A 42363-nucleotide genomic window follows, 5' to 3' on the forward strand; every position below is an offset into this window, starting at 1 on the left:
AAAATTGGGCGTGACGGATGCCCTTTAGTGGCTCAGTTTTGCTCGTGATTCAACATCCCATCGTTCACTGCCGCATAGGCAGCTCAGAAAATCGTCCACGTCACGATCTTGCCGGGCTTCGTGTTCACTGCCGCATAGGCAGCTCAGAAAAACCCAGCGCGTCGATACCCGCCGAGCATGATGTTCACTGCCGCATAGGCAGCTCAGAAACATCCGCGCTAAATCATCTGAACAACTTGGTCGTTCACTGCCGCATAGGCAGCTCAGAAACTGCCCCACTTGCGTGCCTGCACGTGGTACACGTTCACTGCCGCATAGGCAGCTCAGAAAAGATCGGTTTCCTCGATGCCTGTCTCAGCGTCGTTCACTGCCGCATAGGCAGCTCAGAAAGAGCCATCGCGCATTGCACGGCGTCACCCTCACGTTCACTGCCGCATAGGCAGCTCAGAAAACCCAGAAGGCTGGCGGCAAGGACGAGTCGGCGTTCACTGCCGCATAGGCAGCTCAGAAATTGGTTGTACTTGGTGATGCCAAGACGAGTCTGTTCACTGCCGCATAGGCAGCTCAGAAAGACCCGGAAGCGCAGCAACGCGGCGTTCAACCGTTCACTGCCGCATAGGCAGCTCAGAAACTCGTCGTGCATGGCCTGTGCTGCGTCGATCTGTTCACTGCCGCATAGGCAGCTCAGAAAGGGCATGGCGTGATGGCGCATCCGCGCTGTCGGTTCACTGCCGCATAGGCAGCTCAGAAATTGCCGCCCGCCTTTTGCGTGGCGTTCTGGGTGTTCACTGCCGCATAGGCAGCTCAGAAAAACACCAGCAAGGGCGCTGGCGGCGTCGACCCGTTCACTGCCGCATAGGCAGCTCAGAAAGTCAGAAAGCGGCACTGAACCCACGTGCCAGGGTTCACTGCCGCATAGGCAGCTCAGAAATTCACGGCGTGAAGGGTGACGCTGCTTTTCATGTTCACTGCCGCATAGGCAGCTCAGAAATTGTCGATACCGGCGGTGCTGGCAACAGTAGCGTTCACTGCCGCATAGGCAGCTCAGAAACTCGGGGAACCAAGGGTTGTCGAAGTAGTTGATGTTCACTGCCGCATAGGCAGCTCAGAAATGAAGCAGATCGCCGAAAGCAATGGGTGCAGCGTTCACTGCCGCATAGGCAGCTCAGAAATTCTTGGCAACCGAGGTCTTCTGCGCCTTCAGGTTCACTGCCGCATAGGCAGCTCAGAAATTTGACAGCAGCGCATCCTTGAGCCAGGTGTAGTTCACTGCCGCATAGGCAGCTCAGAAATCTGAGCTCGGATCGGCTGGTTCCAAGTACATGTTCACTGCCGTATAGGCAGCTCAGAAATCGCAACCCAGCGTCAGCGCCAGGCTGACGAAGTTCACTGCCGCATAGGCAGCTCAGAAAACGCGCCCATGTGCCTGTCGTCGGCACCGATGGTTCACTGCCGCATAGGCAGCTCAGAAACGGACCCGGACAGATCCAGGCGCGCCCTGCCCGTTCACTGCCGCATAGGCAGCTCAGAAAACCGACGAACACGCCGCCGATGCCTGCACCAAGTTCACTGCAGCATAGGCAGCTCAGAAATGACAGCGATGTATTTGTCTCCAGCGTCGATGGTTCACTGCCGCATAGGCAGCTCAGAAAGATTGCCGATGCGCGTGAAGTAGTAGCCGCGTGTTCACTGCCGCATAGGCAGCTCAGAAAACATGACGTCCTCGCCGTTCGACGGGCGGAAGGTTCACTGCCGCATAGGCAGCTCAGAAATCTACGCCCCTCACGGCCGGTTTCAGGAGTTCGTTCACTGCCGCATAGGCTCAGAAATTGCTCGACCTTGTTGTTTGCGCCAGCGCGGAGTTCACTGCCGCATAGGCAGCTCAGAAAGTGTGGCGGCGGTGGCCGAAGATGATCTCGTAGTTCACTGCCGCATAGGCAGCTCAGAAATGCTCATGGGCTGGAGTCCATCCTCGATTGGAGTTCACTGCCGCATAGGCAGCTCAGAAAATGCCCGGTCGATCATGTGAGCCGGGACTGTCGTTCACTGCCGCATAGGCAGCTCAGAAATGTTCGGCGCCTACAAGTTCGGCCCCACGTGGGTTCACTGCCGCATAGGCAGCTCAGAAATACAACACGCAAGCCAACGTCACGGGCGGCAAGTTCACTGCCGCATAGGCAGCTCAGAAATCGATGCTCGCAGGCGGGCAGCAGAACCCTTAGTTCACTGCCGCATAGGCAGCTCAGAAAATGCCCCAAATCACCAACAGCTTCGGCACCGTGTTCACTGCCGCATAGGCAGCTCAGAAATTGAACTTGCTGTATTCCTCAGCGCACTTGTCGTTCACTGCCGCATAGGCAGCTCAGAAATACTCTCAACTGGTCACGAACCTTGCCAACACGTTCACTGCCGCATAGGCAGCTCAGAAACTGATGCGTAGAAAGCCAAGGGCGACGGGTCTGTTCACTGCCGCATAGGCAGCTCAGAAAGCCGCCGCCCGCGTGCTGGTCAAGGACTCGGCGTTCACTGCCGCATAGGCAGCTCAGAAATGCTGACGCGGTCGAACTGCGGCGTGTCGTAGGTTCACTGCCGCATAGGCAGCTCAGAAAGTCTTGCGTTGCCATCGGCCCGGCCGGCTTCGGTTCACTGCCGCATAGGCAGCTCAGAAATGCAGCAGGCCCAAAAACTGGCCGATGGACGAGTTCACTGCCGCATAGGCAGCTCAGAAAGTCGAACGGGGCGAGATTGAGCGGCTCATGGTGTTCACTGCCGCATAGGCAGCTCAGAAAGTAGCCCGCACCGGGCAGGCTGGCCCAGATGCGTTCACTGCCGCATAGGCAGCTCAGAAAACCATGCGCGCCCGGCGTGCCGGACTCCCTACGTTCACTGCCGCATAGGCAGCTCAGAAAAAATACCCATTTCGTGCCCCCAAACAAAAACGGTTCACTGCCGCATAGGCAGCTCAGAAAGCACCCGCATCCTGGTGCTGTTCCAGCGCTGGGTTCACTGCCGCATAGGCAGCTCAGAAAGCACCAGCGTCCGGGGAAAATACGGGGGAAGAGTTCACTGCCGCATAGGCAGCTCAGAAAGTGGTGGCCACCCATGGCTGATGCCGGCCTGAGTTCACTGCCGCATAGGCAGCTCAGAAAAGGCTGCGGTGTCGGTCGTGGTCGTGGAGGGCGTTCACTGCCGCATAGGCAGCTCAGAAAACGACGGCCAGGCACTGAGCCCAGCCGAACGCGTTCACTGCCGCATAGGCAGCTCAGAAAACACCCACCCCGACGCGTGGCGCTCGCGCTACGTTCACTGCCGCATAGGCAGCTCAGAAAACGGTGCGCAGCTGATGAACCTCGCCGCATTCGTTCACTGCCGCATAGGCAGCTCAGAAACTGGCCCGCACGCTCGATGTTGACGAGCGCACGTTCACTGCCGCATAGGCAGCTCAGAAATGGAACTCGTTGCGTGATGGGCCAGTGTCCAGGTTCACTGCCGCATAGGCAGCTCAGAAAAGCTGGGCCGACGTCGACGAGATGGGTACCAAGTTCACTGCCGCATAGGCAGCTCAGAAAAGCGTGTAGAACTTCGACTGCGGCGTGAGGTTGTTCACTGCCGCATAGGCAGCTCAGAAAACGCGCCCATGTGCCTGTCGTCGGCACCGATGGTTCACTGCCGCATAGGCAGCTCAGAAAGCCAACGACCTGGCCGCAGAGTGCGAGGTAACGTTCACTGCCGCATAGGCAGCTCAGAAATTGAGTGCGGCGACTCGCTCCCGCACGGTGCTGTTCACTGCCGCATAGGCAGCCCAGAAATTCGCCTTGCGAAACAAGGCGTCAAGGCTGGCGTTCACTGCCGCATAGGCAGCTCAGAAACTGGCACCAACACGCTGACGCTCAACGTCACCGTTCACTGCCGCATAGGCAGCTCAGAAAAGCGCGATCTGGACCGCCGCGCCGAAGAAGGCGTTCACTGCCGCATAGGCAGCTCAGAAATCATCGCGCACAGCCTGGAAATCGCGGTTCTTGTTCACTGCCGCATAGGCAGCTCAGAAAATCATGGTTCAGCAGCTCGGCGAGCAGATGGGGTTCACTGCCGCATAGGCAGCTCAGAAATCCAAGGCGCTCATACTCGCTGCGCTTTGAGTGTTCACTGCCGCATAGGCAGCTCAGAAAAAGATGGCGATTGAGACTGGTGCCGGTGCGATGTTCACTGCCGCATAGGCAGCTCAGAAAGGCATTGTGCTTGTCCTGGTCGTGCCGCTAACGTTCACTGCCGCATAGGCAGCTCAGAAATGGACGCGGAGTGCGTGCGCGATCAGCTCGTTGTTCACTGCCGCATAGGCAGCTCAGAAAGTCCACGTCGTCGGCGGTCAGCGGGGTCTCGTGTTCACTGCCGCATAGGCAGCTCAGAAAATGCTGGACACCCGCGACGCCCGCGCGCTGGAGTTCACTGCCGCATAGGCAGCTCAGAAATGGGCCGCCGGGATGGCGACCTGTACCGTTTCGTTCACTGCCGCATAGGCAGCTCAGAAACGACACAGAGCCCCCAGCCGAACGCGGATCACGTTCACTGCCGCATAGGCAGCTCAGAAAATCCGAGTACCCACCACCACCACCGGCCACGCGTTCACTGCCGCATAGGCAGCTCAGAAAATCGCGCGGGCGAAGGCATCGAGATGCAGTGCGTTCACTGCCGCATAGGCAGCTCAGAAAAGCGTGGCCACCGCTTCGCCGCCGGTCATTTTGTTCACTGCCGCATAGGCAGCTCAGAAAGAACAGGGCACCGCGGAAGTTCCTGAAAGGCAGTTCACTGCCGCATAGGCAGCTCAGAAATGACACGGGTGATGGAGTGCACCCGGGAGCAAGTTCACTGCCGCATAGGCAGCACAGAAAAGCACACGCGCCGGCGCGGCGCCCACCACGGCGTTCACTGCCGCATAGGCAGCTCAGAAATGGCGCGGGCCGTGGGAAGCCTGGTTGACATGGTTCACTGCCGCATAGGCAGTTCAGAAATTGATGATCGCGCTGCGCACTCGGCGCCACGCGTTCACTGCGGAACTGGCTGATGGCGCACTCGATCCCGTTCAGCGGGATTCTCCGCCATTTGTCATGCCGAGTTCCCCACCTCGGGCAATTTGCCCGCCCCCACTCGGGCTCCCTGCCCTGGCCGCTGACCTGAAGGCTTCCTACATTGAGGTCAGTCCGCTCGACGCGGCCTCATGCTTCAGGAGTGCCCCATGCCCCCGGTTCCATCCCCCTCGTTCAGTCCACCCCGCGCCCGCCGGATCTCCTCTGGTGTGGCGCTGATGCTGGCGCTGTCTGCTGTCACAGCCGGCGCACAGACCGGCGCACAAACTGGCTCCTGCGGCCAGCCCGAGCCCACGGGCGCCGGGCCCTCCAGCATGGCGGCCAACAACGTCAGTGACCTGTCGCTGGCCTACCAGGCCGAACAGCCCGCCAGCATCACGATGTGCGCCTACGGCTACCTCGCCGCCAAGTGCGGCGACTACGCCACCGCCCACAAGATCTTCGACAAGTGCATTGCCAAGGGCTTCATCGGGCCGATGATCTGGAAGGGCCATCTGCTGCAGGAAGGCGAGGGCGTGCCGCAGGACTCTGTGGCTGCCACCGCGATGTTCAAGCGCGCGGCCGAGTCCGGCCACGATGGCTATGCCGTGATGGGCAAGCTGCATTACGCCAGCGCCTTGTGGGAAGGGCGCGGTGTGGCCCGCAACGAGGCCGAGGCGCGCAAGTGGTTCGAGCAGGCTGCCGCCGAAGGCAGCGAAGATGCGCAGACCTTTCTGAAAACGGGCTACCACACCGGCTCGCGTGACCGCACCGGCAAGGGCGTGGGCGTGCCGACCGAGGACGTTCAGGGCCAGGCGCTGCAGAAGCAGCCCACCGCCACCACAACGGCATTTTCAGGCTGGTACACCGTGGGGATGGGCGCCCTGCTGGCGCTGCTGGTGGCCATCGGGGCGTGGCGACAGGGGCGCACCCGGCTCGCCGGCATCCGCCTGCAGGCTGGAGGGCAACCCGCATGAGTGCCATCGCCTCCATCGACCACGCCATGTACGGCGTGAGCCAGCTTTTTCTGGTACCCGTGCTGCTGGCCATCAGCGCCGCGTTTGCCTACGCCTTCGTGGCGCTCGGTGGCTTTGTGCGGCAGGCCTGGCAGCGCCACCGGGGCCTGCCGGCCGGCTTCGAAATGCGTTTGTGGCGCGAGCGTGAGCCCGCCTTGTCCCTCAGCCACCTCGAGGCGCTGGCCCTGCGCCGGCTGGAGTTGGTGCGACTGGTGACCCGCGTGGCGCCCATGCTGGGCCTGGTGGCCACGATGATCCCGATGGGGCCGGCACTCAAGGCGCTGGCCGATGGGCAGATGGCCGAGGTCTCGCGCAGCCTGATGGTGGCCTTCTCGGCCGTCATCCTGGCGCTGATTGCGGCGGCCATCACGTATGCGGTGGCCCAGGTGCGCCGCCGCTGGTATGCCGCCGACATGCTCGGCCTGGCCAGTGAAGAGGAGCTCATGTCATGAGCGACCTCCAACCTGTCCCGCCGCGTGCACGCCAGCGCCGTGCTTCAGGCCTGCTCGAAGACCTGGAAGACGACGACCCCATTCTGTCGGTCGTCAACCTGATCGACGTGTTCCTGGTGCTGGTGGCGGCCCTGCTGCTGGTGGTCAGCCAGAACCCGCTGAACCCCTTCACCGACGACAAGCTGACCGTGATCCGCCGTGCGGGCCAGCCCGACATGGAGATCGTCATCAAAGACGGCCAGAAGATCGACCGCTACAAGGCCACCGATGGCCAGGGCGCCGGGGCCGGCGTGAAGGCCGGCATGCTGTACAAGATGCAGGACGGCGGCATGGTGTATGTGCCGGAGTGACACAGCCTGGCACAGGGCCGACACCGCTGTGCAAAGCCGCCGCTGCGCGTATCCTCGCTGGCCATGTCCTTGTCTGCCCATCTGCTGATCCGCATGACCCTGGTCGGCCTGCTGTGCTGGTTCGGGGTGTCGGGCTTCGTGGTGTGGCGGCTGCAGCAGGAAGGGCGCGGCACGATCGAGGCCCAGGCAGACATCCTGCAGCGGCTGACCGAGCAGCAGTTGCGCCGGCAACTGGTGGCGCAGGATGCGGGCGGGCGCCTGCCCGATCTGGCGCGGGTGGTGGCCTTGTATGGCCGGCCGGTGTGCCTGCGCTACCAGGCCATCGACCAGCCGCTGGTGCAGTGGGGGTGCGAGCCGCCGGTGCCCACCGAAGCGGTGCCGGCCTGGCTGGCCACGTGGCTGGGCGAGCGCCTGCCCGTCAGTGTCACCCGGGGGATCCGGCTGTGGTCGCGCGAAGACGGGGTGCTGCGCATCGAGCCCCAGCAGGCCGCCGTGATCGAACAACTCTGGAGCCGGTTGCAGGACCTGACCAGCCTGACGGCCGCCACCATCGCCGCACTCGATTTGCTGGTGTGGCTGGTGTTGCGCCGCCTGTTGCAGCCCACGGCCGGGTTTGTGGCGGCCCTCGACCGGCTGGGCGAAGGCGAGCACACCCTGTCCCTGCCCCGGCAGGGCGCGCGCGAGTTTCGCCGGCTCGGCGAGGGCATCCAGCGGCTGGCCGCCACCCTGGCACAGCTGACGGCCATCCGCGCAGCACTCACGACACGGCTCATCGACACCCAGGAGGCCGAGCGCCGCGACATCGCCCACGACCTGCACGACGAGATGGGGCAGTGCATTGCCGCGCTGCAGGCGGTGTCGTCCGGCATCCGCCAGAGTGCCGCGGTGGGCGAGCCGGCTACCATCGAAGACACCGAGATCCTGGATGCGACCGTGAACGAACTGGCCGCCGGCGTGCGTGGTCTGTTGGTTCGTTTGCGCCCGCCCCTGCTGGATGAGCAGGGCCTGCAGTGGGCCTTGCAGGACCTCGTGAGCGCCTGGAACCTGCGCCAGCGTGCGGCGCGCCAGCCACCGCTTCGGGCCGAGCTGACCTTGCCTGCACGTTGGCCTGCCGAGTTGGACGAGGCCACCAGCCTGGGCCTGTACCGCGCCTGCCAGGAGGCCCTGACCAATGCCGCGCGCTATGCCGATGCACGTGAGCCGGTTCGCCTGTCGGTGACCCTGGCGCACGGCCGCCTGTGCCTGTCGGTTCGCAATGCCTGTTCATCGAGCCCGCCGAACCGTGCGGCCTCCGGGACCGGGCTGGGCCTGGGCATGATGGCCGAGCGGGTGCGTGCCCGTGGTGGCGATCTGCACGCGGCGCGCGAGCCGGCCCCGGCCGGAGACGCCTTTGTCCTGACCCTGCAATGGCCGCTGCGCCCGGTGTCTGCCCATGCCTGAATCTGCCGCCACCCCCGTCATCCGCCTGCTGCTGGTCGACGACCATGCCATCGTGCGGGCCGGCTACCGCCACCTGCTGCGCCGGCAGGCTCACCTCGACCTGATCGACGACGCGGGCAGTGCCGAAGAGGCCTACCAGCTCTACCGCCAGAACCGGCCCGATGTCGTCGTCACCGACATGGCCTTGCCGGGGCAGAGTGGGCTCGAGCTGACCCGCCGGCTGCTCGCGCTCGATCCGCAGGCCCGCGTGCTGATCTTCACCATGCACGGCTCGCCCGACTTTGCGCAGGTGGCCTTGCGGGCCGGGGCGCGGGGCTATGTGAGCAAGTCGAGCCCGGCCGAGACGCTGTTGAACGCCATTGCCGAAGTGGCCGCAGGCCGGCGTGCCCTCAGCCCGGATGTGGCGCAGGCCCTCGCGCTGGCCCGTGTGGAGGGCGACACCGGCCTCGATGCGCTGACGCCGCGCGAGTTCGAGGTGCTGCGCATGCTGCTTCGGCCCTTGCCGGTGGCAGAGATTGCCGCGACGCTGCACCTCAGCGAGAAGACCATCTGCAATCTGCACTATCAGATCAAGCGCAAGCTGGGGGTCACGAGCGACATCGAGCTGACCCGGCGCATGCTGCCCCTGCTGGAGCAGGCAGACGCGAGCCTGAATGCCATGGCGGAAGGCGGCGCCGGGGCCGCCTGAGCATCAGCTTCTGCGCCAGCCGGCCCACAGGCGCCACGTGCGGGGGCGCCACGCCAGGCCCAGCGTCACGACCACGGCGGCCACGGTGAGCCACATCACCCACACCAGCACCGCCATCGAAGGGTGATCGCGCTGCAGGCAGGCCACCAGGGCGCCCCCCAGCGCCGCTGCCCCCAGCACCCGCAGGCGGCGCTGCGTGCCTGGCTCAGGTTCTGAGCGGGTGTCTTGTACCTGCTGCCAGTGCACCGGCATGGCCAGGGCCAGCCACACCATGCCAGCGTGGGCCAGCAAGGGCGCCATCAAAGTGTTGAGCCAGTCAGACATGGGCGACCTCCTGTGCGCGCGGCGTGCCCGGCGCGTTCTGCACCACGGGCTGAACGCGGCCCAGCTTGCGTCGCACCGCCAGGGCCAGCAGGGCCGTGGCCAGCAGGCTCAGGTCCACTCCGGCCACCGGCCAGTTGGCAGCGGGCATGGTCACGCCCAGGTGGGCGCCCGTGCTCCAGCCGTTCGCCACCACGGCCGCCACGGCCACCAGCGCCACGGCCAGGCACTGCTCGCGCCAGGCCGGTGAGCGCAGGCCGCGCGACACCGGCGCGTTGCGCCAGCCCGCATGCACCAGGCTCAGCAGCCAGATCCCCCAGAACGCGCGCATCTGCCAATCGGCTGCACCGCTGAGGTCTGCGGGCAGCAGGCGGTTCACCAGCAGCATGCCGGTGGTGGCCAGCAGCATGCCCGTCACGGTGGTCACGGCCAGCGCGTCGACCACGCGCGCACCGGCCGATCCCTGGCGCGCGTGCTGCTGCTTGCGCTTTTCCACGAAGAACACGAAGCCGGTGCCGATGCACAGGCAGCCCAGCAGGCCGCCCACCACATACAGCCAGCGCAGCAGCCAGTGTTCGAAGTGCTGCAGGTGCAGGCCCGAGAGGAACTGGTGCACGGCTGACGCGGGCGCCCGGGGTGGGTCTTCGTACAGCACGCGGCCGGTGCTGGCCTGGAAGTGGATGCCTTCGCCCACCAGGGCCACACGGTCGCTGCCCGCGCGGTAGACGCTGACGTAGCCGTTGGCATCGCCGATGTGGTGCAGCTTCAGAAAGCCCACTTGGCCGGGCATGTCGCGCTCGGCCCAGCGGCGGCGCGCTTCGGCCACCATGGCATCGACCGAGGCGAGCGGTGCGGCCACCCCGGCGCGTTCGTGCGGCAGGCCCGTGCGCGTTGCTTCCAGCACGGCGTGCTGATCGTGCAGCGGCTTGAGCACGGTGTGGCCCAGCGGCAGGTAGATCGAGGCCGCGAAGATCACCAGCCCCGTGAAGGCGAAGAAGAAGTGGAAGGGCAGGGCCAGCACGCCGGTCAGGTTGTGCAGGTCGAGCGTGCTGCGCTGCAGGTGCTTGCGCGGCCGGAAGGTGAAGAACTCGCGGAACAGCCGCCGGTGGATCACCACCCCGCTGACCAGCGCCGCCAGCATGATGAAGGCGGCGAGGCCCACCACGAAGTAGCCGATGTTCTTCCACTTGAGGTGCAGGCTGTAGTGCAGCGGGTAGAAGAAGGCGCTGCCCACTTTCAGCTGGTCGTCTTTCAGGATCTGGCCGGTGCGGGGGTCCACCGTCACGCGGTTGTGGATGTGGTTGTGCGCCGCCGGGTCCTTGGGCAGGGGCACGGCGAAATCGGCGCCGACCAGCAGGACCGGGTCACGGTGGGTGGTGTAGGCCCAGAACTCGTCGATGGGCAGCGCTTCGCGTGGCGTCATCGGGCCCTTCGCAGCATCGTGCAGCACCGGCATCTTGGCCGCGTACTCGACGGGCGACGGCTCCAGCCTGTCCATCAGCGGCCGCAGCATGTGGTCGAACGACGGCATGGGCTGCGGCGCAAAACGCGTCTGCGGAATGGCCCAGCGGTCGATCTCGCGGTCGAACACCGAGAGCGAGCCAAAGAAGAACACCACCATGAGCACGAAGCCGAGCACGAGCCCGAACCACGTGTGCATCCAGGCCATGGCCTGACGGAAAGTCCAGTTCATTGCAGGGCTCCTTTCAGCTCATCAGCACGCGCTGCCACAGCAGGGAGGCCGCCATCGAGGCCGCCCCCCCACCACCGAGCACCCACCACACGCGGCTCAGGCGCGGCGCGGCGAAGGCCCACAGAAAGGCAACGAGGTAGACCAGGAAGGCGGCGATCAGCACGCCGTGCTCGGCTTCGTGAAAGCCGATGCCAGCGGCGACCAGCGCCACCACGGCCAACGCCGAAACGCCCCACGTGAAGGCGTACGCCCCGAGCACGCTCAGAACGATGCGGTGGAACCAGCGCCATCGGGGCGCTTGCGAGGGGGCGTGGGTCAGGGTGGACATGGTTGTGGCGAGTGGGCGACGGAGGGCGGTGCACATCGTTACCGGGCCGGTCGACATGCTTCGAGATGAGATTATAGAATGCGAATCAATCTCATTAGCGTTACATAGATATACCTTTGCCATGCGTTGTCACCCTCCTTCTCCGCTCTTTCTGGCCGCCCTGCTGGCCTGTTCTGCAACCGCCTTCGCGGCCGACGCCGAGGTCTCTGCACCCGCGGCCGGTGGAGCCCTGCCCGAGGTGCGCGTCAAGGCCAGCAAGGCGGCCAAGGCCGACCCGCTGGTGACCCAGACGCGCGCCGCCACCGTGGGCAAGAGCCCGGTCAGCGTGTACGAGACACCGTTCTCGATGGAAGTCATCGACGTCGCCCAGATCCGCGAGACGGGCGCGCGCAGCGTGGAAGACGCGCTGCTCTACAGCGCCGGGGTGCAGGCCGGCCGCTATGGCTTCGATACCCGGGGCGACTGGGCGGCCATCCGCGGCCTGTCGCCAGCGGCCTACGTCGACGGGCTGCGCGGCATCTACGGCTACTACAACAACGTGCGCCCCGACATCTACACGCTGGAGCGTGTGGAAGTCCTCAAGGGCCCGTCTTCGGTGCTGTACGGCCAGGCCGAACTGGGTGGCATCGTGAACGTGGTCAGCAAGCGGCCGCAAGCCACACCGCGCCGTGAGATCGAGGTGCAGGTCGGCAGCCACAACCGCAAGCAGGTGGCCACCGACCTGACGGGGCCCCTGTCGGCCGATGGCCAGTGGCTGTATCGCCTGGTGGCCTTGAAGCGCGACAGCGACACGCAGGTGGACCACGTGGCCGACGACGCGGTGGTGCTGATGCCCTCTGTGACGTGGCAGCCGCGCGCCGGCACGAGCATCACGGCGCTGTACACCCACCAGCAATACAAGGGGCAGGTGTCATCTCAGTTCCTGCCCTCGAAGGGCACGATCGACCCGGCGCCGCTGGGCCGTCTGTCGAGCAGCACCTTCGTGGGCGAGCCCGGCTGGGATCGCTACGACACGCGCAAGAACGAGTTCACGCTGCTGCTCGACCAGCAACTGAACGACGACTGGCGCACCTCGGCCACGCTGCGCAAGACGCACTCGGCCAGCGTGACCCGCGAGCACTGGGCCACCGTGGGGGCTGTGCCCACCGATGCGGGCGACATCACCCGCACCATCTACACCACCGACCGCAAGACGGAGGTCTTTGCGGGCGACGTGCGCCTGGAGGGCAAGCTGACGCTGGGCCCGACGCGCCACCATGTGGCGGTGGGCCTCGACCACCAGCACGCGCGCTGGGATGAATACAACTACAGCTACGGTGCGGGCACCAACATCAACCTTTACAACCCGGTCTATGGCAGCGTGAGAACGTCGGCGCTGACCTGGAGCGACCGCCCGGACAGCAAGCTGATCCAGACCGGCCTCTATGCCACCGACCACATCAGCTGGGGCCCGTGGGTGGCCTCGGCCGCCTTGCGGCGTGACCACGCGCGCAACGTCACGGTGGCCGTCAGCGGTGCGGAAACCACCGTGCACAACCAGGCCACCACGGGCCGGCTGGGCCTGATGTACAAGCTGCCGATGGGCGTGTCGCCCTATGTCAGTTACTCGGAAGCCTTCGTGCCCAACCTCGGCACCGATGGCACGTCGAGCGCGAGCTTCCTCAAGCCGACCGAAGGCGAGCAGAAGGAAGCGGGCCTGAAGTACCTGTCCGACTCCGGCCAGACCTCGGTCAACCTCGCGTGGTTCGACATCAAGGAAACGAACCGCGTGGTTCAGGGCAGCACGCCCGGCGGCGTCGAGCAGACGGGCGCCGCGACCAAGGGCTGGGAAGTGGAGGTACGCCACCGCATGAACGCGCTTGAGTTGTCGGCCAACTACACCGACATGAAGGCCGTGAACGACCAGACCGGTCTGCGGCTGGCCTCGGTGGCCGAGCGCAGCGCCTCCACCTGGGCGCAGTACCGCCTGCCGGGCGGCTGGCGTGTGGGCGCGGGCGTGCGCCATACCGGTTCCGTCACCGGCGCCAATGGCCAGCCGCTGCTGGACACGGTCAACCTGGTGGACGCGATGGTGGGCTACGTCACCGGCCCCTGGGACTTCCGCTTCGACGTGAAGAACCTGGCCGACAAGACCTATCTGTCGTGGTGCCGCGGCCTCGGCCAGGACTGCGGCTACGGCGCACGCCTCAATGCAGCGTTGACGGCCCGTTACACGTTCTGAGGTCGGTGACGGGCTATCCTCGGGCCCATGCCTGACACGCCCGTCTCCATTGCCTCACGCCTGCCGCAGGTCGGCACCACCATCTTCACGGTGATGTCGGCGCTGGCCCAGCAGCACGGTGCCCTCAACCTGTCACAGGGCTTCCCCGATTTCGACGCGCCGGCCGACCTGCTGGCGTTGCTTGACGAGGCCACCCGCGCAGGCCACAACCAGTACGCCCCGATGGCCGGCATGCCGGTGCTGCGCGAGGCCATCGCCGAGAAGGTGCAGGCGCTGTACGGCGCCACTTACGACGTCGACACCGAGATCACGGTGACGGCAGGCGCGACACAGGGCCTCTTCACGGCGATTGCCGCGCTGGTGCATCCGGGCGACGAGGTCATCGTCTTCACGCCGGTCTACGACAGCTATGCCCCGAGCGTCGAGCTGCAGGGCGGCAAGGTGGTGTACGCCACACTGAACCAGCCCGACTGGCGCCCCGATTGGGATGAAGTGGCCCGCCTCATCACGCCGCGCACGCGGATGGTGATCGTCAACACCCCGCACAACCCGACCGGCAGCGTCTGGACGGCCGACGACATGACCCGGCTGGAGGCGCTGCTCAAGGGCACCGACATCGTCGTGCTCAGCGACGAGGTCTACGAGCACATGGTGTTCGACCAGGCGCGCCACGAAAGCGTGCTGCGCTACCCCGGCCTCGCCGAGCGCAGCGTGGTGGTCTCGAGCTTTGGCAAGACCTACCACATCACCGGTTGGAAGGTGGCTTACTGCGTGGCGCCCCGCGCGTTGATGGCCGAGTTCCGCAAGGCGCACCAGTTCATCGTTTTCACCGTGCACGCGCCCAGCCAGGTGGCGCTGGCCACGTTCATGAAGCGGCCAGGGTGGTACGAGCAGCTCAAGGCGCTGTACCAGGGCAAGCGCGACATCTTCCGGCAGGCGCTGTCCGGCTCACGTTTTGAGCTTCTGCCATGCCAGGGCACCTACTTCCAGTGTGTGCGCTACAGCGCCATCAGCGATGAAGGTGACCGCGCCTTTGTCGAGCGCCTGGTCACCGAACACGGCGTGGCCGCCATCCCGGTGTCGGCCTTCTACCCCGATGGCCGAGACGAGGGCGTGATCCGCTTCTGCTTTGCCAAATCGGCCGCCACGCTGGAGAAGGCGCTCGAGCGCCTGATCCGCCTGTGACCCTTCAGCCGCGTTTGATGCGCGGCAGCACCTGCCGGAACGCGGGGTGATCGGCGCATGCCAGCCATTCGAACAGCACCATCTCGGTGTTCACGATGGCTGCGCCAGCGGCCTGCATGCGTTGAAGCGCAAGCACCTTGTCTGGCTCATGTCGTGAACCAGCTGCATCGGCCACCACGAAAACGCGATGGCCGGCCTCCAGCAAGCCGAGCACGGTCTGCAGCACGCACACATGCGCTTCGGCACCGACCACCACGACCTGGTGGCGCCCCATGGCGCGCGCAGCATCCAGAAATCCCGGCTCGCGCGCACAGCTGAAATGCCGCTTGAACACGAAGCTCGCGCCGGCGGCTTCGGCCGCATCCCGCACGGAGGGCACCGAGCCGCCCAGCTTGTCGACGCAGTGCTCTGACACCATCACCGGCACGCCCAGGTCGGCCGCGCTGGCGATGAGGTCAAGCGCCCGCCCCACGATGGCATCGGCGCCGTGCACGGCAGGCATCAGGCGGGCCTGCAGGTCGACCACCAGCAACAGGGCATCGTCGGCACGGATCAGCATGAGGGCTCCGGAAGTGGCTCAGCCCCCAGCGTAACGCGTTCCGCGCCGCAACGTTCGGAAGGTGATGGACCAGCGCCAGTCGGGCACGGGCGGCAGGCTGTGCTGCCAGCCCCAACGTGCCTCCCCTTGCATCAGATAGACCGAGCCGGGCGCGAGCGTGAGGCGCAGCGTGTCGGCCCGACCGCCGGAGCCGGGTGGCCACGGCCGCCATCGCATCTCGGCCGCCGCACCCAGCGAAAGGCCGATGACGTCTTCGAAATCGGGCACATCGCGGTGCCAGCCGAGCGGGGCCCCGGGCGGGTAGGCGGCAAGCAGCGCATGGGCCAGATCCCGTGGCGGAATGCCGGCCCAGGCCGCGGCGCGGTCGCGCACCGGCTGCAAGGCGGGGATCAGGCCGGGCGCGGGCTGCAGCCGCAGCGTGTCGAAGTCAAAGCCGTGCCCGTAGCTCAGCACCCTGCGTCGTGCGACGTGGCCCTTGTAGCGCGCCGGGGCCAGTGGCAGGTGCTGCAGCAGCGTCACCAGTCGGCTGGCCTCGGCTGCGTCAAGCAGCCCTGGCTCGTAGCGCAGTCCGGGAGGCAGGCGGGCGGGCGCCGCGGGCAGGTCGGCGAAGAGGGCGAGCTGGTCCATGGGGCGCCAGGCGTGAGCCGGTCAGGCCGAGTCACGGGGGATCGGCACCTGCGGCAGGGCGCCGAGCGCGCGGCCACTGAGCCGTTCGAACTCCACTGGATCGTGCGAGCAGCACAGCGCCAGGCCGGTCGTATGCGCACCGTGCAGCGCCCGCAGCCGAGCCTGGTTGGCCAGCCGCAGGCCGCGGTCCTTCTCCATCAGCGTCTGGTACGCGCGCAGCCCGGGCGGGCACCAGGGGGCGAAGGTGTCCATCTCGCGGCGGTGAAAGTAGGCATCGCCCGCCAGCAGCAGCCACTGCCCGTCCGTCTGCACGGCCACACCGGCGTGGCCGTGCGTGTGGCCCGGCAGCGGCACCAGGGCGAGATCCGGCAAGGCATCGCCCAGGGGGTGCACGCGCTCGAACCCTTCCCACCGCTCCCCGCCCGAGGCCTCATGCAACACCCATCGCGCGCGGCTCGCACCCCACTGCGCGGGCCGGAAGCGCTGGCGGTCCAGCCAGGTGCGCTGCGCTTCGGCGTGCACGCACTCGCTGCGCATCATGTGCACCGTGGCGTTTGGAAAGTCGTCCAGCCCGCCGGCATGATCGAAATCCAGATGGGTGAGCACGATGTGCCGCACGTCCGACACGGCAAAGCCCAGACGCGCCACCTGCCGCACGGCCGTCATCTCCTCGGCCAGGGCCGGTTTCAGCAAGGTCAGAAAGAAGCGGCTGAGCCGGGTGCGAGGCGCCTTCACATCACCCAGGCCGAAACCGGTGTCCACCAGCACCAGGCCGTCTTTCGTTTCGACCAGCAGGCAGTGGCAGCTGAGCTCGGCGCGCCCGATCACGGTGGGCAGGCGCTCGTCCATCAGCCGTCCGCCCAGCGGGCACGACGAGATGCAGTTGAGGTGGTGTACGCGGCAGCCCATGCTGTGCCTCCCGGGGGTCCGTGTGCGACGTTTTGCCGCACCGGCAGTGCCGGCAAGGGCCGTTCCCGGCGCCGGGGCAGCGGTCTATCGTGGCAAGGGCCGCCACATCGCGCACAATCGAGGTTTCGCCCTCTGGCGCTGCCACCTGCTTCATGTCTTCGACTCCCCTGCCTCCTTCGGACCTTCCTTCCGCTCAGCCCGCCGAGCCCGACACCCCGGCGACGCCCGACGTGCCGCAGGCGGACGCATCGGCTGCACCGGCCGGCATGAGTCCCGCAGAGTGCGCGGCCGAGCTCCAGCGTCGCTTCCCCGCGCTGTTCGGCGGCGAGCCCAAGCCGCTGAAGCTGCGCATCCAGGTCGACATCCAGGAGCGCGCGCCCGGCGTGTTCTCGAAGTCGGCGCTGTCGGGCTTCTTCCGCCGCTACACGCACGCCACGGCCTACCTGATCGCCGTCAGCAAAGGCACCTCGCGTTTCGACCTTGATGGCCAGCCTGCGGGCGAGTTGTCGGAAGAGCACCGTCAGATTGCCGAGACCGAGCTGGCCCGCCGCCGCGCGCTGGTCAAGGAGCGCCGTGAGGCCGAAGCCCAGGCACGCCGCGACCGCGCGGCCGTGCTGGCCGATGTCGACGCCGGCAAGCTGACCGCCGAGGCCTACTGCGCCGACAAGGGCGTGGCGCCCGAAGCGTTCGAGGCCCTGCTGGCCCAGGCCCGCAAGGAAGCCGCCGAACCCCGCCCCGAGCCTCGCAACCGCGGCCCGCGCAACGGTCAGGGCCCGCGCCGTGACCGTGGCGGCGATCGCGGTGAACAACGTGCGCGCGGCCCGCGTGCCGAGCGCGCGCCGGGCGAAGCCGCCCCGGCCGCCGGCGGTGAACCCGGCGCCCGACCGGCCCCGGCCGAACGCGGCGAGCGTGCAGAGCGGGGCGCCCGTCCGCACGGCGACCGTCCGCAAGGCGATCGCCCCCGCGGCGACCGCGCCCCTCGCCGTCCGGATGGCGAGCAGCGTGCCGGCCAAGGCCCGCGCCCCGACCGCGGCGATCGCAACGACCGTGGTCCCCGCCGCAACGATCGCTCCGATCGCCCGCGTCAGGACGCCACCCCGCGCCGCGAGCGCCCGGCTGATGGCAACGCGCCGAAGTCGGCGCTGGCCCTGGCCCTCGAAGCCGCCAAGGCCAAGTCCGGCAAGGCCTGACCTGCGTCCCATGTGCCGGCCTTGAACGCCGGCGCGCCACGAAAAAAGCCGTGACCGGTCAGACCGTCACGGCTTTTCTTCTGGGCTGAACGCCGATCAGAAACGGTGCTGCAGCCCGAAGCCGATGCCCGTCTGGTGGTTGGTCAGCGGCGTCTGGTCGCGGAACACGCCGGTGAGGGTCCGGCTGCCGTCTTCGGTCTTCGCGCGGGCGATGGCCGCAGTGGCGTACAGGCGGGTGCGCTTCGACAGGTCGTAGTGCACCTTGCCAGCCAGCATCACCGGGTTCGACGGCGTGCCATGTTTGTTCTCGACATACACGCCGCCGAAGGCCGTCACCTTGTCGACAACCGGCGCGCTGGCGCCCAGCCAGTACACGGTGGTGTGGAAGGCGGCATTGCTGCTGCTGACCGTGCCCACTGGCTCGCGCTTGGTGTCGCGCACGCCTGCATAGACCTTGCCCGTGCCCAGGGCGTAGGTGCCCGAGGCGATCCAGCTGCGGTTGCTGGTCGAGGTGGTGGCGGTTTCCGTGGCGGCGGTGCGGCCATCATCCAGGCTCAGTTGCACCGACACAGGGCCGTCTTCGTAGCCGACGGACACGCCGCGGCTGGTGTTCGCGTTGAGCGAGCCCGCCACTTCACCGAGGCCGGCGTTCAGGCCCAGCTTGATCTTGCCGAAGGTGCCCAGGTAGCGCACGCCGTTGCTGATGCGGCTGGTGAACGAGGCCTTCGGCACCGTGGCCGTGCTCGTGACCCACGAGTATTGCGGCGCGTAGCCCATGAAGTCGTGTGCGCTGATGAAGTCGTAAGCCACGGTCGACATGCGGCCCAGCGCCACGCTGCCCAGCGCATTGCTGTCCAGGCTGACCCAGGCCTGGCGTCCGAACAGCGTGCTGTCGGCGGCGCCGGTGTCGGCACTCAGTTCGCCTTCCAGATTGAACTGGGCGCTCAGGCCGTTGCCGAGGTCTTCCTTGCCCTTGAAGCCGAAGCGCGAGGTGTTGATGCCCCCCGAGTTCAGGCGCCACTGGCTGTCACCGGCGGCGTTGTTCTGGGTGCGGTATTCCATGCCCAGGTCGATCAGGCCGTACATCGTCAGGTTGGTCGACTGCGCCTGCGCCCCGAACGCGGCGAAGAAGGCGGCCAGTGCGGTGGCACTCAGGACAGGCAGGCGGGAAAGGCGGCGGGTGTGAGTCATGTCGTCTCCGTCTGACCCCGTTGAAATAGGAAAATGGGTCAGTGGCCGCGGATGATCGACAGCCTTCCTGTCAGAAATCTGGCGATGGCCGTCCGGGCCGCCGCTTCACGGGAAAACACCGAGACCCGGCGCCCACACCGACGGTGCGCGGGCTGCGCGGTGCCGGGCGTTCCGTGATGAAATCGGGTGGGCCTTCAGGCCCCTGCACACCACAACGAGGTTGAATCCCCATGCGCCTGCTGCTTGTCGAGGACCAGGAAGCGCTGGCCGACTGCCTGGCGAAAGCGCTGCGCCAGGGCGGCCACGCCGTGGACGTGATGGGCCGGGGCGATCACGCGGACCACGCCCTGGCCACGCAGCCCTACGACCTCGCCATCCTCGACCTCAATCTGCCGGGCATCGACGGCCTGGAGGTGCTGCGCCGCCTGCGCGCCCGGGGCAGCGGGCTGCCGGTGCTGATCCTCACCGCGCGCGACAGCCTGGCCGAGCGCGTGAGCGGCCTCGACATGGGCGCCGACGACTACCTTGCCAAGCCCTTCGAACTCAGCGAACTGGAAGCCCGCGTGCGGGCGTTGTCACGCCGGGGGATGGGGCGTGCGCCCGTGGTGCGGGTGGGGCGCCTGGCGTTCGACACCGCGAGCCGGCTGGTCACCTGCGAGGGCCGCCCGCTGTCTCTGACGCCGCGTGAGCTGGCCGTGCTCGAGGCCTTGCTGTCCCGGCTGGACCGCCCCGTGGCGCGCGAACTGCTGTTCGAGAAGGTGTACGACATGGACGCCTCGGCCCGCCCCGAAGCCATCGAAAGCTATGTGTCGCGCCTGCGCAAGAAGCTGGAGGGCACGGGCGCCAGCATCACCACGCTGCGCGGCCTGGGTTACCTGCTGACCGACGCCGACTGAAACAGCCGCGCGGCATGCAGGCCGAGGCCGGTGGCCACCGAAGCGAGCCGGTCGCCCCGCACGGCCTGTGCCGTCGGGAAGGCTGCTTCCAGCTGCTCGGTCAGCAGCTTCAGCCCCGTCGAGCCGCCGGTGAAGTACAGCGCACTGATCGCCTCGGCCGGCACCCCGGCCTGGGTCACCGTTTCGCGGGCGCACGCCACGATGCGCGCCAGGTCGTCGCGCAGCGCCTGTTCGGCCTGCGCCCCCGTCAGCGGGCTGTGCAGACCGACCTCCACCAGCGACAGGTCGATGTCCGTCGAGCCGCCTTCGGCCACCGCGATCTTGGCGGCTTCAGCGCGGCCCACCAGCGCATGCCCCAGCCGCTGGTTCACCACCTTCATCAGGCGCTGGTGCTGCACCGGGTCGCCATAGAAGTCGGCCATGCTGCGCAGCTCGGCTACGCGCTGTGGCTGGTACACCGTGTTGATCAGGTGCCAGGTGGTCAGGTCGAAGTACACGCGGCTGGGCACGGGGCGCGGCGCCTGGCCCTTGAGGCTCGGGCCGAAGCCGCCATAGCCCAGCGGCGGCATCACGCTGGCCAGCGACACACGCCGGTCGAAGTCGGTGCCGGCGATGTGCACGCCATGGTTGGCGAGGATGTCGCTGCGGCGGTCGAGTGCCTGGGCGCGTTCCGGCCCCACGCGCACCACCGAGAAGTCCGACGTGCCGCCGCCGATGTCGGCCACCAGCACCAGTTGCTCGGTGGTGGCCTGCTGCTCGTAGTCGAACGCCGCGGCAATCGGCTCGTACTGGAAGGCCACGTCCGTGAAGCCGACCGCGCGGGCCGCCGCCTCCAGCGAAGCCTGCGCGGCCGCATCCCGCACGGGGTCCTCATCGACGAAGAACACCGGCCGCCCCATCACCACGCGGTCGAGCTGCGCGCCGCCCGCCTGTTCCGCCTTGCCGCGCAGGTGCCGCAGGTAGCCGGTGATGATGTCGAGGTACTTCACGCCCATGCCGTTGCCGACTTCGGTGGTCTGGTCGACCAGGGCCGTGCCCAGCACGCTCTTCATCGAGCGCATCAGCCGGCCTTCATAGCCCTCGATGTAGGCGGCCACCGCGGCGCGCCCGAAGGTGCGGGGCAGCGCGTCATCCCGCCCCACGCCGCGCACCGAGCCAGGCGGCAGGTCGTCCGCATCGGTGCAATAGAACACCGCGGTCGGCATGGTCAGGTGCTCGCCTTCCAGCTGCACCAGCCGCATGCCGCCGCCGGCCTCCGGGATGGCAATGGCCGAGTTGGAGGTGCCGAAGTCGATGGCGCAGTAGGACATGGAAGCAAGCCCGGGAGGCGAGGGGGAGCAAACGGGCCCGCGATTGTAGGGGCCCCGCACCCCGCGAGCAGGTTGCGCACCGTAACGCTTGTTTGCAATTTTCCCCATCAGGTGTGGTGGGGCGGGGGAAGGGCCCCGCGGAGAATCGCGCGATACCGACAATAAAACTCAGGTGAGTGCATGAACCTACCGTCCGTGGGCGGCATGGTCTCGGCCGCGCGTGCTGCGCGGCCTCTTCTGTCCGATCCCTCGTCCCTGGCCGGCGAGCTCGCCTCGCGCCTCCAGGCGGCGCTGGGCATCGGTCAGGCGACCCGACTTCTGCAGCTTGAAACCGCCCTGCCCTCGGCCACCCTCGTGGTCGAGCGCTGTCGCATCACCGAAGCCGTGCAGGCCGACGAACCGCTGTGGGCCGAGGTGGACGCCGTCTCTACCAGCGCTTTCCTCGAACTCAAGGCCTTGCAGGGCGAGCAGATGACGCTGCGCCTGAAACGGGCCGACGGCAGCTGGCGCAACTGGCACGGCTATGTGGTGCGCACCGCTCAGCTTGGCGCCGATGGCGGCCTGGCCCGCTACCGCCTCACGCTGGCGGCCTGGACCCACTGGCTCACCCACCGTCGCGACACCCGCATCTTCCAGGATCGCACCGCGCAGGACATCGTCTCCGACGTGCTCTCGGCCTGGCCGCAGGCGCACTTCCGCTTCGACGTGGCCGACCCCGGCCCGCTGCGCGCCATCACCACCCAGTACCGCGAGACCGACTGGCGCTTCGTGCGCCGCCTGATGGCGCAGCAGGGCTGGAGCTGGCGCCTGGAACACGACGGCGCGCGTGAAGGCGCAATCACAGGCGCCCGCGCTGCGAAGCACACGCTGGTCATCTTCGACGACCAGGCCGAGGTGCCCGACCTCGGGCCGCTGCGCTTCAGCCGGCCCGACATGCGCGGCGGCGGTCTCTGGGGCACCGGCCTGTTCGGCGACGGCCTGGCCCAGGACACCGTGACCGCCTGGCGTGTGGGCCGCCATGTGGGCCCGAACGCCGTCACCCTGGCCGCGTGGGACGAGCGCCAACTGGCCGGCGTGGCTGGCACCGCCACGGCCCCGACCGAGCAGGGCGCGCTGCCCACACTGGAGGACTATCGCGGACACGGCGAACGCCAGCACGCCGACGGCCGTGTCACCACCGCCCAGCCGGGCAGCCCGGCCGTGGCCGATGCCCGCGCCCAGGCCCGCATGGCCGCCCATGCGCTGCACCACGTGCGCGCCGAGGGAGACAGCGCGGTGCGCGGCCTGCACGAAGGCGCCCGTTTCCTGCTGACTGAACACAGCCTATACGGCGGCGCCACGGCGCTGGCATCGGCCGTGCGCGCGGCCGCGGCCGGACGCCCGCCGGCCACCGAGCCCACCGCACCGGGGGCCTTCCGCGCCCTGCGCGTGGTGCACGAGGCGGCCAACAACCTCGGCAGCGAAGCCGCCCGCCTGCTGCGCCAGCCCGACATCGAGCAGGGCAGCTACCGCAACCGCTTTGACGCCGCCCCCGCCAGCCTCCGATTGGCCCCGGCGCCCCTCGACGCCCCCACGGCCCCCGGCCTGCAGACCGCCGTGGTGGTAGCGCACGACGGTGAACCGCTGACCACCGACCGCGACGGCCGCATCCGCATCCAGTTCGGCTGGCAGCGCGGCGCCCGCCCGCTGGCCGGCGCACAGAGCGCGCCCACCACGCCGGGCGGTGCCGAGACCGGCCATGCGCCGGGCGACGCCACCAGCGGCACCTGGGTCCGCGTGGCCCAGGGCGTGGCCGGCCCCAACTGGGGCGCCGTCTTCACCCCGCGCGCCGGCACCGAGGTGCTGGTCGACTTCGTCGACGGCGACATCGACCGCCCGCTGGTGATCGGTCAGCTGCACAACGGCCAGCACGACCTGCCCTGGCCGGCGGGCGTGGACGCCGGCACCAACCACCCCGGCACGATCTCCGGCTGGCACAGCCCCCACCTGGACGGCGGCGGCGCCAACCAGTGGCTGCTCGACGACGCGACTGGCCAGCTCCGCATGCGCCTGGCCAGCCACAGCGGCGCGACCGGCTGGAGCGAACTCAGCCTGGGCCACTTGATCCAGCAAAGCGGCCGGGGCGGTGCGGGCTGCGCCCACCGCGGCGCCTGGCTGGGCGAAGGCTTCTACGGCCACACCGACGGCTGGGCCATCGTGCGCGCCGGCCAGGGTCTGCTGCTGAGCACCAGCGCCCGGCCCGCGATGGGCGCGAGCGTGCAGAGCACCCAGATGGACGCGGCCGAAGCCGTGAGCCAGCTCAAGGGCGCGCGCCAACTGGGCGATGCGCTGAGCCAGAGCGCCCGCCAGCAGGGCGCGGCTGGCCTTGCCAGCCACGATGCCAGCCAGGCGCTGCAACAGCACACCGAGGCCATGGACCCGGCAGCGCAGGGCAAGTACAACGGCGCGGTGGGGGGGCAGGAAGCGAAGAAGGCCCAACCCGGCAGCCGCACCCTGCAGGACCCGGTCGAGCGCTTTGCCAAGCCCCTGCTGCACCTCGACACCCCGGCCAGCGCCGTGTTCGTCACCCCGGCCAGCATCGGCCTGTTCAGCGGCCAGGACACGAGCCTGACCACGCAGGGCGACGTGCAGCTGACGGCTGCGCACACCCTGAGCGCCGTCAGCGGCCAGACCACCAGCCTGTACACGCACGCGGGCGGCATCAAGGCGATTGCGGCCAACGGCCCGCTGAGCCTGCGTGCCCACACCGACGCGCAGCAAATCTGGTCGGACAAAGACCTGACCATCCAGAGCACCACCGACGAGATCCGCATTCAGGCCAGCAACAGCATCACGCTGACGGCGGGGCAGAGCCAGATCGAGCTCAAGGGTGGGAACATCACCTTCACCTGCCCGGGGACGTGGACGGTGAAGGGGGCGGGGCATGATTGGGCGGGAGGTGGGGGTGGAATTGCGAGCTTGCCTGATCTGCCGGATGGTGCTGTGGCAGTACCCAGCTCGACTCCGGTTCCGATATTTACACCCGCGCCTGAAAAATTCAGTGAACGGTTGGTTGTATTCAACCCGATCACCGGAGAGTCAATGGCGGCGAAGTATTCGTTGCACAAGGGGGAGACCGTTGTCGAACACGGCAAGACCAGTGGGGATGGCCAATCGCCAAGACGAGTCAGAACAGAGGTCGAAGCTCTGCATGCCTTGGTCGGGCCAAGCGCTCCATGGGTCGTCGAATATCACAGTGGAGAAGACGTGCCCCAGCGATTCGAAGGCTCAGATGAAGCTATGAATGTGGCAGATGATTTGGGGAGTTTGTATGACTGACGGCGTTGGAAATACGGCGCCGGTTGAAGAAGCCGCGGCAGGACTTTATCCGATGCCAGAGTTGCCCAAACCCGATGTGGTTGCTTGCAGCGAGCCTCCCAAGGCTTCCGAGGAAGTTCCCTATGCTGACAAGCGCGGGGAGGAATCCGAGGACCAAGCGTTGACGATATTGTTTCGCGACGGGCTCGACCAACCTATCCAAGGCATGACATTGACTTTGACCTTGCCTACCGGTGCGTCGCTTGAGGCAAAGACACTGACGAAGGGCGACGTCTCCTTCGGAGTGCCTCAAGACCGCAAGGGTCAAGTGAAGATCGAAGTCAAAGACGACAAAGGGGAGGTGCAGCCCGTTTGCGAGATTGATCTGAGCAAGTGTAAGCAGGTCGCCATTGCTCGCAGTCCGAAGGTGAAAGTTGATATGCCGCTCAGGGCACACCAACAGGCGGCGCGACCCACACCACCAAAGACTGCCGCTGCCGATTCGGGTAAGCGCTCGTCGGCGTCCTCAAAACCAGATCGGGCGCTTCCGCCGGCAGCTGCGGCGGCATCGCCAGTTGCCGGCGCAGCGCCAAAAAAACAAAGTAAGGACAGTACTTGGTGGAATGTGAATGGCGCGGTCGAGCGTGCCAGGGCTTGGTTGGCTGCACATGTCAATGTAGATGGTCTGTTTAGCCAAAGCCACGCAGCCGTGACCAAGACACTGTCTGAGGCAGGGCAGCCAGTAACCATCGCGGCGGGGCCGGAGTGCCCCAATTCAGACAATTTACGTCTCGGCAGAAACAACGTTTATAGAACCCAAATCTTGAGTGCCGCCAAACGGCTTGGACTGGCGCCTCAGGCACTGTGCGCGCTCATGGACTGCGAGGCTGGCAAGGTTGCTGAGAAATTGCCCCGGATCGGGCCCGATGGCAACCAAATGAAGGATAAGAAGGGCCGCCTGATGACCGTAACCGTGCGCGAACTGTGGAATGCAAACGCGGGCAATCCACAAAGTGGGGCAGCGGGCCTGACCCAGTTCCTCGCCAGCACATGGCTGACACATGTGTTGATGCCTGGCTGCTTCATTCATGAGCAAAGCGTAGCTAAGGGCTGGGTGCGCCGGGAGAAGAATGCAAAGGGCAAGAGCTACTGGGCATTTGTGCTGAGCGATGGTTCAATTACGACGACGCCAGGAAAACAGAAGGGCGATCAAAACGTCAAGAACTGCTTGGCAATGCGGATGGATCCTGATTGGTCAATCAATGCTGCGGCTGACTATGGCAACGCGAACTTGAAAGTCTTGGAAAAGCAGGGTTTCAAATTGGCCGGTCTGAGTGATATGGACCGGGCAAAGCTGATGTATCTTATGCACCATGAGGGGGAGGGCGCGGGGCCGTTGTTCATCAAGAATCGGCTTGTCAAAGGCTCGGGCGGTGAAGCGGGGCTAAGACGGAAGTTCGAGATTCAGTTGGGCGCCGAGGGAGCCGCAAAGGCTAACGAAATGATTGAGGAGGCCGACGGCGATGTTGAAAAGGCTTACAGGGCTTGGTTTGCTGTCTTTGTCGATAGGCAATTTGCTCAGTCTGAAAAATACTTTTGCAGCGTGGCTATCAAGCCAAGTCGACTTTCAGATCTTCTGGTGAAAATTGGTGGTGAGGAGATCTCAATTGTCGAGTAAGCAGGTTTCGGTTGCCATATTAGTTCTTGCATCCTTTGTTGGATGTTCGAATGCGAACGATTCTGTCTTGTGCAAGACCAGTAAGCCAAAGATATATCCCTTTGGCGAGGTCTCACGAACCGAGTGCACCTATAACGGGGGCGCTACTGAGGATTCGATAAACTTTCAGGGGAAATCCATTCTTCGGGATGTGCGGTTGTTTCCCGATGACTCGAGTCCAGACAAATCCATTCGCATATATACGAGTGGCGCCCCTACATCAACGGCCTGCGCTGGACGTTTGTATTTGGTGGACTTCAACATGAAGCCACCGAAGATTCTTGCCTTCGGGGTTAAGAAGGCGTGCAACGAGTTCCACTGGGCTTCTTGGGGTGGTAAGCGAAGCGTGATTGCGCTTAAAAACAATGTCTCTTTCATTTATGAAAAAGGGAGACTTATTCCGCCCCCCCGGGGGGCGAAGCTTTGGAGCTCAGTGGAGCCTCCTCATGCGGGGCCTGGATTGTCAGTTGAGGATGCGGTCGGATTTGTTGAAGAGCAACTGCACTCGAACTAGTATTGCTAGACACGCGCATCGAATGTGAGGTAATCGTTTTGTGCCACCTAATGATTGGGTGGTCATATGTGCTTGCATTTCACATGACTGTATAGCGCTTGCCCCAATGAGTGACAGTCGCATACAGTCGGCGGAGTAGCGTCGAGTACTACCCTGCAATTGCCGCGACCAGCGGCGAAATCAAGGGCGTTGATTCTGGTGCAGAAGGCTTGACCTTGTTCCGTTCATTCGGGTCAGGGTACTGCCCATCTGCGGGCCATCGTCCTGGCTTGGCTGGGGCGGTCAGCCAGCGGCTACCGCCGTCAGGTCGCGCTGGCTATCGCGTGAGGCAATTGTTCAGGGCGGACTATGTGTGCCGGGAGATGTTATGTCGAGCATGTTAAATCTGATAATTAAAGGCCTGTGGGTTTGCTGCTTGGGTTTTTCGCTGATCTCTCATGCCGCCAAGTGTGACGCCAACGAAGACGCCACCTTGCCGCGATTGTCAAGGGGTGAGCAAACTTCCGACCTCTGTTTCCTGGATGCTGGTGGCGTGGTCCAAAAGGCGCAACTTGGTTTTGAGCTGAATCGTTCAAGGTTATTATTGAAAATAAAAGGCAGGAAGTTTGTGATTGAGCATGTAGGGCGACACTAGGATCAGGCGTTGGTCGGATCATTAAGTCATGTGCGATTTCTCCCGGTGAGATTGCAACCATATGTCCACAGGGGGTATGTGTTGTTTGTCTCTTCCCGTCGCTCTGTCTCTGGTGCAGGTGGCGCGGGGCAGTGCGGATCAGGCGTGGAGGACTACCTTAATGTGGTGGATGTCCAAAACCCTGGCCGGGTCAAGGCGCGGTTCTTGGTCGGGAGTTGTGTTGAGAATATCGAGTTAGCAGATGTAAACCGGTTCGAGGATTTCCAGTCTTTCCGCGTGGAGGGCGGAAGGCTTGGTATTCGATTCTTGAGCTACGATGATCGCTGCGGGGAGGACTTGACTGCTTTCTCGAACGCTGATTTCAAAGGGCTCAGATTCGTTTCCTCGTGCTGAGAGAAGAATTGATGCTTTGTTTGCAAATTTTTGCCAGAAGAATCCCAGTGTGCCGATTCGCTTTGAAGGGATGATTTTTCACGTGAAGGGCGCACTCGTGCTCCCCCTTTGTCCTCTGATCTAAGAAAGGTCTGCACAAACGAGCACTGACCGTGGTTGGGTGTGCTGAGGGATGCGCGATGATTAATCTGAGCTGACGGCGGCCGGTGGCACCGTGGCTGATCGAGCCCTTGGAATACAGGTCATCTTCGGAGTTCGAAGGCCGATACCATTTCCAGCGCGGCTAGTCAGCCCGCCATCAAGGTTTGACTCGAGGCAACTGGCCTCCACGGAAACAGGGGCGATTCAGTCCTCCAGCATCATTGGTTCGAACCGAAATGAGCGCACCTCTCATCCCTCAAGAAATTTACCTGCTGGAGCGCTACAGTTCGCTGGCGTACTTCGGTGTCATGCGCGATCACTTCGCCAGTACGGTGAAAGCGGCCAACGATGCGCTGGCGGCCTTCATGCAGCACTTGCCTGCGGATTACCGAACTCGACCGCTGAACCATCAACCTGATGCGGTATGGGGTGAACGTGTGATTTCGAACATGCAATGGGTCCTCAACGGCTTGAACAAGGCGTATGTTTACCTGTTTCAGAACAACTTGAATGCACTGGGGCAGGCAAGCAACGTGGGGACCACGTTCAATGCGATCAACCGTGACTACTCGATCGAATGGATGCCGCAGCCGTTTCAGGACCTGTTTGACAATGGGTGGCTGGACTGTGGATACATGCACTCCAACATTTCCATCACGTCCTTGGCACAGTGGTGCCGAGGTGAGCTGACTACGGGCGACGAAGAGCGCAATCGCGGCCCTTTGAATGCCCCACCAACGTGGCCCCAGTACCGTCTGAATGCGGAAGTGCGTGTCAGGACGGGCGACAAGGTGCCGCGCAACGGGATCTACCTGCCGGACGTTGGCAACGCATGTGCACAGTTGCTGATCGAAGGCCATGATGCGTGGGGCGCCAACGTGCTGCGCCATCCGGACGACCCCAACAGCCAGGCTTTCGATCGCGTGCCCGCCACTTGGACCTTGGTAGAGCGTGTGGCCGATGAAGGCGGTGGCGTGCCGGGGGAGGAGCCCTGGCGAGCCCATGCTGCGCAGCGCTTGCGTTGTGAAGCGGGGCAGTCTTGCCCGCATGAGGGGGGGTGGTTCACGCCGGCGGGAGAAGGCCGGCGGCATTTCAAGCAAGGCGAAATCATGCCCAGCCTGGGCGGCGACTACGGCATGACGATCTGGCAGTGGTGCAATCCGCAATGACGAGGGGTGTCAGGCGAACATGCATGACCGGCCCCGATCAAGCAGGCAATCTCAGGACCGATCGAGGCGGGCCTGCATGCCGAGCCCACCCCGCTTGCTGCTGAGCGAATCGCCTGGTATCGAGCGGAGATTTTCAGGGCGTCGCGGGCTTGGTCGCCGTACAGAAGTCGCTGCGAGGCGGGGCTCTGCGCGTAGACGGGGCCATCGTTCATGTGCGGTGAAATACGGCTGCTCTGCCGCGCGCAGCACCGCGACCATTTGCTCTTCGGTAAATCGACTCTTTCTCATGCGCTCTATCGCAGGACGGGAGCCATCTTCCCAGGAATCGATGGAGCGAAAAAAAAAGGGCAGGTCACGACAGCGATGGGCACGAACATCAACGCGCCATGCCCCCGCAGTTCCAGGCGTCATGGGGGTTCTGGACAGAGCACGATGCCCCTTGGCAAGAAGGGCAGACGTGATGACAACCGCCCGCAATGAAGGCGTTGCATGAGGGGCGCAACCGCTCACCCTCTAATCGGCATGTTTCGGCTGACAAGGAGCCTCCTCCCTCCATGTCTTTTGGCGACGACGTTGCTCGTGGCAGCTTGTGACGCCCGTGAGCCCTTGTATGTGGGCGATCCTGAGGGAGTCAATCGCAACGGCCAGCCACAAGTGATCCTCAAACAGGATGAACTCCGTCTGAACGGATTTCCGATCAAGCAATACCGAACGAGAGCCACCGATCTGATACCCATCATCGGCACAGACATTTCCAGTCAAGCGTCATCCGATGCATACTGGAACGCAATGGGACTGCAAATTCATGCGGCCCCAGATGATGGCGCCCTCCCGGGTTCGCCAGAGTTGATTCACCGGGTTGTAGTATGGGTGAGGCCTGGGATCGACTACGGCAAGCATCGAGACTGCGATGCCTCAGCCCTTGCAAGGCATCGCGATTCCGTCCAGTTTCGGCTTGAGACCATGGATCAAGTAGAGAAGGAACATGGATTTCCCAGGAATGAAGCCGCGCGGAAGGAGCTCATTCACGAGCGATGCTCCATGGCCGGCAACACACCGGAGAACGCCTTCTCGGGCTACTTTGAAGTCGATGGCATACCCATTGGCCCGAACATGTCTCTGAAAGAGATTCAGTCCCGACGCAAGCAGCTTGGACTGGAACTGCTTTACATGGATTCTGGTCCACAAATTTATGCGGCACCGAAGGGAAAGACTGGTCCGGAAACCAATCAGACATGGATCTTCGAGGTCACTTCGGGCGACGGTGGAGTGATTGTCGATCAGCGGTTGAAAGCCATCAGCATTCCGTAGTTCGTAGTGAATGGCTGTAGGCTCTGTTCGGTGAATCGACGGAAGCGGCGGACCCGCGAGCCCTACATCTGAGCAAAGGGCACAAGACGGCATCGAACGTGCCCTCGATCGCGCCAATTGATGCTCGGGCGCGCCGGCGAGGGCAACGCCCCTCTGGTCTAATCTGCTTGGATGCATCTGGAGCGAAAATCCCCATGGCGCTGTCTTCTGTCCCCTCCACAACCACCTCCGCCGCCATCATCGACCTCGACGGCACCATGGTCGACACCCTCGGCGACTTCCTGGTCGTCCTGCGCCACACCCTCACCGACCTCGGCTGTCACCCCGTCGAACTGGCGCGCGTCGACCGCACCTTCATCTCGATGACCGTCGGCAAGGGCTCCGAGGACCTGTTGCGCCGCAGCCTGGCGCACGCGTGGGGCGTGCTGCCGGAGTCGAGCGAGGTGGCCCAGACCCTCCCAGAGGCGCTCGCCGTCTACCATCGCCACTACCCCGAGCACAACGGTCAGCACGCCGATGTCTTTCCTGGTGTGGCCGAAGGCCTGGCGCAACTCCGGGCGCTGGGGGTGCCCCTGGCCTGCCTGACCAACAAGCCCACCGCGTTCGCCCGGCAACTGCTGGAGCGCAAAGGCTTGCTGCCGTTCTTCCAGCACGTGTTCGGCGGAGACGCCTTCGAGCGCAAGAAGCCCGACCCTCTGCCGTTGCGCAAGACCTGCGAGGCGCTGGGCACCGAGCCCGCGCGCACCCTGATGGTGGGCGATTCGAGCAACGACGCCCAGGCGGCTGGCGCAGCCGGTTGCCCGGTGGTGCTGGTCACCTATGGCTACAACCACGGCCACCCCGTGCAGGACGTGCCGGCCCGCGCGCACATCGCTCGCCTGGATCAGGCCGACTGGCCCACCTTGCTGGCCTGACCGGGCCCGCGCGCGCGCATTCCCGGCACAGCCTCTCAAGCGCCGGTAGACCTCACTCCAGCGCGTCGAGCACCGCTGGCGCCTTATACGACAGCAGCGCGTCCCGCAGATCGGGGGAAGCGGGCTTGCTGCCCAGCCACACACGCAGCACGGCCGGGAAGAAGCGCTTGTCGGCAATCGGCAGCCCGGCCGGCTGGCCATTGACGAAGAACATCGTCCCGCGATCAGGCACGTGGTCTATCGCAAAGGTGTCGCCGGCGTTCAGCCGCTTGATGTGCGAGAACTGCTCGCCCATCTGCCGGATGGCGGGGATGAGGTTGAAGAACGCTTCGCGGTTGCTGTTGAGCTCGATGCCGCGCGTGATGGTCTTGCCGATCTCGTCCACCCGCATGCCCTGCAGCATCACGAAGCGCAACTGCACAGGGCCTGACATGTTGACCACGGCCTCGGCCTGGCTGCTTTTCTCGGGCGTGTACAGCGCCACGGTGTAGAGCTTGGCCACGGCGCGGTAGGTCACACCCGCGCCATTGAGTTGCAGCGTGCGGCCCTCCACCTTCAGGGTCTGGGGATAGCTGATCCCGAAGAGTTCGGTGGGTTGCGCCCATGCCGCGGGCAGCGTCAGGGCGGCGGTGGCCAGCCCGGAGGCGAATGCCGCGCGCAGCAAGCCCGTGCGGCGGTGGAGCCCGCTGCGGCCGGGCGTGCCGGATGGTGTCTCATGCATGGATGTCGTTCCCAATGGGGTCTCGGCGATTGTTGCGAGCCCGTCCTGTCGCGCAAGCTGGGTTTGCCCTCGGCGCGGTGGTGCAGGCCCTCGGCCGAGGGGCAAGACGTGCCAGGAGGGCCCTGATACACTGATCTGATGTTCATCTCTCGCAAGCACACCAAAGGGTCGCACGACCGGGGGGCATGGCCCTGGCGTCGCGGGTACGCCTGCGTGTGACAGCCGGTCCGCCGCCTGAGCAGGCGCGGTTCACAGGCTTTGCGTCCTTCCCCTCAAGGCAGCACCGCTTTCCAGGCCGATTTCGGCAACGCGGCCCTGGGGGTGACATCAGATGACATCGGGCAGGGCCCCTGGCGGCCGTGCCCTGGGCTTGGAGGCCCAGCACCATGATTACCGAAACCGAGTTCAATGCCCTGGCCGCACAAGGCCACAACCGCATCCCCCTGGTCGCCCAGGCCCTGGCCGACCTCGACACCCCGCTGTCGCTGTACCTCAAGCTCACGCAAGGCCGGCCCTTGAGCTTTCTGCTCGAGTCGGTCGTGGGGGGCGAGCGCTTCGGGCGCTACTCCTTCGTCGGTCTGCCCGCGCGCACGCTGGTGCGCTCCACCGGCCGTGCGGTCGAGGTCGTGACCGACGGCCACGTGGTCGAGCGCCACGACACCAACCCGCTCGATTTCATCGCCGAGTACCAGCAGCGCTTCAAGGCGGCAGTGCCGAAAGGCCTGCCCCGTTTCTGCGGGGGGCTGGCTGGCTACTTCGGCTATGACACCGTGCGCCACATCGAACACCGTCTGGCGAACACCCACAAGCCTGGCGGCATCGGCACGCCGGACATCCTGCTGCTGCAGTGCGAGGAACTGGCGGTCATCGACAACCTCGCTGACCGCCTCTTCCTGATCGTCTACGCCGATCCGGCCCAGCCCGGCGCTTACGATCGCGCAGCCGCCCGCATCGCCGAGTTGCAGGCGCAGCTTCACGCCGTGGTGCCGGTGCCGCCCATTACCCCCACCGAGTCCCATCCGGTCGAGCGTCACTTCGCCAAGGCCGATTTCGAGGCCGCGGTGCGCAAGTGCAAGGAGTACATCGCCGCCGGCGACTGCATGCAGGTCGTGATCGGCCAGCGCCTGCAAAAGCGCTTCACGGCGTCCCCGCTGACGCTGTACCGCGCGCTGCGCTCGCTCAACCCGAGCCCCTACATGTACTACTACGACATGGGCGACCACCATGTCGTCGGCTCCAGCCCCGAGATCCTGGTGCGCCAGGAGCGCAACGCCGAAGGCGGCGAAACCGTCACCATCCGTCCGATTGCCGGCACACGCCCGCGTGGCGCCACCCCCGAGCAGGACCAGGCCAACGAAGTCGAGCTGCTGGCTGACCCGAAGGAGCGCGCCGAGCACGTCATGCTGATCGACCTGGCGCGCAACGACATCGGCCGCATCGCCAAGACCGGTTCGGTCAAGGTCACCGAGGCGTTTGGCATCGAGCGCTATTCGCACGTCATGCACATCGTCAGCAACGTGGAGGGCGACCTCAAGGATGGCATGACCGGGCTCGATGTGCTGCGCGCCAGCTTCCCGGCCGGCACGCTGAGCGGCGCGCCCAAGATCCGCGCGATGGAGATCATCGACGAGCTCGAGCCCGTGCAGCGCGGTGTCTACGGCGGCGCCGTCGGCTACCTGAGCTTTGCCGGCGACATGGACGTCGCCATTGCCATCCGCACCGGTGTCATCAAGGACCAGACGCTGTACGTGCAGGCCGGTGCCGGCGTCGTGGCCGATTCGGTGCCCGAGCTGGAATGGAAGGAAACCGAGGTCAAGGCCCGCGCGGTGGTGCGCGCCGCCGAGATGGCCGAGCAGGGACTGTGAGCCGCTGAGCGGCCTCAGCGCAGCAGGCGTGTCCGCAGGGCCGCCTGCGCCGGCATCTCGATCAGTCGGTACACGGGCACGGCCAGCGCAAACGTCACCACCAGGTAGCCCAGCAGCCAGAAGGGCGAGCCCAGCGGCAGACGGTCAGGCTGTCCGCCGCTGAGCAGCGCCACGGCGAGCTGCAGCGGGTAGTGCAGCAGGTAGCTCGCGTAGGTGGTATGGCCCAGCGTGCCGATCAGGTTGGCCAGGCGCCCCGGGCGCGGCTGCACGCCGCGCAACAACCCGAGCATAGCCAACGGGGCGAGCAGCGCCACGTAGAACATCGGCCGGAGCAAGCCGAACGCCGTCGCTGCCGTGCCGAGGACCAGCAGCAGCGCGCCCGCCACCACACTGCCGCGTTGAAAGCCTGTCGGCAACCGGCCGAGCGCCTGGTGGGCCAGGTGCGTCAGTGCACCCAGGTAGAAGAAGAACACGCACAGCACCAGCGGGTGCTCGGTGAGGCGGCTGGCGTACACCGCCCCCGCCATGCCGATGATGGCGACCACGTGCCACGTGCGCGTCCAACCCAGCCGGCACAGCGCGTAGAACAGCCCATACGCCAGGACCTCGATCGAAACACTCCAGATCGGGCCGTTGAACGACCACTCGCTGCGGCCGGGCCAGTCGCTGGCCAGGAACAGGTGCAGCACGAAGTGCTTCAGGTCGTTGTACTGGTAGACGTAGTCCACGCCATGCTGAGCGCGGTACAGCCACGCCATGCCGGCCACTGCCAGCAGCGTCAGCAGGTGCAGGGGGTAAAGCCTCGAGAAGCGCAGCGCGGCAAAGCGCCACGCCGGAACCCGTCCCTCGGACACGGGGCGCGCGTACTTCCAGAAAAAGATGAAGCCCGACAAGGCCCAGAACACCTGCACGCCGAGCCAGCCGGCTTCATAGAAGGGCTTCAACAGCGCATACAGCGGTTGCCCCTCGATGTGAAAGCCCTGGTGCGCCGTGCCACGCACATAAAAATGGTTGTAGTGCCACAGCAGCACGGACACGGCGCATGCAAAGCGCAGGAGCTCCAGGCCGAGCAACGTGGGCTCGGCCGCCACACGGGCGCCGGCAGGAGCGGAGGTAGAGGCCACCGGCACGGTGGAAGCGGAAGGAGCGGACACGCGGTGGCGGGGAGCGAGGAGTCGTGGACGCGCCATCTTGGCACGAGGGTCGGTGTCATGGCTGCGACGGCCCGCCCCCGCAATCAGGGCCATGTCGACACGGGGCCACACGGCCGGACAGCCCATGTAGAATCATCCGCATGCAGCAACCCTCGGACTTCCTCCGCCTGATGCACCGCTGGTGGCGGTGACGCCAGACAGACACGCTTGCCTCTGCGGCCGGTCCCCACCGGTGCGCCACCTGATCAGAGGCCCCGAGGGGGGACGTCACGGCGTCTGAACCGTGCACCGAAGGCGGCCTGCCCGCCCCATGAACCACCTCCACACAGGACGTGCCCATGCTGCTCATGATCGACAACTACGACAGTTTCACCTTCAACCTGGTGCAGTACTTCTGCGAACTGGGCGAAGAGGTTAAGGTCGTTCGCAACGACGAAATCACCCTCGACGACATTGCCGCGCTGAAGCCGGACCGTCTGGTGCTCTCGCCTGGCCCGTGTTCGCCCGCAGAGGCCGGCGTGTGCGTGCCAGCGCTGCAGCGCTTCACCGGCCAGCTGCCCATCCTGGGCGTGTGCCTGGGCCACCAGAGCATCGGTGCGGCGCTCGGCGGCCACGTGATCCGCGCCCAGGTGCAGATGCACGGCAAGACCAGCGTCATCCACACCGACCAGAAGGGTGTTTACGCCGGCCTGCCCGCCGAGTTCACCGTGATCCGCTACCACTCGCTGGCCATCGAGCGGGCCACCCTGCCCGAGTGCCTGGAAATCACCTCTTGGACGGACGACGGCGAGATCATGGGGGTGCGCCACAAGGGCCCGCAGACCGACCCGAACTTCGCGCCGCTCGAAGGCGTGCAGTTCCACCCCGAATCGATCCTGACCGAGCACGGCCACGCCATGCTCAAGAACTTCCTGACGATGTGAGGACGGCGTCATGACGCAACTGACCGACCAGCAGGCGCTGCAACGCGTCATCGAGCACCGCGAGATCTTCCACGACGAGATGCTGGGGCTGATGCGCCGCATCATGCAGGGCGAGATGTCGCCGGTCGTCATGGCCGCGCTGGTGACCGGTCTGCGCGTCAAGAAGGAAACCGTGGGCGAGCTGTCGGCGGCCGCGCAGGTGATGCGCGAGTTCGCCACCCCGGTGCAGGTTGACGACACCGCGAACCTCATCGACCTGTGCGGCACCGGTGGGGACGGCGCCCACACCTTCAACATCTCGACGACGGCGATGTTCGTGGCCGCGGCGGCCGGCGCCCGCGTGGCCAAGCACGGCGGCCGCAGCGTGTCGTCCAGCACCGGCAGCGCCGATGTGCTCGAGGCCCTGGGTGCCTACATCAACCTGAACCCCGAACAGGTGGCCAGCTGCCTGGCCGACACCGGCGTGGGCTTCATGTTTGCTCCCAACCACCATGGCGCCATGAAGCACGCCGCCCCCGTCCGCAAGGAGTTGGGCGTGCGCACCATGTTCAACATCCTCGGGCCCTTGACCAACCCGGCCGGTGCGCCCAACCAGCTGATGGGTGTGTTTCACCCCGATCTGGTCGGCATCCAGGCCCGCGTGCTGCAGCGCCTGGGTTCGCGCCACGTGATGGTGGTGCACGGTTGCGACGGACTGGATGAGATCACGTTGGCCGGCCCGACCATGGTGGCCGAGCTGAAGAACGGCCAGGTCGACGAGTACACCATCACGCCCGAGCAGTTCGGGATGGCCGAGCACGACGGCTCGGCGCTGAAGGCCCACAACCGCGAGGCGTCGGTGGCCATCGTGCAGCGCGTGCTGGCCAACGAGGCGGGTCCCGCCCGCGACATCGTGCTGCTCAACGCGGGTGCCGCGCTGTATGCATCTGACGTGGCCGACACGCTGGCCGATGGCGTCGAACGCGCCCGCGAGGCCCTGGCCAGCGGCCGGGCCCGCGACACGCTGAACCGATTCGTGCAGGCCACCCAGGCCTTCGCTCCCCGCGCCTGACGCGCGCCCCGACCCTCCGAGCCCGATTGCGCACCATGTCCGACATCCTCGACAAGATCAACGCCGTCAAGCACGAAGAAGTGGCCGCCGCGCGCCAGCGCAAGCCGCTGCAGGCCGTGCGTGAGGAGGCCGAGGCCCGTCATCGCGCCGGCCACGACCACCGCGACTTCGTCGGGGCCCTGCGCGCGAAGATCGCCGCCGGCCGCCCGGGCGTCATCGCCGAAGTGAAAAAGGCCAGCCCGAGCAAGGGCGTGCTGCGCGAGCATTTCGTGCCGGCCGACATCGCCCGCAGCTACGCCGAGCACGGTGCTGCCTGCCTCAGTGTGCTCACCGACGAGCGCTTCTTTCAGGGCCACGCCGATTACCTGAAGCAGGCCCGTGCTGCGTGCGCGCTGCCGGCCCTGCGCAAGGACTTCCTGGTTGACGAATACCAGGTGTTCGAAGCCGCAGCCTGGGGCGCCGACGCCATCCTCCTGATTGCCGCCAGCCTGACCGATGCACAGATGGCCGACTTCGAGGCCGTGGCCCATGGGCTGGGCCTGGCGGTGCTGGTCGAGGTGCACGATGGTGACGAGCTCGACCGGGCGCTGAAGCTCAAGACCCCGCTGGTGGGCATCAACAACCGCAACCTGCGCACTTTCGAGGTCACGCTGGACACCACGCTGGGCCTGCTGCCCCGCGTGCCGGCCGACCGCCTGCTGGTGACCGAATCCGGCATCCTGGGCGCCGACGACGTGCGCCGCATGCGCGAGGCCCATGTGCACGCCTTCCTGGTGGGCGAGGCCTTCATGCGCCAGCCTGACCCCGGCGTGGCGCTGGCCACGCTGTTTGCCTGAGGATCAGCGGGTGAGCCAGTCCGACCTGTTCGGTGCCGCCGAGGGGCAGCCGTCGATGTCCGATGCCGCTGAAACGCGGCCTGTCGCGCTGGCGGCACGGCTGGCAGACCTGTTCGACGCCGTGCCGCCTGACTGGCGGCCGCTCACCGATGCCTTTCGTGCCTCACCGGCTGGGCAGGCGCTGATATCGCGCGTCGACGCGGCCCGTGAAGCGGGCGCCGTGATTTATCCGGCCGACGTGTTCGCGGCCCTGCACCACACCCGCCGTGCCGACGTGCGCGTCGTGATCCTGGGGCAGGACCCGTACCATGGCCCCGGTCAGGCGCATGGCCTCGCGTTTTCCGTGCAGCCGGGGGTGGCCATCCCGCCCAGCCTGCGTAACATCCGCAAAGAGGTCCAGCGCGACCTCGGCTTGCCTGCGCCGGCGCATGGCAGCCTCACGGCCTGGGCCGACCGCGGCGTGCTGCTGCTCAACACCGTGCTCACGGTGGAGCAGGGCCAGGCGGCCAGCCATGCCGGTTGGGGCTGGGAGGCGCTGACCGACGCGCTGATCGCCGCCGTGGCGGCCGACCCCGGCCCGCGCGTGTTCATGCTGTGGGGCGCGCACGCGCAGCGCAAGCTGGCGCTGATCGAAGCGGCCGGCGAAGCCCGGTCTGGCGAGATCCGGGTGCTGCAGAGCAACCATCCGTCCCCGTTGTCGGCCACGCGGGGCCCCGTGCCCTTCGTGGGCAACGGGCACTTCGGGGCCGCACACGACTTCTGGGCCGCGCACGGGCACCACCTGGACTGGGCTTTCAGCTGAACCCGGGCTGACCTTCAGCGGAAGTACCACTGCGTGTTGACGCCGACGTGGTCTGCGTCGATCCGCACACCTTGCACTTTGAAGTGCTCCTTCACGTAGCGCAGGCTCAAGCCCCAGCTCGGCGTCACCCGCCATTCGCCTTCCAGCACGACGCCAGGGGCGCTCTGGAGGTGGTAGGTGGCGTCGAAGCCGGTCACCTCCGTGCCGTCCGGTAGCGCGACGTTGGCGTTCTTGTAGCGCAGCACGGGCCGGGTCGCGCGGCGCACCCCCACCCCCAGCGAGGCCCGGTCACTGAAGTGATAGAAGCCCAGCACCTCGACCGGATAGCGCCGGAAGAAGACCCGGTCGTTGTCGATGCCGTTGGACTGGTCGTTGTGGATGCCGTAGCTGGCGCGCACGGACACCGGCATGTCGGCCAGGCGGAATGACAAGCCCACCCGGCCCTCGACGCCGGCCCCGGCGCTGATGTCCTCGTCGAACTCGGCGCCGCCGCCGCGCTGTCGGACCGTCACCGGAACCAGGGTTTCGCCCCCGCTCGTGTAACCGATTCCGACAAAAGGCCGCAGTGCAGCGGGCGAAGCCGTGCCCTGCTGGGCGTGAACCGTGGAAAAGACGCTGCACAGCAGTGCGGCGGCGATGGTAAAGCGCATGGCGTTCCCTGAATTGTGATGAAAGCGCAGACCCGATGATGCCCGCGGTAAGGGGGCAAGGGGCCCCACGGGACCCCCGGGTTTTGTCGGATATGACACAAAGGCGGGATCGCCTCCACCGGATCAAGGGGGCGTCCGGAAAGCAGAACCGCGTTCAGAATCAACCTGTTACAGATGCACGCGCCACATCAAGTCGCGGCTGTTTTCAGATTGGGGCGGGTGCGCACGCGGTGTGCCTGCCCCCGACAGAAAGCCTCCCCTCATGCCCACCCCTCAGACGGCCCTGCGTCCTCAGCCCCCCTCGCTGGGTGTCGTGATCGTCAACTACCGAACTTACGATCTGACGATGCAGTGCGTGGCGTCGTTGCTGACCCATTCCATCGCAGCGGCGGGCGACATCGTGGTGGTCGACAACGATTCGCCCGACGGCTCCGGCGAGCGATTGCAGCGTGACCTGCCGGTCGGCGTAGTCACCGTGCTGTCGCGCTGCAATGGGGGATTCGGTGCGGGTGTCAACATCGGCGTGGCCGCCCTGCGCACGGACCTGGTGCTCGTGCTCAACCCCGACACCTACTTTCGACGCAATCAGGTCGAAGCGGTGCAAGGCCTGTTTGCCCGGCACGAGCGCCTCGGCGTGGCCGGGCTCAAGCTCATCAACCCCGACGGTTCGCTGCAGTACTCGGCGCGGCGCTTCTACTCGCTGCCCGACATCCTGGCTCGGCGCACGGCACTCGGCCGGGTGGCGCCCCTGCGCCGCCTGGTGAACTCGCACCTGCTGAAGCGCAATTGGCGCGAAGGCCCGTTCGAAGCCGATTGGGTGATGGGCACGGGCTTCGTCGTGCGCCGCGCCGCATTCGAGGACGTCGGGCGCATGGATGAGGGCTATTTCCTGTATTTCGAGGAGGTCGACCTGTGCGCGCGCATGTGGGTCAAGGGCTGGCGCGTGATGGCGCTGCCCGAAGTCGAACTGGTGCACGAGCACCAGCGCCACAGCGCCGCCGGCATCTGGTCGAACTCCGGGCAGACCCACCTGCGCAGCATGGTCCGCTTCTTCCACAAGTTCGGCGTGCCCTGGCTGTGGCGCCCCCGGCGGGAGCAGATGCAGCGCGCTTACCACCGCTGGCGCCGCCAGTTCGACGAGGTGCACCGCGCCCGCCGTGACGCGGCCACATGAATGGGTGTGACGGCGTCGCCAGCACGGCGGCCCCTCGTATGATCGGACGAGGCCGTCCCGCCCCCGTGCGCCGGTCTTGCCCACCCCTAGCCCCAGACCTCGCAGTACCCGGACCGGGTGCTGGTGTGCCCCCATGAAGCTTCCTCTGATCGCGCTCTGCCTGGCGGCCCTGTCGGCCTGCACGCCCATGGGCAACCTGACCCCATCGGCCGAGATGGCCCGGCTGCGCGTGCTGACCCCGGCGGATGTGGCCCGCATGGCGGCCGAGCCGACCCGTGTCCACCCGGGCGACACCCTGCGCATCATCCGCGACGCCCAGGACGGTGCAATGGACCTGCGCAACCTCGTGGAAGACAGCCAGACCCAGCTTTACGTGGTGCGCCCGGACGGCAGTTTCTCCTACCGCCATGCGGGGCGTATCCAGGCCGGGGGCAAGACGCCGGACGAACTGGCGCAGACCTTGCGTGAGCGCCTCGCATCGGTCTACCGCGAGCCGGGGGTCACCATCAACATCGTCAGTTCGCCGAGCAGCAAGGTCGTCATCGGGGGGGCGGTGCGCACCCCCGCCGCATTCGACATGTCGGCCGTGGCCACAGTCGAACAGGGCCTGTTCGCCACCGGCGGCCTCCTGCCCTCGGCGGATCCGCGCCGCGTGGCCCTGCTGCGCCTGGACGACGCCCAGCGCTACCAGCTCTACTTCATCGACTTCAGCGGCCTGCTCGACGGGGTGACCGGCCTGCCGACCCTGGCCTTCCGCCGCGGCGACATCCTGTTCGTGCCCAAGGCGTGGGCCGGCAACATGGGCGATGGGGTCGACGTGTACATCAACCAGCTGCTGCCATTCACCCGTTCGCTGGGTGTCAGCTACAGCTGGGGTGAGACCAAGATCAAGTGACGACGCACGCGGCCCCCCTCAGACCATGATCGACATCCGTTCTTTCCGCGACCTCGTCCGGCTTTTCTACATCTACCGCCGCGCCTTCGTGATCGCGCTGTGGCTCACCGTGGCCCTGGTGGTGGCTGGCGCCTTTCTGCTGCCAACCCGTTACGCCTCGGAGGCACGGCTGCTCGTCAAACCCGGCCGCGAGAACCTGACCGTGCCCATTGACGTGGGCGAGCGGCAGGCGTTCGCGCCCATGTCGACGCAGCGCGACCCGATCGCCGACGAAGAAAAGATGCTCACCGGCCGCCCGGTGGTGATGCAGGTGGCGCGCCTGTACCTCAATGAGATGGCCCAGGCACAGTAGGCGCCGGCCAGCGCGTGGAAGAAGATCAAGCTGGGCGCGAAGCAGGCGATACAGGCGGTGCTCGACGGCCTGCGCAGCGCGCTGGTGCTGATTGGCCTGACCGAGGCGCAGAGCCCCGAAGAGCGCCTGGCCGCGCGGTTCGAAGACCGCTTCGCCGTGACGCACACGCCGGGCTCGAACGTGATGGAGCTCAGCTTCACCTGGGACGACCCGCTGGTGGCGCAGCGGGTGCTGCAGACTTGGGTGCGCGTCTACACCGACGAGCGTACGGCGGTGCTGGGCCGCAAGAGCCTGGTGGCGTTCTACGACGGCAAGGTGCGCGATGCGGACCAGCAGGTCGATTCGCTGAAGGGCCAGTTGCGCGCGCGGCTGGAGGCGATCGACGGGCTGAGCGCGAGCGAGCGCCTCACC

The 42363-nt window shown here is 66.1% G+C and carries 34 protein-coding genes and 1 CRISPR repeat array; of the genes, 23 read left to right on the forward strand and 11 right to left on the reverse strand.

The genetic code is table 11. The features are described from left to right. Positions 1-62 precede the first annotated feature (62 nt). Positions 63-5009: direct repeats of the CRISPR family, unit length 28 nt; unit sequence GTTCACTGCCGCATAGGCAGCTCAGAAA. 224 nt (positions 5010-5233) lie between these two features. The 5 genes from Q0Z44_RS10075 (at position 5234) to Q0Z44_RS10095 (ending at position 9009) form a co-directional block, all read left to right on the forward strand. Then, a complete protein-coding gene (locus tag Q0Z44_RS10075; RefSeq protein WP_298012203.1) occupies positions 5234-6040 on the forward strand; it encodes a hypothetical protein in 807 nt (268 codons plus the stop codon). Further along, positions 6037-6531: a MotA/TolQ/ExbB proton channel family protein gene (locus tag Q0Z44_RS10080; protein ID WP_298012205.1), complete on the forward strand. Its 495-nt coding sequence runs from the start codon at positions 6037-6039 to the stop codon at positions 6529-6531. Before Q0Z44_RS10075 ends, Q0Z44_RS10080 begins: the two co-directional genes overlap by 4 nt. Continuing rightward, positions 6528-6881: a DUF2149 domain-containing protein gene (locus Q0Z44_RS10085; protein ID WP_298012207.1), complete on the forward strand. Its 354-nt coding sequence runs from the start codon at positions 6528-6530 to the stop codon at positions 6879-6881. Before Q0Z44_RS10080 ends, Q0Z44_RS10085 begins: the two co-directional genes overlap by 4 nt. A gap of 63 nt (positions 6882-6944) precedes the next feature. Continuing rightward, complete coding sequence (locus Q0Z44_RS10090) at positions 6945-8321, forward strand: histidine kinase (RefSeq protein ID WP_298012209.1); 1377 nt, start codon at positions 6945-6947, stop codon at positions 8319-8321. Further along, positions 8314-9009 carry a response regulator transcription factor gene (locus Q0Z44_RS10095; protein ID WP_109033836.1) on the forward strand — a complete coding sequence of 232 codons (696 nt, stop codon included), beginning with the start codon at positions 8314-8316 and terminating at the stop codon, positions 9007-9009. Before Q0Z44_RS10090 ends, Q0Z44_RS10095 begins: the two co-directional genes overlap by 8 nt. Before the next feature lie 3 nt (positions 9010-9012). On the opposite strand, the gene Q0Z44_RS10100 is transcribed toward Q0Z44_RS10095, so the two are convergent. Genes Q0Z44_RS10100 through Q0Z44_RS10110 form a run of 3 tightly spaced genes read right to left on the reverse strand, consistent with a single transcriptional unit; the run spans position 9013 to position 11351 of the window. Further along, on the reverse strand, positions 9013-9333 hold the full coding sequence (locus tag Q0Z44_RS10100; protein ID WP_298012212.1) for a DUF3325 domain-containing protein: 321 nt from the start codon (positions 9331-9333) through the stop codon (positions 9013-9015). Further along, positions 9326-11023, reverse strand: a complete 1698-nt coding sequence (locus tag Q0Z44_RS10105; RefSeq protein WP_298012214.1) for a PepSY-associated TM helix domain-containing protein — start codon at positions 11021-11023, stop codon at positions 9326-9328. The genes Q0Z44_RS10100 and Q0Z44_RS10105 overlap by 8 nt, the downstream gene beginning before the upstream one ends. 13 nt (positions 11024-11036) lie before the next feature. Further along, on the reverse strand, positions 11037-11351 hold the full coding sequence (locus Q0Z44_RS10110) for an iron uptake protein (RefSeq protein WP_298012217.1): 315 nt from the start codon (positions 11349-11351) through the stop codon (positions 11037-11039). 121 nt (positions 11352-11472) lie between these two features. On the opposite strand from Q0Z44_RS10110, the gene Q0Z44_RS10115 reads away from it, so the two are divergent. After that, on the forward strand, positions 11473-13572 hold the full coding sequence (locus tag Q0Z44_RS10115; protein ID WP_298012220.1) for a TonB-dependent siderophore receptor: 2100 nt from the start codon (positions 11473-11475) through the stop codon (positions 13570-13572). Between the two features lie 27 nt (positions 13573-13599). Continuing rightward, complete coding sequence (locus tag Q0Z44_RS10120; protein ID WP_298012223.1) at positions 13600-14757, forward strand: pyridoxal phosphate-dependent aminotransferase; 1158 nt, start codon at positions 13600-13602, stop codon at positions 14755-14757. 4 nt (positions 14758-14761) lie between these two features. On the opposite strand, the gene Q0Z44_RS10125 is transcribed toward Q0Z44_RS10120, so the two are convergent. From Q0Z44_RS10125 to Q0Z44_RS10135, 3 genes are read right to left on the reverse strand one after another with little or no spacing between them, the layout of a single operon-like run. Further along, a complete protein-coding gene (locus tag Q0Z44_RS10125) occupies positions 14762-15316 on the reverse strand; it encodes an isochorismatase family protein (protein ID WP_298012226.1) in 555 nt (184 codons plus the stop codon). An 18-nt stretch (positions 15317-15334) separates the two neighbouring features. Then, a complete protein-coding gene (locus Q0Z44_RS10130; RefSeq protein WP_298012228.1) occupies positions 15335-15943 on the reverse strand; it encodes an alpha-ketoglutarate-dependent dioxygenase AlkB in 609 nt (202 codons plus the stop codon). A gap of 21 nt (positions 15944-15964) precedes the next feature. After that, on the reverse strand, positions 15965-16852 hold the full coding sequence (locus Q0Z44_RS10135; RefSeq protein WP_298012230.1) for an MBL fold metallo-hydrolase: 888 nt from the start codon (positions 16850-16852) through the stop codon (positions 15965-15967). 152 nt (positions 16853-17004) lie between these two features. Between Q0Z44_RS10135 and Q0Z44_RS10140 the strand changes: the two genes are divergently transcribed. Then, positions 17005-18042, forward strand: a complete 1038-nt coding sequence (locus Q0Z44_RS10140) for a ProQ/FINO family protein (RefSeq protein ID WP_298012232.1) — start codon at positions 17005-17007, stop codon at positions 18040-18042. A 96-nt stretch (positions 18043-18138) separates the two neighbouring features. On the opposite strand, the gene Q0Z44_RS10145 is transcribed toward Q0Z44_RS10140, so the two are convergent. After that, positions 18139-19233 carry a porin gene (locus Q0Z44_RS10145; RefSeq protein WP_298012234.1) on the reverse strand — a complete coding sequence of 365 codons (1095 nt, stop codon included), beginning with the start codon at positions 19231-19233 and terminating at the stop codon, positions 18139-18141. A 230-nt stretch (positions 19234-19463) separates the two neighbouring features. On the opposite strand from Q0Z44_RS10145, the gene Q0Z44_RS10150 reads away from it, so the two are divergent. Further along, positions 19464-20129, forward strand: coding sequence for a response regulator (locus tag Q0Z44_RS10150; protein WP_109033845.1), 666 nt, complete (start codon positions 19464-19466; stop codon positions 20127-20129). On the opposite strand, the gene Q0Z44_RS10155 is transcribed toward Q0Z44_RS10150, so the two are convergent. Beyond that, on the reverse strand, positions 20105-21439 hold the full coding sequence (locus Q0Z44_RS10155; protein ID WP_298012237.1) for an Hsp70 family protein: 1335 nt from the start codon (positions 21437-21439) through the stop codon (positions 20105-20107). The two genes, Q0Z44_RS10150 and Q0Z44_RS10155, sit on opposite strands and share 25 nt — an antisense overlap. Before the next feature lie 180 nt (positions 21440-21619). Here Q0Z44_RS10155 and Q0Z44_RS10160 point away from each other — a divergent pair, with 180 nt between their 5' ends. The 5 genes from Q0Z44_RS10160 (at position 21620) to gph (ending at position 31529) form a co-directional block, all read left to right on the forward strand. Continuing rightward, the gene (locus tag Q0Z44_RS10160) at positions 21620-24757 is read left to right on the forward strand and encodes a type VI secretion system Vgr family protein (protein ID WP_298012239.1); all 3138 of its coding nucleotides are present in this window, start codon (positions 21620-21622) and stop codon (positions 24755-24757) included. After that, entirely contained in the window at positions 24750-26414 is a 1665-nt protein-coding gene (locus Q0Z44_RS10165) for a hypothetical protein (protein WP_298012243.1), read from the forward strand. Before Q0Z44_RS10160 ends, Q0Z44_RS10165 begins: the two co-directional genes overlap by 8 nt. 1957 nt (positions 26415-28371) lie before the next feature. Then, complete coding sequence (locus Q0Z44_RS10170; RefSeq protein ID WP_298012245.1) at positions 28372-29304, forward strand: hypothetical protein; 933 nt, start codon at positions 28372-28374, stop codon at positions 29302-29304. Positions 29305-29883: 579 nt separating this feature from the next. After that, positions 29884-30615 carry a hypothetical protein gene (locus tag Q0Z44_RS10175; RefSeq protein WP_298012247.1) on the forward strand — a complete coding sequence of 244 codons (732 nt, stop codon included), beginning with the start codon at positions 29884-29886 and terminating at the stop codon, positions 30613-30615. Between the two features lie 194 nt (positions 30616-30809). Beyond that, the gene (gph, locus tag Q0Z44_RS10180) at positions 30810-31529 is read left to right on the forward strand and encodes a phosphoglycolate phosphatase (protein WP_298012249.1); all 720 of its coding nucleotides are present in this window, start codon (positions 30810-30812) and stop codon (positions 31527-31529) included. Positions 31530-31581: 52 nt separating this feature from the next. Here gph and Q0Z44_RS10185 read toward each other — a convergent pair whose 3' ends face one another. Beyond that, on the reverse strand, positions 31582-32250 hold the full coding sequence (locus Q0Z44_RS10185; RefSeq protein WP_298012251.1) for a chalcone isomerase family protein: 669 nt from the start codon (positions 32248-32250) through the stop codon (positions 31582-31584). A 386-nt stretch (positions 32251-32636) separates the two neighbouring features. Between Q0Z44_RS10185 and trpE the strand changes: the two genes are divergently transcribed. Continuing rightward, entirely contained in the window at positions 32637-34115 is a 1479-nt protein-coding gene (gene trpE, locus Q0Z44_RS10190; RefSeq protein ID WP_298012253.1) for an anthranilate synthase component I, read from the forward strand. A 14-nt stretch (positions 34116-34129) separates the two neighbouring features. Here the strand turns inward: trpE and Q0Z44_RS10195 are convergent, their stop codons facing one another. Further along, a complete protein-coding gene (locus tag Q0Z44_RS10195; RefSeq protein ID WP_298012256.1) occupies positions 34130-35269 on the reverse strand; it encodes an acyltransferase in 1140 nt (379 codons plus the stop codon). 338 nt (positions 35270-35607) lie between these two features. Between Q0Z44_RS10195 and Q0Z44_RS10200 the strand changes: the two genes are divergently transcribed. From Q0Z44_RS10200 to Q0Z44_RS10215, 4 genes are read left to right on the forward strand one after another with little or no spacing between them, the layout of a single operon-like run. Next, positions 35608-36192, forward strand: a complete 585-nt coding sequence (locus tag Q0Z44_RS10200; RefSeq protein WP_298012259.1) for an aminodeoxychorismate/anthranilate synthase component II — start codon at positions 35608-35610, stop codon at positions 36190-36192. Positions 36193-36202: 10 nt separating this feature from the next. After that, on the forward strand, positions 36203-37243 hold the full coding sequence (gene trpD, locus Q0Z44_RS10205) for an anthranilate phosphoribosyltransferase (RefSeq protein WP_298012261.1): 1041 nt from the start codon (positions 36203-36205) through the stop codon (positions 37241-37243). Between the two features lie 35 nt (positions 37244-37278). Then, positions 37279-38079, forward strand: a complete 801-nt coding sequence (trpC, locus tag Q0Z44_RS10210; protein WP_298012265.1) for an indole-3-glycerol phosphate synthase TrpC — start codon at positions 37279-37281, stop codon at positions 38077-38079. 55 nt (positions 38080-38134) lie between these two features. Then, positions 38135-38881 (forward strand): uracil-DNA glycosylase, encoded by a 747-nt coding sequence (locus Q0Z44_RS10215; RefSeq protein ID WP_298012277.1) that lies wholly within the window; start codon positions 38135-38137, stop codon positions 38879-38881. Between the two features lie 14 nt (positions 38882-38895). On the opposite strand, the gene Q0Z44_RS10220 is transcribed toward Q0Z44_RS10215, so the two are convergent. Then, positions 38896-39531 carry a hypothetical protein gene (locus Q0Z44_RS10220; protein WP_298012267.1) on the reverse strand — a complete coding sequence of 212 codons (636 nt, stop codon included), beginning with the start codon at positions 39529-39531 and terminating at the stop codon, positions 38896-38898. A 262-nt stretch (positions 39532-39793) separates the two neighbouring features. On the opposite strand from Q0Z44_RS10220, the gene Q0Z44_RS10225 reads away from it, so the two are divergent. From Q0Z44_RS10225 to Q0Z44_RS10240, 4 genes are all read left to right on the forward strand, one after another. Then, positions 39794-40705 (forward strand): glycosyltransferase family 2 protein, encoded by a 912-nt coding sequence (locus tag Q0Z44_RS10225; protein WP_298012269.1) that lies wholly within the window; start codon positions 39794-39796, stop codon positions 40703-40705. 133 nt (positions 40706-40838) lie between these two features. Then, a complete protein-coding gene (locus tag Q0Z44_RS10230; RefSeq protein ID WP_298012271.1) occupies positions 40839-41600 on the forward strand; it encodes a polysaccharide biosynthesis/export family protein in 762 nt (253 codons plus the stop codon). Between the two features lie 25 nt (positions 41601-41625). After that, on the forward strand, positions 41626-41952 hold the full coding sequence (locus Q0Z44_RS10235) for a hypothetical protein (protein ID WP_298012273.1): 327 nt from the start codon (positions 41626-41628) through the stop codon (positions 41950-41952). A gap of 57 nt (positions 41953-42009) precedes the next feature. Next, positions 42010-42363: hypothetical protein (locus Q0Z44_RS10240; RefSeq protein WP_298012275.1), on the forward strand; the 354-nt coding region annotated here is incomplete at its 3' end.

The sequence above is a fragment of the uncultured Aquabacterium sp. genome (assembly GCF_947366995.1).
GTDB lineage: Bacteria > Pseudomonadota > Gammaproteobacteria > Burkholderiales > Burkholderiaceae_C > Aquabacterium.

Coding starts and splice junctions, on each gene's coding strand:
- Q0Z44_RS10105 (WP_298012214.1), bottom strand. CDS start 11,023: ATGAACTGGACTTTCCGTCAGGCCATGGCCTGGATGCACACGTGGTTC.
- Q0Z44_RS10235 (WP_298012273.1), top strand. CDS start 41,626: ATGATCGACATCCGTTCTTTCCGCGACCTCGTCCGGCTTTTCTACATC.
- Q0Z44_RS10170 (WP_298012245.1), top strand. CDS start 28,372: ATGAGCGCACCTCTCATCCCTCAAGAAATTTACCTGCTGGAGCGCTAC.
- trpE (WP_298012253.1), top strand. CDS start 32,637: ATGATTACCGAAACCGAGTTCAATGCCCTGGCCGCACAAGGCCACAAC.
- Q0Z44_RS10100 (WP_298012212.1), bottom strand. CDS start 9,333: ATGTCTGACTGGCTCAACACTTTGATGGCGCCCTTGCTGGCCCACGCT.
- Q0Z44_RS10125 (WP_298012226.1), bottom strand. CDS start 15,316: ATGCTGATCCGTGCCGACGATGCCCTGTTGCTGGTGGTCGACCTGCAG.
- gph (WP_298012249.1), top strand. CDS start 30,810: ATGGCGCTGTCTTCTGTCCCCTCCACAACCACCTCCGCCGCCATCATC.
- Q0Z44_RS10135 (WP_298012230.1), bottom strand. CDS start 16,852: ATGGGCTGCCGCGTACACCACCTCAACTGCATCTCGTCGTGCCCGCTG.
- Q0Z44_RS10090 (WP_298012209.1), top strand. CDS start 6,945: ATGTCCTTGTCTGCCCATCTGCTGATCCGCATGACCCTGGTCGGCCTG.
- Q0Z44_RS10150 (WP_109033845.1), top strand. CDS start 19,464: ATGCGCCTGCTGCTTGTCGAGGACCAGGAAGCGCTGGCCGACTGCCTG.
- trpD (WP_298012261.1), top strand. CDS start 36,203: ATGACGCAACTGACCGACCAGCAGGCGCTGCAACGCGTCATCGAGCAC.
- Q0Z44_RS10185 (WP_298012251.1), bottom strand. CDS start 32,250: ATGCATGAGACACCATCCGGCACGCCCGGCCGCAGCGGGCTCCACCGC.
- Q0Z44_RS10120 (WP_298012223.1), top strand. CDS start 13,600: ATGCCTGACACGCCCGTCTCCATTGCCTCACGCCTGCCGCAGGTCGGC.
- Q0Z44_RS10225 (WP_298012269.1), top strand. CDS start 39,794: ATGCCCACCCCTCAGACGGCCCTGCGTCCTCAGCCCCCCTCGCTGGGT.
- Q0Z44_RS10230 (WP_298012271.1), top strand. CDS start 40,839: ATGAAGCTTCCTCTGATCGCGCTCTGCCTGGCGGCCCTGTCGGCCTGC.
- Q0Z44_RS10155 (WP_298012237.1), bottom strand. CDS start 21,439: ATGTCCTACTGCGCCATCGACTTCGGCACCTCCAACTCGGCCATTGCC.
- trpC (WP_298012265.1), top strand. CDS start 37,279: ATGTCCGACATCCTCGACAAGATCAACGCCGTCAAGCACGAAGAAGTG.
- Q0Z44_RS10075 (WP_298012203.1), top strand. CDS start 5,234: ATGCCCCCGGTTCCATCCCCCTCGTTCAGTCCACCCCGCGCCCGCCGG.
- Q0Z44_RS10145 (WP_298012234.1), bottom strand. CDS start 19,233: ATGACTCACACCCGCCGCCTTTCCCGCCTGCCTGTCCTGAGTGCCACC.
- Q0Z44_RS10200 (WP_298012259.1), top strand. CDS start 35,608: ATGCTGCTCATGATCGACAACTACGACAGTTTCACCTTCAACCTGGTG.
- Q0Z44_RS10160 (WP_298012239.1), top strand. CDS start 21,620: ATGAACCTACCGTCCGTGGGCGGCATGGTCTCGGCCGCGCGTGCTGCG.
- Q0Z44_RS10115 (WP_298012220.1), top strand. CDS start 11,473: ATGCGTTGTCACCCTCCTTCTCCGCTCTTTCTGGCCGCCCTGCTGGCC.
- Q0Z44_RS10080 (WP_298012205.1), top strand. CDS start 6,037: ATGAGTGCCATCGCCTCCATCGACCACGCCATGTACGGCGTGAGCCAG.
- Q0Z44_RS10140 (WP_298012232.1), top strand. CDS start 17,005: ATGTCTTCGACTCCCCTGCCTCCTTCGGACCTTCCTTCCGCTCAGCCC.
- Q0Z44_RS10130 (WP_298012228.1), bottom strand. CDS start 15,943: ATGGACCAGCTCGCCCTCTTCGCCGACCTGCCCGCGGCGCCCGCCCGC.
- Q0Z44_RS10215 (WP_298012277.1), top strand. CDS start 38,135: ATGTCCGATGCCGCTGAAACGCGGCCTGTCGCGCTGGCGGCACGGCTG.
- Q0Z44_RS10220 (WP_298012267.1), bottom strand. CDS start 39,531: ATGCGCTTTACCATCGCCGCCGCACTGCTGTGCAGCGTCTTTTCCACG.
- Q0Z44_RS10085 (WP_298012207.1), top strand. CDS start 6,528: ATGAGCGACCTCCAACCTGTCCCGCCGCGTGCACGCCAGCGCCGTGCT.
- Q0Z44_RS10165 (WP_298012243.1), top strand. CDS start 24,750: ATGACTGACGGCGTTGGAAATACGGCGCCGGTTGAAGAAGCCGCGGCA.
- Q0Z44_RS10095 (WP_109033836.1), top strand. CDS start 8,314: ATGCCTGAATCTGCCGCCACCCCCGTCATCCGCCTGCTGCTGGTCGAC.
- Q0Z44_RS10110 (WP_298012217.1), bottom strand. CDS start 11,351: ATGTCCACCCTGACCCACGCCCCCTCGCAAGCGCCCCGATGGCGCTGG.